Raw genomic sequence first — 56,921 nt, 5'->3', positions numbered from 1 at the left:
GGCGCAGCGCGTCGGCGGAGTCCTCGCCGATGACGGTACGCACGGAGAAGCCCGCGGCCCGCAACGCGGAAGCGGACGGCTGCGCCGCGTGGGCGCCCCGGCCGCGGCCCGCGGTGGGATTGACGAAGAGAGTGATCTCGCTGGTCACGGCCGGACCCTACAAGGTCAGGTCACGTCGTCGAAACCGTTTACCCGATCTCGGTTCGCGCCGTCGCCGCTCGCCTGCTCGGGCAGGGCGCGGGTCGCCGACACGGGCTCGATCTCGCCGACGGCCTCGGGCGTGAGGTCGAGGTCGGACGCCTCGTCGTCGTCGGGCCCGGCCGCGTCGATCCTGGACTTGCGCCGGTCGTTGAGGAGCGAGAAGGCGGTGGCCGCGAAGTACAGCACCCAGATCGGCCCGGCGAGCATGATCATGGTCAGCGGGTCCGTGCTGGGCGTCGCCACGGCCGCGAAGACCGTGATGCCCATGATCATGCCGCGCCACCAGCCGAGCATCCGCTTGCCGGTGAGCACCCCGGTGAGGTTCAGCATCACCAGCAGGAGCGGCATCTCGAAGGAGAGGCCGAAGACGATCACCATGCGGGTGACCAGGTCGATCAGCTCGTCCAGCGGCAGCTGGTTGTCCACGCCGCCCGGGGAGAACTCCAGCAGCACGCGCGCCATCGTCGGCAGCGTCTTGTACGCGAAGTAGCCGCCGCCCAAAAAGAGCGGGAAGCCCGCGGCCACGAAGCCGTAGGCGTACTTCTTCTCGCTCTTGTGCAGGCCGGGGGCGACGAAGGCCCACAACTGGTAGAGCCAGATCGGCGACGCGAGCACCACGCCGGCCATCAGGGAGATCTTCAGGGCGAGTGTGAACGGCGTGATCAGACCGTTCAGCACGATGCGCGCGCAGGTCTCCTCGCCGCCCTTGTCCGCCAGCTCGGCGAAGCTGGACTCGCACCCCACGGAACTCAGGATCGGGTTCGTGAAGAACTCGATGATGTCCTTGTAGAAGAAGGCGGCGACGATCGCGACGACGATGATGGCCAGCACGGCCTTCGCGAGCCGGTTGCGGAGCTCGCGCAGGTGCTCCGCAAGCGGCATCCGCCCCTCGGGATCCTGTTCCTTCTTGCGGGCAGACTTGAGCAACCCACGTCCTCATCTCGTGCGGCAGGCCGGCCGTCGCCGGCCTTGGATCAGCGCTTGGTGGTGCTGTCGGTGGGCTCGGTGACCGGGCGCGAGCTGGTGACGTCGCCGGGCGCGGCCTGGATGGTGCGCGGCTGGGCGGCGGAAGGGTCGCCGGGCGGGTCGGCCGGGGCGGCTTCGTCCTTCTTGCCGTCCGACTTCATCGCCTTGGCCTCGCTCTTGAGGATGCGCGCGGACTTGCCGAGCGACCGGGCCATGTCGGGAAGCTTCTTCGCGCCGAACAGCAGAACGATGACGACGAGAATGAGAATGATCTCGGGGGCGCCGATCTTTCCGAACATAGGTCTTTACCTTCTCACCGAGGCGGCAGGGGCGGGGCTGCCGGACAGGCCGGACTTGCTGTCCGGCCACCGTGCTGGCAGCGATCGTAACGCTCAGGGGTGAACGCAGGGCAATCCCTGTGCGTACTCCCAGTTGCGGCCCGCGCCTCGCAACTCCGGGCCACCTCAGCAGCGTACCTGCCGGACAAGGGAAGTTGACAGGCCGCGGTATCGATGCGCGTCCCGGGGGCACCGGCAACATTCACAGGACCTAAAGGACATCTCGCCCCGCACGGGCCACACCCGTCGCCGCCGCTTCGAGATCCTCCGCCGCGCGGTTGATCCGCTGTGTGGTCTCCGTCACCTGCGTGCCGAGGCGCTGCGCCTCGATGAAGACCCGGATCGCCAGCACGCCGAGCACGGCGAGGCCACAGAACCCCGCGGCAATCGCCACCATCGCCCAGAACATGCGCCGAGCCTAGACGGTCGAGTGCAGACGCAGCGTCCGCACCCCGCCGCCGGTGAGCAGTTCGACGATGCGCTCGCCCGCGGGCTTGCGCACCGCGGCGTCGCACTCGGGGCACGTGAACGAGTAGAAGGTGGTGCGGGGCGAGGCGCCGATGGCCAACCGCAAAGCACCCGCGGAGAGTTCGAAGCGGGCGCGGCAGTCGGGGCAGGCGGCCTTGAAGAGCACAGGGGCGATTCTCGACATTCCGGGAATCTCGGACATGAGGCTGGTGTTCAACGCCCTTGCTCCTGCCTGTCGTACGCCCCGTCGGGGTCTCGGTCGTAGGCCGCCAGCGCCTCGCGCGCCGCCTGCCGTGCGCTGTCCGCGAGGTCTACCGGGGAGACGATGTGGCCGTCCCCGCCGAGCCGCAGCGCGAGCCTGCGCAGCGAGGTGGGGTCCGGGGTGCGCAGCGTGATCCGCAGACCGCCGTCGGGGAGTTCCTCGGCGCTGTCGTGGGGGTAGTACTCGGCGACCCAGCGGCCGCCGGGCCCGACCTCGATGACCACCTCGGGGTCCTCGGCGGCGGGCTGCACGAGCCCCTCGGAGAGATCGCGCAGTTCGACCTCGGGCGGCGACGACGGCTCGTCCATGATCCTGATCTCGGCCACCCGGTCGAGGCGGAAGGTGCGGCGCGCCTCGGAGAGGTAGCACCACGCCTCCATGTAGGTGTGCCCGACGGCGAAGAGCCGGATCGGGTCCACCTCGCGCTCGGTGAGCTCGTCGCGCGCCGGTGAGTAGTAACGCAGCCAGAGCCTGCGCCGCTCGGAGATGGCACGGTCGACGTCGGCGAAGACGCCGCCCTCGGACTCGAAGGTCACCGAGAGCCGCGCGCTGGCGCCCGCGTTCTCACCGGCGGCCGTCTCCAGCTTGGCGGTGGCGCGCACCAGCGCCTGCCGGTCGCTCTCGCGCAGCCCCGGCAGGGTGGAGACCGCGCGGGCCGCCACCAGGAGCGCGGTGGCCTCGTCGGCGGCGAGCCGCAGGGGGGCCGCCACGTCGTCGGGGTTGTGCCACCAGATGCGGTCGCCGTCGGTGTCGATGTCCAGGAGGTCGCCGCCGCGGAAGCTGGTCCCGCACAGCGGCAGCACGTCCAGGTCCGAGATCAGCTCGTCCTCGGTGATCCCGAAGGCACGGGCCACGTCGCTGACGTGGGCGCCGGGGCGCTCGCGCAGATAGGTCACCAGGGAGAGCATCCGCCGGGTCTGGTCGATGGCGTTCGATGCCATGGTCGTCCCTCCCCTCAGCCCTTGGCCACGGCGCGCAGCCGGTCCACGACGTCGACCCGCAGCTCGGCCGGCTCCAGGACCACCACATCGGGCCCGAACTCCACCAGCCAGGCGTCGAGCCCGTGCCCGTACGGAATCTCCAACTCGTCCCACCCCTCGCCCACTTCACGTATGTGGGCGGCCTTGGCGCGCAGCGGATAGCCCGCGCCCGTTCGCAGTCTGATCAGAGCGGAGCGGTCGGCGCTCTCCCCCGCCCAGCTCGCCACGGTCTCGCGCACCGTGACCACGTCGGGGATGTCGGCGGTGAACTTGCCGGCCCGGGCGCGGACCTTCCCGGTGATGCGGGAGAGCCGGAAGACGCGCTCGGCGCCGCGGTCGCGGTCCCAGCCCGCGAGGTACCAGTGGCCGCGCCAGCACTCCAGGGCCCACGGCTCGACGTGGCGCTGCTCGGGGCGGGCGGCGGTGGCCTTGCGGTAGTCGAAGACGACCGGGCGGCGGTCGCGGCAGGCGAGCATCAGCGGCTCGAAGGAGGCCTCGTGCACGGGGATGCGCGGTTCGAGCGCGCTGTGCGCCCCGTACGGGTCGACGTCCTCGGGCAGGCCCGCGGCGCGCAGCTTCTGCAGGGCGCCGCTGGCGGCTCCGGCGAGGCGCGCCTGCTGCCAGACCTTGGCGGCCAGGCCGAGCGCGGCGGCTTCCTCGGCGTCGATGGTGATGGGCGGCAGGCGGTTGCTGTCGCGGCGCGCGAGGTAGCCCACCTCGCCGTCGAGGTTCTCCACCGTCTCGATGACCAGGCCGAGTTCGCGCAGATCGTCCTTGTCGCGCTCGAACATCCGGTTGAAGGAGTCGTCGGACCCCGCCTCCAGATAGGCCTCGATGGACTCGCGCAGCTCGCGCTTGCTCAGCGGCCGTCGCGTCCCGAGCAGACACAGCGCCAGGTTCATCAGCCGCTCGGCCTTGGCAATGGCCATCGACGCCCTTTCTCCACTTTGCTTCCGACCGCCGACCGTACCGCCCCGGGGTGTCGTGGCAAAAGCTAAGGGCAAGGGGGGCATCCCTGAGGGGATCCGTTGAGGGTGGTGGTGGGAGACGCGAGGGCCCATGCCGGAACAGGCATGGGCCCTCGGTGGACAGGTCTGGTCAGACCCTGTCCCCAGTCGTCGCTCAGACGCCTACGAGGTCGCAGACGAAGATCAGCGTCTCGCCGGGCGCGATGGCGCCGCCACCGGCGCCGCGGTCGCCGTACGCGAGGTGCGCGGGGATGGTCAGCCGGCGGCGTCCGCCGACCTTCATGCCCTGGACACCCTGGTCCCAGCCGGCGATGACCTGGCCGGCGCCCAGCTGGAACTGGAGCGGCGTGCCGCGGTTCCACGAGGCGTCGAACTCTTCACCGGTGGAGAAAGCCACGCCCACGTAGTGGACCTTGACGGTGGCGCCCGCCTTGGCCTCCGGGCCGTCGCCCTCCCAGATGTCCACGATCTCGAGGTCGGTGGGGACCGGACCGTCGGGGAAGTCGATCTCGGGCTTCTCGATGCTCACGTCACATGCTCCTGCTTGATACGAATGGCCAGCTGGGACAGTGTTACATCTTCGCGAGGATGTCCACGGAGAAGACCAGCGTGGAGTCCTTCTTGATGGTGCTGCCCTGCGGCGGCTGGTCGCCGTAACCAAGCTCCGGCGGGACGACGACCAGGACGCGGCTGCCGACCTTCTTGCCGGTCAGGCCCTGCGCCCAGCCCTTGACGACCTGCGCAAGCTGGAACGAGGCGAGCTGGCCGCTCTTGTACGAGGAGTCGAACTCCTTGCCGTCGGCCCACAGCACGCCCTTGTACTGGCACAGGAGGCTGTCGGTCTCCTTGATCTCGTCGCCGTCGCCCTCGAGGATGTAGTTCGCGACGAGCTTCTTCGGGGCGTCCTTCTTCGGGACGTCGATCTTGGGGGCCTTGCCGTCCGTGTTCGTGCCGACCTTGGGCAGGTCGATGTTGGACTGCGCGACCTCCTTGCCCTTGGCCGAGCTCTTGGCGCTGAAGGTGTCCACCAGGTCCACGACGAAGACCAGCGTGTCGCTGCCCTTGATGCCCGCCTGCTTGTTGCCCTCGGTGCCGTAACCCATCTTCGGGGGGATCGCGAGCTCCACGCGGCTGTCGAGCTTCTTGCCGACCAGGGCCTGGTCCCAGCCGGGGATGACCTGACCGGTGCCGATCGGGAAGACCGTGGGGTTGCCGCGGTCGTACGAGTTGTCGAAGACCTTGGCCGTGGCCCAGATCTGGCCGAGGTAGTTGGCCTGGAGGTAGTCGCCCTTCTTGACCTCGGCGCCCTTGCCCTCGATCAGCGTCTTGACCGCGAGGTCGGAGGACGGCTTCCCGGACCCCTTGGCGACGGTCGGCTTCTGGCCGAACTTCGTCCCCTTCGTGATCTCGGGCACGGGGCCGTCCACGATCTTCGCCGTCGGCGCGGCCGACGTCGAGTTGGAAGGGGAAGGGCTGTCGCTGGACTTGGCCTTGTCGGCCTTTTTGTCGTCACCACAGCCTGCCAGCGTGAGCAGGCCGGCCGGAACAGCGAGAAGAAGTGAGCGTCGGCGCACGGTGGGGGCCTCGTATCGGTCGATCTTGTCGGTTGGCGTGCGCGCAACTCTACGCATGGAGAAGGGCGCCGTACGAGGAACGTACGGCGCCCCGCGTTGCGTTCCCGCAACGCATCTCCTGTATCAGGGTTTACATACCGGCGATCAGTTTCTCCACCCGGTCGTCCACCGACCGGAAGGGGTCCTTGCACAACACGGTGCGCTGTGCCTGGTCGTTGAGCTTCAGGTGCACCCAGTCGACGGTGAAGTCGCGGCGCTGCTCCTGGGCCCGGCGGATGAAGTCGCCGCGCAGCCGCGCGCGGGTGGTCTGCGGCGGCACCGACTTGCCCTCGAAGATCTTCAAGTCGTTGCAGATGCGGGCGGCTTGGCCCTTCCTCTCCAGGAGGTAGTACAGCCCGCGACGGCGGTGGATGTCGTGATACGCGAGGTCTATCTGCGCGACCCGCGGATGCGACATGGTCATGTTGTTCTTCGCTCGGTACCGCTCGATGAGCTTGTACTTCATGACCCAGTCGATCTCGGTGCCGATGCGGTCGAGGTCCTCGGCCTCGATCGCGTCGAGCGTGCGGCCCCACAGCTCCAGGACCTGCTCGACCGTGCCCGTGCGGATGCCGCGGCGCTCCACGAAGTCCACGGCCTTCTCGTAGTACTCGCGCTGCACCTCGAGGGCCGAGGCCTCGCGGCCGCTGGCCAGCCGCACCTTGCGGCGGCCCGTGATGTCGTGGCTGACCTCGCGGATGGCCCGGATCGGGTTCTCCAGGGTCAGGTCACGCATCACCGTGCCCGCTTCGATCATGCGCAGGACGAGGTCGGTGGCGCCGACCTTCAGGAGCATGGTCGTCTCGGACATGTTCGAGTCGCCGACGATGACGTGCAGCCGGCGGTAGCGCTCGGCGTCCGCGTGTGGTTCGTCGCGGGTGTTGATGATCGGCCGGGAGCGGGTGGTCGCGGAGGAGACCCCTTCCCAGATGTGCTCGGCACGCTGGCTGACGCAGTACACGGCGCCGCGCGGAGTCTGCAGCACCTTGCCCGCGCCGCAGAGCAGCTGTCGCGTGACGAGGAAGGGAATGAGGATGTCCGCGAGCCGCGAGAACTCCCCGTGCCTGGCCACCAGATAGTTCTCGTGGCAGCCGTAGGAGTTTCCCGCCGAGTCGGTGTTGTTCTTGAAGAGATAGACGTCGCCCGCGATTCCCTCCTCGTGCAGGCGGCGTTCGGCGTCGACGAGCAGGCCTTCCAGAATGCGCTCGCCTGCTTTGTCGTGGGTGACCAGCTCGGTCACGTTGTCACATTCCGGTGTCGCGTATTCCGGATGTGACCCGACGTCAAGATAGAGGCGGGCGCCGTTCCGCAGAAAGACGTTGCTGCTGCGGCCCCATGAGACAACACGGCGGAAGAGGTAGCGCGCCACCTCGTCAGGCGACAGACGGCGCTGTCCCCTAAACGTGCACGTGACGCCGTACTCATTCTCCAGCCCGAAAATGCGGCGGTCCATGACTGAACATTACGCCTGATGCCCTGCCCTGAAACCGGGTTCGACGGCACCGTTTCGATCATTTTCCGATGAACCCGCAACGACCGCCGAATCTGCGGGGAGTACGAGCACCCGCGCCGTGGCCAGCAGAACAAGCAGCGCGGCCACACCCGCGAGCCCCGGAACGGCGAAGCCCCACCGCGTCCCGCCCCACTCCACGACCGGCCCCGCCGCGGCCGTGCCCAGCGACGCGCCGACCGTGAAGGTGGTCACGAGCCAGGAGAACGCCTCGGTGACGGTGCCCCGCGGGGCGTGCCGGTCGACGATGATGAACGCGCACGCGAGCGCCGGCGCGAGGAAGACTCCGGCGAGACCCGCGAGCGCCGTCATGGCGACCGCGCCCGGCGTCAGCGTCAACGGCCAGTAGCAGAGGGCCAGCAGGGCCACCAGGACGGTCAGCCGCTTCTCCGGCACCCCGGCCCACTGCCGCGCCCCGTACACCGACCCGCCGATCAGGGCGCCCAGCCCGAGCGCCGCCAGCATCCAGCCGTACACCGCGTCGCCGCCGTGCGCGTCGGCGTACGACACACCGGCGACGGTGATGGACCCGAGCGCCATGCCGATGAAGAGGAACGCGCCGAGCAGCGCGATGAGCCCCCGCGAGCGCAGCGCGCCCAGCCAGTGCGCCTCACGGGGCGCCGAGCGCCACGCGCGCGAGGGCTGCGACATCACCACGGAGAGGGCGCCGAGCACCCCGATGACGTTCACGACCAGCAGGGCCGCCTGCTCCGACCAGAGCGCGACGCAGCCGGTGATGAGCAACGGCCCGACGGTGAACATGACTTCCTGGGCGATGGCGTCCATGGCGTACGCCGTGTGCACCTGCTCCTCCTTGCCCAGGACGCTCGGCCACAGCGCGCGCAGGCCGCCCTCCAGGGGCGGCGTGAAGAGACCGGCCACGCCCACCGCGACGTAGGCGAGGGCGAGCGAATCGGGTCCGGTGAAGGCGAAGCCCGCCATGCCGAGGGCGGAGAGGACCGCCGAGGGGAGCTGGATCCGCGGCTGTCCGTAGAGGTCCACCAGGCGGCCGAGCAGCGGCTGCCCCACCGCGTTGGCCACGCCGTACACCGCGGCCAGAGCACCGGCCAGGGTGTACGTGCCGCCCTCGGCGCGGATGAACAGCACGATGGCGATCGCGGCGGTCGCGTTCGGCAGCCGGCCCACCAGGGTGCCCGCGAGCAGCCGCCCGGCGTATCTCGTCCGGAGGATCTCCACGTATCCGGCAGCCATGCTTCCCGCCCCTCCGCCGGTGCCGTCGCACCGAGGTTTTACGTATAACTTCGAGCGTCATACGTACCATGAGCGCTCACCGCGGGTCCACCTCGATCGCACCCCGCGGCACCGACCTGGGAGGTACCAGAAGTGGCCGGGCCACAGCAGGAGGCCACGGGGCCACGCCCCACGAGCCGCGACGTCGCACGCGCCGCCGGGGTGTCCCAGGCCACCGTCTCCCTCGTCCTCGGCGAGAAATGGCGCGGCCGCGTCGCCGAACGCACCGCGCAGCGCGTCCGGGACACCGCACGCGAGCTGGGCTACCGCCCCAACCTCGCGGCCCGCAACCTCCGCCTCGGCCGCACCAGGACCGCGCTGCTCGTCGTCCCCGCCCTGACGAACGAGTTCTTCGCCCGCGTCTACACCGGAGCCGCCCGCGTCGCCGCCGAGCACGGCTTCGGCGTCGTCCTCTACCCCTCCCCCGAGGGCGTCGGCCCCGCCCGCGACCCCTTCGGCTCCAGCCGCGCCGCCCTCGACGGCATCCTCGCGTCCTCCATGGCCTCCGACGCCCTGGCCACCATCCAGGGCGACGCGCTCCCCCTGGTCATGCTCGACAGCGACCCGGCGGGCAGCCTCGGCGCGGCCACCGTCAACCTCGACATCGGCGACGGCATGCGCCAGGTGACCGAGCACCTCCTCGCCCTGGGCCACCGCGACTTCCTGCACCTGGCCGCGGGCGTCGACTCCTGGACCTTCGACGTACGCTCCGACGCCCTCGCGGCGGCCCTGAGCGGCACCGACACGGCCGTACGCACCGCCCGGGCACTCCTGACCGTCGACGACGCCCGCACGGCCGCTGAGGCCGCTCTCTCCGCTCCCGGCCCCCGCCCCACCGCGCTCGTCTGCGACGACGACATCCTCGCCGCGGGCGCCTGCAAGGCCGCCCGCAGACTGGGCCTGCGGGTGCCCGAGGACCTCTCGGTGACCGGCTTCGACGACCTCACCCTGGCGACCGCCGTGGAACCCGAACTCACCACCGTGCGGCTGCCCGCCGAGCACTTCGGCGAGCGCGGCATGACGTCCCTGCTCGCCGTCCTGGACGGCCACGCGCCCCGGCCCGACCTCCTCCCCGTCGAGCTGGTGATCCGCGGCTCGACGGCCCCCGCCGCCCGCTAGCCCACACACGCCTACGCCCCGCGCACCGGCCGCGGGGCCGGGACACGGGGCGTACGACGAACCGAACTACTCCTCGGTGGACCCTGACTCGGAGGCGGAACCGGAGCCCGATTCGGCATCCGGCTCCTCGTTGTCGGAATCGGCGTCCGTGGGCGCCGACGCGTCCCCTTCGAGCAGCCGCGCGAGCTGACGCCCCACGATCCGCTTGAACTTGCGCTGCTGCGGCCGCGTACGGTCCAGCACCGCCACCTCGAGCCGCTCCGCGGGGATCTCCCGCTCGCTGCCGTTCGTGTCGCGGGACAGCGACTGCACGGCCAGCTTCAACGCCTCGGCGAGCGTCATCCCGTCACGATGACGCTGGTCGAGATACGTGCTGATCTGCTCGGCGTTGCCGCCGACCGCGACCGAGCCGTGCTCGTCCACGATCGAACCGTCGTGCGGCAGCCGGTAGATCTGATCGGCGTCGGCCGTGGCACCCACCTCGGCGACGACCAGCTCCACCTCGTAGGGCTTCTCCGCCTGGCTCGAGAAGATCGTGCCCAGCGTCTGGGCATAGACGTTCGCGAGACCACGGGCCGTCACGTCGTCACGGTCGTACGTGTACCCCCGCAGATCGGCGTACCGCACGCCGCCGATCCGCAGGTTCTCGTACTCGTTGTACTTGCCGGCGGCCGCGAAGCCGATCCGGTCATAGATCTCGCTGAACTTGTGCAGCGCACGGGACGGGTTCTCGCCGACGAACACGATGCCATCGGCGAACTGCAGCACAACAAGGCTGCGACCACGGGCGATGCCCTTGCGGGCGTATTCCGCCCGGTCGGCCATGGCCTGCTGGGGTGAGACATAGAACGGCGTCGACACCGGCTATCCGTCCCTTTCTGTCAGTGACTCAGTCAGTGGCGAATACGGATCGATCAGAGCAGCGAGGCCCGCGGACCGTCGGGCTGCTCCAGGCGCCGCTCGAGGATCGAGCGGGCGATCTCGGACGACTCCTCGTCCCCCAGTCGCCGGAACCCCTCGTCGGAGATCACGGTGACGATCGGATAGATCCGACGGGCGACGTCCGGACCACCCGTCGCCGAGTCGTCGTCCGCCGCGTCGTACAACGCCTGCACGACGAGCGTCGTCGCTTCCTGTTCCGAGAGGTCGTTGCGGTAGAGCTTCTTCATCGCACCACGCGCGAAGACCGAACCGGAGCCGGTGGCCGCGAAGCCGTGCTCCTCGGAACGGCCGCCCGTGACGTCGTAACTGAAGATGCGCCCCTTCTCGCGGTCCACGTCGTACCCCGCGAAGAGCGGGACGACGGCCAGGCCCTGCATGGCCATTCCCAGGTTCGACCGGATCATCGTGGAGAGACGATTGGCCTTGCCCTCCAGGGAGAGCGTGGCGCCCTCGACCTTCTCGAAGTGCTCGAGCTCCAGCTGGAAGAGCTTGACCATCTCCACGGCGAGACCGGCGGTGCCGGCGATGCCGACGGCCGAGTACTCGTCGGCCGGGAAGACCTTCTCGATGTCGCGCTGCGCGATGACGTTGCCCATGGTGGCCCGCCGGTCACCGGCGAGCACCACGCCGCCGGGGAACGTCGTCGCCACGATCGTCGTGCCGTGCGGCGCCTCGATCACGCCCTGCGTGGGCGGCAACTGCCGGTTGCCGGGCAGGATCGCGGGCTGATGCTCGGACAGAAAGTCCATGAAGGACGAAGAACCAGGCGTCAGGAAGGCAGCTGGTAGACGCCCGGTGCTACGAGTGTTGGCTTCCACGGGTTTCCTTCCAGGTAGGCAGCGGCTCGGTGCATTGCGTCTGTGTTTTCCCTCAACAGGCCAAGGCCAGCGTTGCAGTTGAAGCACAGTACGCCACGGACCTTACCCGTCTCGTGACAGTGATCCACATGTACCGCCGGAGCAGCCAAGCAGATGCAACAAACGCCCTTCTGAGCGGCGATCAACTCATCTCGCTCGGCCACGGAGATGCCGTACTCAGGCCGCAGGTGCCCCTCAGGACCCGCTGCCGCTTTGCAGGCCTTGCAGCGACTCGCCAAGCCGTCAGCCGCGCTGCTCTTCCCTTTGGCTTCCTGGCGCTGCCGGTAGTACTCAGCAGAGCACTCCCTGCAGTAAGCCCGGAGGCCATCCGGCATCGACTTGTCGCTGGCGAACGCCGCATGCTCCCGAGTCTGCCGACGTCGGGAGCACCGCTGGGAGCCATCCGACTTCATGTCCGGTCTGCCCTACTGTCCACCCTTTTGCACGAAGCTTCGAACGAAATCCTCGGCGTTCTCTTCGAGCACATCATCGATTTCGTCGAGGACGGAGTCCACGTCGTCGCTCAACTTCTCCTGGCGCTCCTTGAGGTCCTCGGAGCCCTGCGCTTCCTCTGTCTGCTCCTCGACCTCCTCGGTGGAACGCGTCGCCTTCTGCTGTCCGCCGCCGGTGTCCTTGGTCGCCATCTACCTCACCCCGCTCGTTAGGTGCGATGCACTTGATCAGACCCTATAAGCCAGGTCTGACATCGGCCCCGTAGTTACTGCAACGTCCGGGGACCACCTCGATGATTCCCACACGCCGGGCCTTTCAGCCTCCGGAGAGCACCCGAACCAGGTCCTCTGCCGTGCGGCAGCGGTCCAGGAGCTCCTTCACGTGGTTCCGCGTGCCGCGCAGCGGTTCCAGTGTGGGCACCCGCTGGAGCGAGTCGCGGCCCGGCAGGTCGAAGATGACCGAATCCCACGAGGCCGCGGCCACGTCGTCCGCGTACTGCTCCAGGCACCGGCCGCGGAAGTACGCGCGGGTGTCCTCCGGCGGCTTGGTCTGGGCGCGCTCGACCTGTGGCTCCTCCAGGAGCCGCTTCATCTTGCCGCGGGCCACCAGACGGTTGTAGAGGCCCTTGTCGGGCCGTACGTCCGCGTACTGGAGGTCGACCAGGTGCAGCCGCGCCGCGTCCCAGTCGAGGCTGTCACGGCGGCGGTAGCCCTCCATGAGCTCCCGCTTGGCGACCCAGTCGAGCTCCCCGGAGAGGCTCATCGGATCGCTCTCCAGGCGGCCCAGGACGTCTTCCCAGCGGGCGAGGACGTCCTTGGTCTGTTCGTCGGCCTCGGAGCCGTACCGCTCCTCCACGTACTTGCGGGCCAGCTCGAAGTACTCCATCTGGAGCTGGACAGCGGTGAGTGTGCGACCGCTGCGGAGCGTGATCAGGCGCTTGAGCGTCGGGTCGTGCGAGACCTGGTGCAGGGTGCGCACGGGCTGGTCGATGGCGAGATCCACCGCGATGAAGCCGTCCTCGATCATGGCGAGGACCAGGGACGTGGTGCCCAGCTTCAGATACGTCGAGATCTCGGAGAGGTTCGCGTCGCCGATGATCACGTGCAGGCGGCGGTACTTCTCGGCGTCCGAGTGCGGCTCGTCCCGGGTGTTGATGATGGGCCGCTTGAGGGTGGTCTCCAGGCCCACCTCGACCTCGAAGTAGTCGGCGCGCTGGCTGAGCTGGAAGCCGTGCTCGTGGCCGTCCTGGCCGATGCCGACGCGGCCGGCGCCGGTGATGACCTGGCGGGACACGAAGAACGGCGTCAGGTGGCGCACGATGTCCGAGAAGGGGGTCTCCCGCTTCATCAGGTAGTTCTCGTGCGTGCCGTACGAGGCGCCCTTGTTGTCGGTGTTGTTCTTGTAGAGGTGGATCGGCTGGGCGCCGGGCAGCTGCGCGGCGCGTTCGGCCGCCTCCGCCATGATGCGTTCGCCCGCCTTGTCCCACAGGACGGCGTCCCAGGGGTTGGTGACCTCGGGTGAGCTGTACTCGGGGTGTGCGTGGTCCACGTAGAGGCGCGCCCCATTGGTGAGGATCACGTTGGCGAGGCCGATGTCCTCGTCGGTGAGCTGACTGGCATCGGCTGTCTCACGGGCGAGGTCGAAGCCCCGTGCGTCCCGCAGGGGGTTCTCCTCCTCGAAGTCCCAGCGGGCGCGTCGCGCCCGGTGCATCGCCGCGGCGTAGGCGTTGACGATCTGGGACGAGGTGAGCATGGCATTGGCGTTCGGGTGGCCGGGGACGGAGATGCCGTACTCCGTCTCGATGCCCATTACTCGCCGTACGGTCATGCGGCCCTCCTTGCCCGGCGGCGCTCCCATTCGGGTGCGGCGCTCAAGTACCGCTGGTTCTCCGGTGCGTGTGCGGTGCCCGTCCCCGCACTGCGCGACTCGGCGGTACCGAAGAGCCTAGAGCGCCTTTGCGCTGGTGGGGAGATCATTGCCTTCATTGAAAAACAGACAGCTGCGGGTACCCACGAAGGACACCCGCAGCCGCCCTGTCTTCTACAGGTACTGACCGGTGTTCGCCACCGTGTCGATGGAGCGTCCGGTGTCCGCGCCCTGCTTTCCGGTGACGAGCGTACGGATGTAGACGATCCGTTCGCCCTTCTTGCCGGAGATGCGGGCCCAGTCGTCCGGGTTCGTGGTGTTGGGCAGGTCCTCGTTCTCCTTGAACTCGTCGATGCAAGCCTGGAGGAGGTGAGAGACCCTGATGCCCTTCTGGTTGGCGTCGAGGAAGGCCTTGATGGCCATCTTCTTGGCGCGTCCGACGATGTTCTCGATCATGGCGCCGGAGTTGAAGTCCTTGAAGTACAGGACTTCCTTGTCGCCGTTGGCGTACGTCACCTCGAGGAAGCGGTTCTCCTCGGACTCCGCGTACATCTGCTCCACGACCGACTGGATCATGCCGTCCACAGTGGTGCGCCGGTCGGCGCTGTGCTCGGCGAGGTCGTCCGCGTGCAGCGGGAGCCGCTCGGTGAGGTACTTGGCGAAGATGTCCTTCGCCGCCTGGGCGTCCGGGCGCTCGATCTTGATCTTTACGTCGAGTCGTCCTGGCCGCAGGATCGCCGGGTCGATCATGTCCTCACGGTTGGAGGCACCGATGACGATGACGTTCTCCAGGCCTTCCACGCCGTCGATCTCGGCGAGCAGCTGGGGGACGATGGTGTTCTCCACGTCCGAGCTGACTCCGGATCCGCGGGTGCGGAAGAGGGATTCCATCTCGTCGAAGAAGACGATGACGGGGGTGCCCTCGCTCGCCTTCTCCCTCGCACGCTGGAAGACCAGGCGGATGTGACGCTCGGTCTCGCCGACGTACTTGTTGAGGAGTTCGGGGCCCTTGATATTGAGGAAGAAGCTCTTCCCCTGGGCCGCCCCGGTCACCTCGGCGACCTTCTTGGCAAGCGAGTTGGCGACGGCCTTGGCGATCAGTGTCTTGCCGCAGCCGGGGGGCCCGTACAGCAGGACGCCCTTGGGCGGCCGCAGTTCGTGCTCCCTGAAGAGGTCCGGGTAGAGGTAGGGGAGCTCGACCGCGTCGCGGATCAGCTCGATCTGGTTGCCCAGACCGCCGATCTGCTCGTAGCCGATGTCCGGCACCTCTTCGAGGACGAGCTCTTCGACCTCGCTCTTGGGAACCACTTCGTACACGTAGCCGGAGCGGGGTTCGAGCAGGAGTGCGTCGCCGGGGCGGATGGTGACGTCGAGGAGTGGTTCGGCGAGCCGGACCACCCGCTCCTCGTCGGTGTGCCCGACCACCAGGGCCCTCTCGCCGTCCTCGAGGATCTCCTTGAGGGTGACGATGTCGCCGACGCTCTCGTACTCCATGGCCTCGACCACGTTGAGCGCTTCGTTGAGCATGACTTCCTGGCCGCGCCTGAGCTCTTCGAGCTCCACGCTGGGGCTGACGTTCACCCGGAGCTTGCGGCCCCCGGTGAAGATGTCCGCCGTGCCGTCCTCGTTCGCCACGAGGAAGACTCCGAAGCCGGCCGGCGGCTGCGCGAGCCGGTCGACTTCCTCCTTGAGGGCCACGATCTGGTCGCGGGCCTCACGGAGCGTGTTGGCGAGCCGCTCGTTCTGGGCGGACACGCCGGCCAGATTGGTCTGCAGCTCGACGATCCGCTCTTCGAGAATTCTCGTATGCCGCGGAGAGTCGGCGAGCTTGCGTCGCAGGACGGCGATTTCCTGCTCGAGATAGGCAACCTGACCGGCGGGGTCATCAGACCCTCGCCCCGGCCGGATGCCGCGGTTGATGTCGTCGTCGTGGGCTGCCACGGTCCTCACCTCCTCCAAGGGGAGCTGGACGCTTCCAGACCCTACCTGGGTGGGTGTCGATTGAAACCCCTAGATCACAAAGACGGTCGAGGTGTGTCCGATCTTCACCCTTGCGCTCTCCCTCACACCAGGTGAATACCCACCCAACAACATCGGAAAGCGGGCGGTTGTATCGTCGAAGTGTTCAACACCCGTCAGGGCTGGCCCGACTTGCGCTTGAGTCGGTTCGCTCGACGCAGCGATCGGCAGGAGAAATGACCGTGCAGAACGAGGCTGGGGCCGACCCCGAGGGCCGCGATCTCCTGGAGGTCTGGATCGACCAGGACCTCTGTACCGGAGACGGCATCTGCGCGCAGTACGCGCCCGAGGTCTTCGAGCTGGACATCGATGGTCTGGCCTATGTGAAGAGCGGGGACGACGAGCTCCTGCAGACGCCGGGCGCCACAACGCCCGTACCGTCGCAGCTTCTGCGCGACGTCGCGGACTCGGCCAAGGAGTGCCCCGGCGACTGCATCCACGTGCGTCGCGTTTCGGACAGCGTGGAGGTCTACGGCCCCGACGCGGCCTGAGAGCGCTAACTCGTCGACGAAGAAGGGCCTGTGCCCGCCGCTGGACGGCGCACACAGGCCCTTCTTCGTGTCGTGACGGTCACACGCTGTGCGCCCCGGCCGGGGTGGACCGTGCGAACGTGCCGTCCTTCCATTGCCACTTGGCCTCGTCCTCGATGTCCGGGCAGCAGCTGGGCACGTTCGGTGACGAGTAGCCGAGGAGCGTGGCCGTGATCACGCCGTCACGTACCGCGAAGTCGCTGACGTTCTGGCGGTCCTTCGGGTCGACGAGGGTGGCGACGACCCGGGGCTTGCCCTCCGTGGCGCGCGTGACCACGTACACGCCGTCGGGCGGTGTGCCCGATCCGGCGGCGCAGTGCACCACGGCGACGGTCTCGGGTCTGCCGTCCCCGTCGAGGTCCCCGGTGGCCTTCTTCTTGACGACGGGTTTCACGCTGCCGCAGGCGACGGGGTACGTGACGGTGGCCGGATCCGGGGCCTGTACGGGAGCGGGGGCCGCCGCCGTCTTGCTGGAGGGCTCGGAGCCCGGCTGGGCGGCGTTCGCGGGGTCGGGCTGGAGGAAGGCGGAGCCCGCGACGACGGCGGCGAGCGCGGCCGCGGTGGCCAGCCAGTGGATGGGGCGGGTGGTGGTGTGTGCCAGTTCCGGGACGGCGGGGTGCTGCACGAGGAGTGTCTCCTGTGAGGGCTGTGCCGGTGGGGGAGGTGGCCAGCATCGTGCCATACCTCACAGTGCGGCGGAACACCGGGGTCGACGCCGGGTCGCTCGGCTTTTGTGAACGGAAAGGCGCCGCCGCCGAGTTCCCCGGTCGAAGGGGGAACTCGGCGGCGGCGCCTGTGCGTTCAGCGGGTGGACGCGGATGCCTGCGCGGTCGGAGCCGTCAGTCCTCAGCGCGGGGCGTGCCGCCGCCGGCGTTCGGGCCGGTGTAGTCCTCGCCGTAGGCGCCCTTGGAGGGGCGGCGGCGGCGCATGGGCGGCTCGACGCCGTCCGCGAGGCGGCGGGCGGTGAGCAGGAAGCCGGTGTGGCCGATCATGCGGTGGTCGGGGCGGACGGCGAGGCCCTCGACGTGCCAGTTGCGGATCATCGATTCCCAGGCGGTCGGCTCGTTGAAGCCGCCGATCTCGCGGATGGACTCGACGGTCCTGGCGAGCTGGGTGGTGGTCGCGACGTAGCAGCAGAGGATGCCGCCGGGGACGAGCGCCTTGGAGACGACGTCCAGGCACTCCCAGGGAGCGAGCATGTCGAGGATGACGCGGTCGACCTCGGTGTCGCTCAGGTTGTCCTGGAGGTCGCCGACGGTGAGCTGCCAGGCGGGGTGCGGGGCGCCGAAGTAGCGCTCCACGTTCTGCTGGGCGATCTCGGCGAAGTCCTCGCGGCGCTCGTACGAGTGCAGCATCCCCTCGTCGCCGATGGCGCGCAGGAGGAAGCTGCTGAGCGAGCCGGAGCCCACACCCGCCTCGACGACGCGGGCGCCGGGGAAGATGTCCGCGAAGGCCAGGATCTGCCCCGCGTCCTTGGGGTAGACCACGGCGGCGCCGCGGGGCATGGACAGGACGTAGTCGGGGAGCAGGGGGCGCAGCGCGAGGTAGGCGACGTTTCCCGTGGTGCGGACAACGCTGCCCTCGGGAGCACCGATCAGCTCGTCGTGGGGGAAGGAACCCTTGTGGGTGTGGAAGTTCTTCCCGGCCTCGAGCGTGAACGTGTAGTGGCGGCCCTTGGGGTCGGTGAGCTGTACCTGGTCCCCGACCTTGAAGGGCCCGCGTCGGCGGGCGGCACCGGTCGGTTCGGACATGTGACCAGCCTACCGGCCCCCGCGCGGGCCGTGGACCAGGGTGGGCGTCAGCTGGGGCGGGCCATCGCCTTGACGAAGGCGCGCTCCACATCGGTGGCGGAGAGCACTCCGTAGATCTCGCCTGAGGCCTCGACCACGAGGTACTCCGTGGCGGGCGTCGCCCGCAGGGTGTCCAGGAGCTCCTCGCCGGCGAGCTCGGCGGAGATCCGCATGCCTTCGGTGATGTCCTGGGCCAGGCCGCTGACGGTGACCCAGGGGCGGCGGTGCTCGGGCACGCCGACGATGGCCGCCTCGCGGACCACCGACATCGGGTCGCCGTCGGCGTCGACCACGACGAGGGCGCGGGCTCCGGCGTCGTTGGCGCGGCGCAGCGCCTCGGAGAGCGGGGTGTGGCTCTCCACGGGGACGGCGCGGCGGGTCAGGGCGCGGGCGCGGAGTTCGGGCAGGTGCTCGCGGAGGCGGGCCATGCGCAGGCTGTTGCCCGCGCCGGTCCAGATGATCGCGGCGAGGATCGCGGCGAGCAGGGCGTCGGTGACGGTGTCCATGCCGCCGATGTCCTGGGTCTCGCCGCCCAGCGCGCCGGACTGGTTGAGGATCGGCAGGCCGATCAGGACGGAGATGGCGAGCGCGCGGCCGACCCAGGCGGCGGCGACCGTGCCGCTCATGGGCTTGCCGGTGATCTTCCAGACGACGGCGCGGAGCATGCGGCCGCCGTCCAGGGGCAGGCCCGGCAGGAGGTTGAAGGCGGCGACGATGAGGTTCGAGATCATCAGCCCGGCGAGCAGGACGCCGGGCACGGTGCCGGGCTCGACGGCCTTCATGCCCGCGTAGAAGACGCCCGCGAGGACGAGGGAGAGCAGCGGCCCGACGAAGGCGAGGATGAACTCGCGTCCCGGTGTCTCGGACTCCTTCTCGATCTCCGAGACCCCGCCGAAGAACTGCAGCTGGATGCGGCGCACCGGCAGCTTGAAGCGCAGGGCGGCGACCGTGTGGGCCAGCTCGTGGACGAGCACGGAGGCGTAGAAGGCGACGGCGAAGAAGAGGGAGACCAGGTAGCGGGCGTTGCCCAGTTCGGGCAGGACGCGGTCGAGCTGGCCGCCGAAGACCCAGGTGATGAGGGCGGCGACGAGGAACCAGCTGGGCGCCACGTACACCGGCACGCCGAACGGCCGCCCCATGAGCAGCCCTCCCCCGGGGCCCTTCTGGCCCTTGGGCGGGGTCGCCTTCGGGGCGGGGCCGTGGCTGGCGTGCGCGTACTCGGGGTGCGTGTCCTGCGGGGTCTTCTCGGGCGTGTCCCGCGGAGCCTTCGTGAGGCGGTCGCCGGGCCGCGGGGGTTCGCCCGCGGGCCGCGGGGCCTCCTCGGGGGCCTGGGGCCGGACGGTGTCGTCGGCGCTGTCCGCGCCGGAGGGGCCGGAAGTGCCGGACGTGCCGGACGTGCCAGAAGTGCCGGACGTGCCCTCGGCGCCCTTCGCGCCCTCGGAACCGCCCTGCGCGGGCCTCGCCGAGTCCGCCGTGTCCACCGGACGTGGCGACTCCGGGTGGCCGGTGTCTTCTGGGGCATTCGGCCGTCGGCCGTCCGTCCCGTCGGACCGCGGCCTGCCGCTCCCGCCGCTCTCGTCCACGATGTCCCCTCGTTCGAAGCGTCCCTCGCCCCTGTCCGGCGCGGTACACGCACGATCATGCAGGGCGAGAGGGTCTGTCGTCGATGGTATGCGGCCGTTGTCGGTGGCGGGTCGTAGGGTCTGTCCTCATGGAAACAAGCACCGACGGTGGCGTGACGGCCGTGCGTCCGGCGTCCCTGTCGCCGTCGCGCGCCAGCGACTTCATGCAGTGCCCGCTGCTCTACCGGTTCCGGGTGATCGACAAGCTGCCGGAGAAGCCGAGCGAGGCGGCGACCCGCGGCACGCTGGTGCACGCCGTCCTGGAGCGGCTCTTCGACGCGCCCGCGGGCGAGCGGACCGCGCCGCGTGCCAAGGCCCTGATCCCGGGCCAGTGGGACCGCCTGCGCGAGGCCAAGCCGGAGCTGACGGAGCTGTTCGCCGACGACGAGCACGGTGAGCGGCTCACGCGCTGGCTGGCGGACGCGGAGAAGCTGGTCGAGCGGTGGTTCACCCTGGAGGACCCCACACGCCTGGAGCCCGCCGAGCGGGAGCTGTTCGTGCAGGCGGAGCTGGAGTCGGGCCTGAAGCTGCGCGGCATCATCGACCGCGTGGACGTGGCGCCCACCGGCGAGGTGCGGATCGTCGACTACAAGACGGGCAAGGCCCCCCGCCCCGAGTACTCCGAGGGCGCGCTCTTCCAGATGAAGTTCTACGCCCTGGTGGTGTGGCGCCTGAAGGGCGTGGTCCCGCGCCGCCTCCAGCTCGTCTATCTGGGCAGCGGGGACGTCATCACGTACGACCCCAGGATCGAGGACCTCGAGCAGGTCGAGCGGAAGCTGCACGCGCTGTGGGAGGCGATCACGCTCGCCACCGAGACGGGTGAGTGGCGGCCGCGGCCGACGAAGCTCTGCGGCTGGTGCGACCACCAGGCCGTATGTCCGGAATTCGGCGGGACTCCCCCGCCGTACCCCCTTGCGGTGAGGGTGCCCGAGTCCGAAGAGGGCACGCAGGGCAGAATGGCCCCGGGCTAGCGAAGGAGAGTTACGTGGCGATCCGTGTCCTACTGGTCGACGACCAGCCACTGCTGCGCACGGGGTTCCGGATGATTCTGGAGGCCGAGCAGGACGTCGCGGTCGTCGGCGAGGCCGGAGACGGCCTGCAGGCTCTCGACCAGGTGCGGGCGCTGCAGCCGGATGTGGTCCTGATGGACATCCGCATGCCGCGGATGGACGGCGTCGAGGCGACCCGGCAGATCACCGGTCCTGGCCGGGACGGCCCTGCGAAGGTCCTGGTCCTGACCACCTTCGACCTCGACGAGTACGTGGTGGAGGCGCTGCGCGCCGGTGCCAGCGGCTTCCTGCTCAAGGACGCCCCGGCGAACGAACTGGTGCAGGCGATCCGCGTGGTCGCGTCGGGCGAGGCGATGCTCGCGCCGAGCATCACGCGCAGGCTCCTCGACAAGTACGCGGGGCATCTGCCCTCGGGCGACGAGCCGGTGCCGGACACCCTGCACACGCTCACCGAGCGGGAGGTCGAGGTGCTCAAGCTGGTGGCGCGCGGCCTGTCGAACGCGGAGATCGCGGCGGACCTGTTCGTGAGCGAGACGACGGTCAAGACGCACGTGGGCCATGTGCTCACGAAGCTGGGGCTGCGCGACCGGGTGCAGGCGGCCGTGTACGCGTACGAGAGCGGTCTGGTGCGGCCGGGCGCCCAGTAGGAGGCAGTGCCGGCGCAGCCGGAAGAACGACGAAGGTGGCCGTCCCTCAAGGGGGCGGCCACCTTCGGTTGTCCGTGGGATCAGGCCTTGCTGAGCTCCCAGAAGCGGAACACGGTCGACGCGTCGAGGCACGACTCCACGCCGTACACGTCGTCGGAGATGACGGCGTACTGCTTGGCCTGCCACACCGGCAGGATCGGCAGCTCGTCGGCGACGATGTCCTGGAGCTTCGCGTAGTCCTCGTCGGTCCTGGTGCGGTCGGTCTCGCCCGCGGTGCCGGGGATGATCTTCCCGGTGATCTCGCTGTTCCGGTAGCTGTTGTCGAGGACGTTGCCCTTGCCGAAGAACGGCTGCGTGAAGTTGTCGGGGTCCGGGTAGTCCGGCACCCAGCCCTTGACGTAGACGCCGTACTTGCCGGACTTGATGTCCCGCTCGTACTGGCCGAATTCGATCGACTTCACGTCGGCGTCGAAGAGGCCGCTCGCGTTGAGCTGCTTGGCGATCGCCCTCAGCTCCTGGTCGGTCGCGGGGCCGTAGCGCGAGGGCGTGGACCAGAGCGTGAGCTTGACCTTGCCGCTCAGGCCCTCCTCACGCAGGGCGGCGGCGGCCTTGGAGCGCTGCGGGCGGGCGCCGTAGGTGTCGAAGAAGGCGGTGTTGTGGCCGCCGATCCCGGCCGGGACGATCGAGTACAGCGGCGTGGCCGTGTCCCGGTAGACGTCCTTGACCAGGGCGTCCCGGTCGAGCAGGTACGCCATGGCCTTGCGGACGCCCAGCTTGCCGGCGACCGGGTCCTTCATGTTGAAGACCAGGTGCTGCACCTCGGCGCTCGTGCCCTCGACGACGTCGATGTTCTGGCTCTTGTCGGAGGTGTCCTGCTCGATGTCCGCGATGTCGTTGGCGGCGAGGCCTCGGTAGGCGATGTCGATCTGGTCGTCCAGGAGCGCCTTCTTCAGGCCCTTCTGGTCGTCGTGGAAGAACTTGAGGGTGACGCCCTTGTTCTTCACCTTGGCGGTGCCCTTGTAGTCGGGGTTGACCGAGAACACCGCCTGCTCCTTGCCGAAGGAGTCGAGCTTGTACGGTCCCGAACCCGTGGCCTCGCCGTCCCCGCGCAGGCCGTCCATGTCGTACGACGCGTGGTCGACGATGGAACCGGCGCCGGAGGCGATCTTGCTGGGGAAGGTCGCGTCGGCGTACTTGAGCTTGAAGACGACCTTCTTGGAGTTCGGCGTCTCGACGCTGTCGAGCATCGGGAACATGATCGCCGGGCCGGCCTCGTCGTTGATCTTCATCATGCGGTCGAAGGAGAACTTGACGTCCTTCGAGGTCAGCGCGTTGCCGTTGCTGAACTTCAGTCCGTCGCGCAGCGTGCACGAGAAGACCTTGGTCTCCGTGTCCGTGAAGCCGCACTCCTTGGCGGCCTCGGGCTCCGGCTCCGTGGCCCCGTTCGGGAAGCTCATCAGGGACTGGAAGACGTTGTTGAACAGGAGCCACGACCCGGGGTCGTAGCCGGACGCCGGGTCGGTGGCCAGGACGTCGTCCGACATCCCCATCACCACCGAGTCGCCGTCCTCCCCCGCTCCGCCCGTTTCCGTACCGCAGCCGGTCAGCAGGGCGGCGGCCAGCCCTCCCGTGAGGGGAAGGGCCAGCCACTGGTTACGCAATTTCACGAACGTGCCTTGTCGTTGTTGTCCATCGGTGGAGCGAAGCCCGGCGGTTCCGTGTGCCGGTGTGCGCGGAGGTCAGCCGCTCACACCGCGGCCGAGCTCCCACAGCTGCAGGTTCGAGGAGGAGTTGAGGGCCCACTCGACACCCGTGATGTCGTCGCGGGCGGCGATGTACTGCTTGCCCTGCCAGAGGGGAAGCACCGGCACGTCCTCGGCGACGATGTCCTGGATCTTCTTGATGCTCTTGGAGGCGGTGAGCCGGTCCGCCTCACGGCGCGAGTGCGGGAGCAGCTCGTCGTTGATGGTGCTGTTCACGTACGGCGAGCCGAGGATGTTGTCCTTGTCCAGGAACGGCGTGAGGAAGTTGTCGGCGTCGGGGAAGTCGGGGAACCAGCCCATCCCGTAGACGTCGTACGCGCCCTTCTGCTCGGCGGGGCGGAAGGTGTTCCAGTCGGTGCCCTTGATGGACACGTCGAACAGGCCGCTCGCGTTGAGCTGCTTCTGCAGGACCTGGAACTCCTTCTTGGTGCCCGGGCCGTAGTGGTCCGTCGTGTAGTGCAGGGTGAGCTTCACCGGGGTGCTGATGTCGGCCTTCTGGAGCACGGTTCGGGCCTTGGCCGTGCTCGGGTTGCCGTACTGGTTGAAGAACGAGTTGGTGTGGCCCGTGATCGTGGCCGGCACCAGGGAGTAGAGCGGCTCGGCCGCGTCGCCGTAGACGCCGGACGCGAGGGCGCCGCGGTCGATGAGCTGCGCCATCGCCTGGCGGACCGCCTTGGACTTGACGGTGGTGGCGTCCGTGTTGAAGCCGAGGTAGCGGATCTCCAGGCCGGGCGTCTCGACCAGCTCGATGTTGTTGCCCGGGTCCGCGTCGAGCTGCTTGATCTGCTCGGGCGACATGGTGCGCGTCATCATGTCGAGGTCGCCGCTCTTGAGGGCCTCGCCCATGGCGTCGGCGGACTCGTAGGTGCGCATCTCGATCTTGTCGCTCTTGGGCTTCAACACGCCCTTGTAGTTGGGGTTCTTGGAGAACACCGTCTTGACGAGGTCGTTGCCCTCGACCTCTTGCTTGGCCGTGTAGGGGCCCGAGCCGTCCAGGTCGAAGCCGTCGCGCAGCTTGTTCTTGGCGTAGTGGTCCGAGCTGATGATGCCCGCGATGGGCGTGGCCAGCTTGTACGGGAACGTCGCGTCGGGGCTCTTGAGGTGGAAGACGACACCCCGGTCCCCCTTGGTCTCGATCGCGTCGACGTTGGACACCATGCCGGCGGAGCCGCTGGGGTCCTTGATCTTGATGTCCCGCACCCGCTCGATGGAGAACTTCACATCGGTGGCGGTCAGCGGCTCGCCGTCGGCGAACGTCAGGCCCTTGCGCAGCGTGCACTCGTAGCGCTCGTTGCCGGTGTCGGTGAAGCCGCATCTCTCGGCGGCGTCGGGCTCCGGCTCGCCGCCGCCGCGCGGAGCGGCCATCAGCGTCTGGACCGTCTGGCGCACGACGTTCCAGGAACCCGCGTCATAGGCGTACGCCGGGTCGAAGGGGGCCGGGATCTCGGGTGAGGTGGAGAACCGGTCCGTGGTGCCGACGGTGATCGCGTCGCCTCCCCCGCCGTCGCCCGCCCCGCCGCACGCCGCGAGCGCGGGAGCGAGCAGACCTATGACGGCCGGCAGCACCAAAGTCTTACGGTTCATGCTCGTCGTTCTCCAGAGCTGTTGGTCCCGTCCGGACCGGCAACGAGGGGTGGGGGAAGTCGGTCCGTGGGGGCAGGGCGATGTTCTCGCGACGACATTAGTCCGCACCACCAGGAGGGCCGGAAGGTACCGGAGTTGACCCTCAATCACGCAGCGAAACCGGGCGCGGACGCACCGATAACCCGACACGGGAAGGTTTCGTCAGGTTCCCCTCAATCGGGACACAACGCCACTCCACAACTCACACAAATCGGAGGCCCGGCACAGCCGTGACCGACTGTCGACCCCCTATGAAGTGGGAAAGGTCACATCTTCAACTGTTCAGCGCTTTTCAGCCATCAGACCGTGCAGGAAGGGCAGGTTGACGTGTTCGAGGGACGGGACGACGGTCCTGCCGGACGCCGCGGCGATGGGCGCGACGGAGGGTACGGCCACGACCCGGCAGCCCGCGGCCTCGGCCGCCGCGACGCCGGTCGCGGTGTCCTCGATGACGGCACATCTGGCCGGTTCCGCGCCGACCCCGGCCGCCGCGAGGAGGTACGGGTCGGGGTGCGGCTTGGTCCGGGTCACCTCGTCGCCCGCGACCGTGAGCGCGAAGTGGTGGGCCCCGATCGACTCGAGCACCCGGTCGATGATGCGCCGGTGCGACGCGGAGACCAGTGCCATCGGCACCTCGTGCGCCGCGAGTTCGGCCAGCAGCCTGGCGGCGCCCGGCATCAGCGGCAGGGCGCGGCCGATGCGGTTCTCGAAGCCGTCGTTGAGCAGCACGGTCAGCTCGGGGACCGTGATGTCGGCGCCGGTGGACGCGATGAGGAAGCCGGCGCTGCGCGTCATGGGACCGCCGACGACGACGTCACGCCAGGCCTCGTCGAGCGTATGTCCGAGTGCGGCGAAGACCTCGACCTCCGCGTCCCACCAGAACCCCTCGGTGTCCACGAGTGTTCCGTCCATGTCGAGGAGCACCGCCTGCAGGGCGGAGCCTTCGGCCGTTCGGGTACCGAGCGCGGGAACCGTACTGGTCATCCGGGCACACCTCCATGAGGGACGAGAAGGCCGGCTGCTCCCTTTTGACGGGGGAACAACCGGCCTGCGCTGGACCGACAAGTGTACGACTTGACCGCTTAGCGCGCGTTGAAGTATTTCGCCTCGGGGTGGTGGATGACGATCGCGTCCGTGGACTGCTCCGGGTGGAGCTGGAACTCCTCGGAGAGCTGCACGCCGATCCGCTCCGGCTCCAGGAGCTCGGCGATCTTCGCGCGGTCCTCCAGGTCGGGGCAGGCGCCGTAGCCGAGCGAGAAGCGCGCACCGCGGTACTTCAGGTCGAACATGTCCTCGACGGCGTCGGGGTCCTCGCCCCCGAAGCCCAGCTCGGCGCGGACACGCGCGTGCCAGTACTCGGCGAGCGCCTCGGCCAACTGCACGGACAGGCCGTGCAGTTCGAGGTAGTCGCGGTAGGAGTCGGCGGCGAACAGCTCGGCCGTGGCCTCGCCGATCTTCGAGCCGACGGTGACGACCTGCAGGCCGACCACGTCGGTCTCCCCCGACTCCTCCGGGCGGAAGAAGTCCGCCAGGCACAGGCGCCGTCCACGGCGCTGGCGCGGGAAGGAGAAGCGGGTGCGCTCGTTGCCCTGGTCGTCCAGGATGATCAGGTCGTCGCCCTTGGAGACACAGGGGAAGTAGCCGTAGACGACGGCCGCCTCCAGCATGTTCTTGGTGTGCAGCTCGTCCAGCCAGCCGCGCAGGTGGGGGCGTCCCTCGGTCTCGACGAGCTCCTCGTAGGTGGGCCCGTCGCCCTTGCGGGCCTGCTTGAGGCCCCACTGGCCCTTGAACAGGGCGCCCTCGTCCAGCCAGGAGGCGTACTCCTTGAGCTGGATGCCCTTGACGACGCGGGTGCCCCAGAACGGCGGGGTGGGCACGGGGTTGTCGACGGAGGTGTCCGAACGGGCGGGGCCCTCGTCCTCGGTGACCTCCACGACGGGGGTGTCCCGCTTGGGCACGCGGCGCTGCTTCAGCTCGGGGAGGGTGGCGCCGGGGACTCCGCGCTTGACCGCGATGAGGGCGTCCATCAGGCGCAGGCCCTCGAACGCGTCGCGGGCGTAGCGGACCTCGCCCTCGTAGATCTCGTGCAGGTCCTGCTCGACGTAAGCCCGGGTGAGTGCCGCGCCGCCCAGGATCACCGGGAAGTCCGCGGCCATCTTGCGCTGGTTGAGCTCCTCCAGGTTCTCCTTCATGATCACGGTCGACTTGACCAGGAGGCCCGACATGCCGATCACGTCGGCGCTGTGCTCGGCCGCGGCGTCCAGGATGGCGGCGACCGGCTGCTTGATACCGAGGTTGACCACGTTGTAGCCGTTGTTGGACAGGATGATGTCGACGAGGTTCTTGCCGATGTCGTGGACGTCGCCGCGCACGGTGGCAAGGACGATGGTGCCCTTGCCCTCGGAGTCCGACTTCTCCATGTGCGGCTCCAGGTGGGCCACCGCGGTCTTCATCACCTCGGCGGACTGCAGCACGAACGGCAGCTGCATCTGGCCGGACCCGAAGAGCTCGCCGACGACCTTCATGCCCTCGAGCAGGGTGTCGTTGACGATGTCGAGCGCCGGGCGGGTCTGAAGGGCCTCGTCCAGGTCGGCCTCCAGCCCCTTCTTCTCGCCGTCGATGATGCGGCGCTGGAGACGCTCGTCCAGCGGGAGGGCCAGGAGTTCCTCGGCCTTGCCCTCCTTCATCGACTTCATGTTGACGCCCTCGAACAGCTCCATGAGCTTCTGGAGGGGGTCGTAGCCCTCGGCGCGGCGGTCGTAGATCAGGTCGTGGGCCGCCTTGACCTGCTCCTCGTCCAGGCGCGCGATCGGCAGGATCTTGGAGGCGTGCACGATCGCCGAGTCCAGGCCCGCCTTGACGCACTCGTCCAGGAAGACGGAGTTCAGCACGACGCGGGCGGCCGGGTTGAGGCCGAAGGAGATGTTCGACAGGCCCAGGGTGGTCTGCACGTCCGGGTGGCGGCGCTTGAGCTCGCGGATCGCCTCGATGGTGGCGATGCCGTCCTTGCGGGACTCCTCCTGGCCGGTGCAGATGGTGAAGGTCAGGGTGTCGATGAGGATGTCGGCCTCATGGATGCCCCAGTTGCCGGTCAGGTCGTCGATCAGGCGCTCGGCGATGGCCACCTTGTGCTCGACGGTGCGGGCCTGGCCCTCCTCGTCGATGGTCAGCGCGATCAGCGCGGCACCGTGCTCCTTGGCAAGGGCGGTGACCTTCGCGAACCGGGACTCGGGGCCGTCCCCGTCCTCGTAGTTGACCGAGTTGATGACCGCACGGCCGCCCAGCTTCTCCAACCCGGCCTGGATGACCGGCAGTTCGGTGGAGTCCAGGACGATCGGCAGGGTGGAGGCGGTGGCGAACCGGCCGGCCAGCTCGGCCATGTCCGCGACGCCGTCGCGGCCGACGTAGTCGACGCACAGGTCGAGCATGTGGGCGCCCTCGCGGATCTGGTCGCGGGCCATCTCCACACAGTCGTCCCAGCGGCCCTCCAGCATGGCCTCGCGGAACTTCTTCGAGCCGTTGGCGTTCGTCCGCTCGCCGATCGCCATGTAGGCGGTGTCCTGGCGGAACGGCACGGTCTGGTAGAGCGAGGCGGCGCCCGGCTCGGGGTGCGGCTCGCGGCGGGTGGTCTGCACGCCGCGCACCCGCTCCACCACCTGGCGCAGGTGCTCGGGCGTGGTGCCGCAGCAGCCGCCGACCAGGGACAGGCCGTACTCACGGACGAAGGTCTCCTGGGCGTCGGCCAGCTCCGCCTCGGTCAGCGGGTAGTGGGCGCCGTTCTTGCCGAGGACCGGCAGGCCCGCGTTGGGCATGCAGGAGATCGGCACGCGCGAGTGGCGGGCCAGGTAGCGCAGGTGCTCGCTCATCTCGGCCGGGCCCGTGGCGCAGTTCAGGCCGATCATGTCGATGCCCAGCGGCTCCAGCGCGGTGAGCGCCGCGCCGATCTCCGACCCGAGCAGCATCGTGCCGGTGGTCTCCACGGTCACCGAGCAGATCAGCGGCAGGTTGGTGCCGGTGGCCTCCAGGGCGCGGCGGGCGCCCAGGATCGCGGACTTGGTCTGCAGCAGGTCCTGGGTGGTCTCCACCAGGAGGGCGTCGGCGCCGCCGGCGATCATGCCTTCGGCGTTGATCTGGTAGGCGTCGCGCAGCGTCGTGTACGGGGCGTGGCCCAGGGTCGGCAGCTTGGTGCCCGGACCCATCGAGCCGAGCACCCAGCGCTGCTGGCCGGTCTTCTCGGTGAACTCGTCGGCCACCTCGCGGGCGATGCGGGCACCGGCCTCGGAGAGCTCGAAGTTCCGCTCCGGGATGTCGTACTCGCTCAGGGCCGCGAAGTTCGTGCCGAACGTGTTCGTCTCCACGCAGTCGACCCCGACCGCGAAGTACTCCTCGTGGACCGAGCGGACGATGTCCGGGCGGGTCACGTTAAGGATCTCGTTACAGCCCTCGAGGTTCTGGAAGTCCTCGAGCGTGGGGTCCTGTGCCTGGAGCATCGTGCCCATCGCACCGTCGGCCACCACCACCCGGGTGGCTAGGGCTTCACGGAGGGCATCGGCTCGGGTTCCCTGCGAGGAACCGGACGAGGGGTTAGGCAACGAGGCCATGAAAGAGCTCCCTGAGGTGCGACGGCTGTCGGCTTTGCGCTTCGGTGGAAGGCGCACTCGGTCAGGGTAGCGGGACGAAGGTCCACAGCGTGCGAGTGTTCACGAGCCGGACGCCCGGCCCTGTCGGCGGTTCCTGTGAGGGCGTGTGGTGCGGGGCGCGATGGAGAGACGGCGAGAAACGGCGGGAAGCGGCGAGCAACGACGAGAAACGGCGAGAAACACCGCCTGCCGCTCTGTCGCGGGAGGTCGACAACGACCGATAGTGTTCAGCATTGTCGAACGTTGGAGTCAGAGGGGACGGAGGAAGGGGCTGCGATGGCACGGAACATCCAGTCGCTCGAGCGGGCGGCCGCGATGCTGCGGCTGCTCGCGGGCGGAGAGCGACGGCTGGGCCTCTCGGAGATCGCGTCCGCCCTTGGCCTCGCCAAGGGCACGGCCCACGGCATTCTGCGCACCCTGCAGGCGGAGGGATTCGTCGAGCAGGACTCCGCGTCGGGCCGCTATCAGCTGGGCGCCGAACTGCTGCGCCTGGGCAACAGCTACCTGGACGTGCACGAGCTGCGGGCCCGCGCCCTGGTGTGGACCGACGACCTGGCCCGCTCCAGCGGCGAGAGCGTCTACCTCGGCGTGCTGCACCAGCAGGGCGTCCTGATCGTGCACCACGTCTTCCGGCCCGACGACAGCCGCCAGGTCCTGGAGGTCGGGGCGATGCAGCCGCTGCACTCCACGGCCCTGGGCAAGGTGCTCGCCGCCTACGACCCCGTGGCGCACAGCGAGGCCGCCGAGGCCGACTGGCAGACCTTCACCACGCGCACCGTCGTGGACCCCGAAGCCTTCGAGGACATCCTCGGCGTGACCCGCGCCCGCGGGTACGCCGCCGACGTCGAGGAGACCTGGGAGGGCATCGCCTCCGTGGCCGCCCCCATCCACGACCGGCGCCGCATGCCGGTCGGTGCGGTCGGCATCACCGGCGCGGTGGAACGGGTGCAGAAGGACGGGGAGCTGCGGCCCGATCTGATCGCGGCCGTACGGGACTGCGCCCGCGCCGTGTCGCGGGACCTGGGCGCCGGGCGCTTCTAGCCCTGCGCCGCCCCTCTCCTGCCCGCCCCTCCTGCCCTCCGCCGCACCTCCGCCGCCCTCCACCGTCTACGCCACATGCCCCCTGCTCAACATGCAGGGGGCACTCTTCTGCGCGACCATCGATGCACGTGTTTCACCCCGTGGCGACTCCTGCCGCTATCGATAACCCGGAACGATCAATAACGATCGTGTTTTCAATAACAGAGCTCTTGACGGGCAAGTAACCCCGGGGTGAGACTCGCGTCCATCGGTCGGCATTGTCGAACACCTACCGGCATTACGCGCTAGAGTGTGACAAGGCCAAGGGCCGGCAACGACCTCACCTGAGGTCGCGAACCACCGGTGGGACCCGGGGTTCGCCTTCCCCTGGACGAAGGACAAAGGAGTCGCGGGTGTCCAGCTCCGACATCTTCATCGGCGAGACCATCGGTACCGCCATACTCATCCTGCTCGGCGGCGGCGTGTGCGCCGCCGTCACGCTCAAGGCCTCGAAGGCCAAGGACGCAGGCTGGCTCGCGATCACCTTCGGGTGGGGCTTCGCGGTGCTGACCGGCGCCTACCTGGCGGGTGGCGTGTCAGGCGCCCACCTCAACCCGGCGGTCACCGTCGGGCTCGCCATCGAGGGCGGCACCAAGTGGAGCGACGTTCCGCTCTACCTCGGTTCGCAGCTGCTCGGCGCGATCATCGGCGCGATCCTGGTCTGGCTCACGTACATGGGCCAGTTCAAGGCGCACCTCACCGACCCGTCGATCCTCGCGGCGCAGCCGGCCGACGAGGGCCTCGTCGACCAGAAGGCCGCGCCCAAGGCCGGTCCGGTGCTCGGCATCTTCTCGACCGGTCCCGAGATCCGGAACTACGCGCAGAACGTGCTGACCGAGGTCATCGCGACCGTCGTGCTGGTTCTCGCCATCCTCACCCAGGGCCTGAACGACAACGGCAACGGCATCGGCGTCCTCGGTGCGCTGATCACCGCGCTCGTCGTCGTCGGCATCGGTCTCTCGCTCGGTGGCCCCACGGGCTACGCGATCAACCCGGTCCGTGACCTGGGTCCGCGCATCGTGCACTCCCTGCTCCCGCTGCCCAACAAGGGCGGCTCGGACTGGACCTACGCATGGGTGCCGATCGTCGGCCCGCTGATCGGCGGCGCCATCGCGGGCGGTATCTACAACATCGCGTTCAAGTAGGACCGCGACAGATACCGACGACCGCCCGAGACAGACCGCCGAGCAAGAAATCAGGAGCACACCGTGACCACGGACGCACACACCGCCGGCCCCTTCATCGCGGCCATCGACCAGGGCACCACCTCGAGCCGCTGCATCGTCTTCGACAAGGACGGCCGGATCGTCTCGGTCGACCAGAAGGAGCACGAGCAGATCTTCCCGAAGCCGGGCTGGGTCGAGCACGACGCGAGCGAGATCTGGACGAACGTCCAGGAGGTCGTCGCCAGCGCCATCTCCAAGGCCGGCATCACCCACGAGGACATCAAGGCGATCGGCATCACCAACCAGCGTGAGACCACGCTGCTCTGGGACAAGAACACCGGCGAGCCGGTGCACAACGCCATCGTCTGGCAGGACACCCGCACCGACGCCCTGTGCAAGGAGCTCGGCCGCAACGTCGGCCAGGACCGCTTCCGCCGTGAGACGGGCCTGCCGCTCGCCAGCTACTTCGCCGGTCCCAAGGCCCGCTGGCTGCTCGACAACGTCGAGGGCCTGCGCGAGCGCGCCGAGGCGGGCGACATCCTCTTCGGCACCATGGACTCCTGGGTCATCTGGAACCTGACGGGCGGTGTGAACGGCGGCCGGCACGTCACCGACGTCACCAACGCCTCCCGCACCATGCTGATGAACCTGCACACCATGAAGTGGGACGAGAAGATCGCCGAGTCCATCGGCGTCCCGATGTCGATGCTCCCCGAGATCCGCTCCTCCGCCGAGGTCTACGGCGAGGTCACCGGCGGCAAGCTCGGCGACATCCTGGGCGGCATCCCCGTCGCCTCCGCGCTCGGCGACCAGCAGGCCGCCCTCTTCGGGCAGACCTGTTTCGCCAAGGGCGAGGCCAAGTCGACGTACGGCACCGGCACCTTCATGCTGATGAACACCGGTGAGTCGGCCATCAACTCCTACTCGGGCCTGCTGACCACCGTCGGCTACCAGATCGGCGACCAGAAGCCGGTCTACGCCCTCGAGGGCTCCATCGCCGTCACCGGTTCGCTGGTGCAGTGGATGCGCGACCAGATGGGCCTGATCAACTCCGCCGCCGAGATCGAGACGCTCGCGTCGTCGGTCGAGGACAACGGCGGTGCCTACTTCGTACCGGCCTTCTCCGGCCTCTTCGCCCCGTACTGGCGTTCCGACGCCCGCGGTGTGATCGCCGGTCTCACCCGGTACGTCACCAAGGCGCACATCGCGCGCGCCGTCCTGGAGGCCACGGCCTGGCAGACCCGTGAGATCACCGACGCCATGACGAAGGACTCCGGCGTCGAGCTCACGGCCCTCAAGGTCGACGGCGGCATGACCTCCAACAACCTGCTGATGCAGACGCTCTCGAACTTCCTCGACGCGCCGGTGGTGCGCCCGATGGTGGCCGAGACGACCTGCCTCGGCGCCGCCTACGCCGCCGGCCTCGCCGTCGGCTTCTGGTCCGGCACCGACGAACTGCGCGCCAACTGGCGCCGGGCGGCGGAGTGGACCCCCCGCATGGACGCGGACACCCGCGCCCGTGAGTACAAGAGCTGGCTCAAGGCCGTCGAGCGGACCATGGGCTGGATCGAGGACGAGGAGTAAAGACATGACCACCCTGCAGAGCGTCCCTGCCCTCGGGACGCATCCGGCTGCCGGTTCCAACCCGAGCCGCGCCGAGACCCGGGAGCAGCTTTCCAAGGCGACGTACGACCTCCTGGTGATCGGCGGCGGAATCCTGGGCATCTCCACCGCCTGGCATGCCGCGCAGTCGGGACTGCGGGTGGCTCTGGTGGACGCCGGTGACTTCGCCGGCGCCACCTCCTCCGCCTCCTCCAAGCTTCTCCACGGCGGTCTGCGCTACCTGCAGACCGGCGCGGTGAAGCTGGTCGCGGAGAACCACTTCGAGCGTCGCGCGGTGTCGCGCCAGGTGGCCCCCCACCTGGCGAACCCGCTCACCTTCTACCTGCCCGTCTACAAGGGCGGCCCGCACGGCGCCGCCAAGCTGGGCGCGGGCGTCTTCGCCTACTCGGCGCTCTCCGCCTTCGGCGACGGCGTCGGCCACCTGCTCAGCCCCTCGAAGGCCGCGCAGGACGTGCCGGAGCTGCGCACGGACAACCTCAAGGCCGTCGCCGTGTACGGCGACGACCAGATGAACGACTCGCGCATGGCCCTGATGACGGTCCGCGCGGCGGTCGAGGCCGGCGCCGCCGTCCTCAACCACGCCGAGGTCACGGGCCTGCGCTTCACCAAGGGCCGGGTCACGGGCGCGGAGCTCAAGGACCGCATGGACGGCACCGAGTTCGGCGTCGACGCCCGCCTGGTGCTGAACGCGACCGGACCGTGGGTCGACCACCTGCGCAAGATGGAGAACCCCGACGCGGCCCCCTCCATCCGCCTCTCCAAGGGCGCGCACCTGGTCCTCAAGCGCACCGCCCCCTGGAAGGCCGCGCTGGCCACGCCGATCGACAAGTACCGCATCACGTTCGCCCTGCCCTGGGAGGACATGCTCCTGCTCGGCACGACCGACGAGGAGTTCGAGGGCGACCCGGCGGACGTCAAGGTCACCGAGGCCGACACCGCGCAGATCCTGGACGAGGCCGCGTTCTCCATCCGCGACCAGCAGCTGTCCCGCGATCTGATCACGTACTCCTTCGCGGGCCTGCGCGTGCTGCCCGGCGGCCCCGGCGACACCTCCAAGGCCAAGCGCGAGACGGTCGTCACCGAGGGCGCGCGCGGCATGCTCTCCGTCGCGGGCGGCAAGTGGACGACCTTCCGCCACATCGGCCGTACGGTGATGAAGAAGCTGGAGTCGCTGCCGGGCCACCCGCTGGGCGACGACTACGAGCCGATCTCGCAGCTCCAGAAGCGGCTGCCGCTGCCCGGCATCGCCAACCCGCGCGCGGTCGCCCACCGGCTGCTCGTCGACGGTCCGGCGCCCGGCCCGCGCATGGCCGCCGACACCGCCAAGCACCTGGCGACGCACTACGGCTCGCTCTCCTTCGACATCGCCCGCCTTGCGAACGAGAACCCGGCGCTGGCCGAGCGCGTCTCGCCGGACGCCCCGGAGATCTGGGCGCAGGTCGTCTACGCCCGCGACCACGAGTGGGCCGAGACGGCGGACGACGTCCTTCGCCGCCGTACGACGCTGACGATCCGCGGCCTGGCCACGGACGACGTCCGCGCCAAGGTCCAGGACGTGCTCGACGGCAAGTAGTCGCACCTGGTCACGTGCTGAAGGGCGGCTCCCCGCGGGGAGCCGCCCTTCGGCGTTCGCGGGGCGGCGCGTCCCGGTGCGCCGCCATGCCGCGTACATACGCGTGCAATACGGCACCGGGAGAGTGGGACCATGAAGTTCCAGGTCCTGTCGATCATCGGCCATGCGCCGCACCCCCTGACCGGCCAACTCGCCACGTCCGCCGACCGGTTGGCCGACGTCATCGAGGTCGGCGTGGCCGCCGAGCGGCTCGGCTACGACGCGTACGCCGTGGGCGAGCGGCACGCGGGCGCCTTCCTGTCGTCCAGCCCGACGGTCGTGCTCGGCGCGCTCGCCGCACGCACCACGCGCATCAAACTGCTCACCGGCGTCACCGTCGTGGCGATCCTCGACCCGGTTCGGGTCGCCGAGGACTACGCGACGCTCGATCAGATCTCGCGCGGCCGGATCGAGTTGGTGATCGGCAAGGGTGCGGAGGCCGGGCACTTCGACCTCTTCGGGCTCGACGAGGAGCGGCAGTGGGATCTGCAGAAGGAGAAGTACGAGCTGCTCCGCCGTCTGTGGAGCGAGGAGAACGTCGACTGGGAGGGCGAGTTCAGGCCCGCCCTGAAGGACGTGACGACGGTGCCGCGCCCGTACGCGGGCCCGCCGCGCATCTGGCACGGCTCGGCGACCTCCCTCAACTCCCCCGATCTGGCGGCCAAGCACGGTGACCCGCTCTTCACCGCCAACGCCATCCAGCCGCGTGCCGCGTACGCCAGGCTGATCGCGCACTACCGCGAGCGGTTCGAGGAGTACGGGCACGATCCGGCGGACGCCCGGGTGGCGGCCGGCTCGGGCGGCCTCCTCATCGCGGACTCCGCGGAGCAGGCGGTCTCGCGCTACCGCGAGCTGTACGAGGCGAAGGTGCGCCAGACCTTCAGGCCACATCTGGAGGGGAAGGCGGGCTACAACACCCCCTTCCGCACCATCGAGGACGCGATCGCCGACGGGCCGCAGCTCATCGGCTCCCCGCAGCAGATCATCGACAAGATCCTGGGCTACCACGAGGTGTACGGGCACGACCTGCAGTCCATCACCGTGGACGGCTTCGGCCTGGAGCGGGGCGAACAGATCGAGACGCTCCAGCGGTTCGCCGAGGAGGTCGCGCCGGTGGTGCGCGAGGCGGCGCCGTCCACGCTGTGGGACACCGTGTGACGGGTCCGGGCCGCGGGCTACGATCCGAAGACATCCCTGACCTGCCCTGGAGTGATCGATGACCCTCCTGACGACCTGGCCGGAGTCCGGCCCCGAGACCGTCGTACGCCGCACCACGGACCCCGCGGAGATCGCCGCCGCGCTCGCGCCCGTCGGCGTGCGCTACGAGCAGTGGCCGGTGCGCGAGGACGTGCCCGCCGACGCCGACAGCGACACCGTCTTCGCCGCGTACCGCACGGAGATCGCCCAGCTCAACGCCGAAGAGGGCTTCCAGACGGTCGACGTGGTCGCGCTGCACCCCAGCGACGACCCCGAGTGGCCCGAGAAGGCCAAGGCGGCCCGGCAGAAGTTCCTCGCCGAGCACACGCACGACGACGATGACGAGGTGCGGTTCTTCGTCGCCGGCTCGGGGATCTTCTATCTGCACGTGGCCGGCGAAGTGCACGCGGTCTACTGCGAGAAGGGCGACCTGCTCGGGGTGCCGCGCGGCACGACGCACTGGTTCGACATGGGCACCTCCCCCGCGTTCACGGCGATCCGCTTCTTCCACGAGGAGGACGGCTGGATCGGCACGTTCACGGGCAGCCCGATCGCCGACCGCTTCCCGGACTTCGACGCGATCCACGCGGGATACACGGAGAACGTGGCGTGAGCGTCGGGTTCGACGCGAACTCCGTGGACGCGGTGGTGCTCGACATCGAGGGCACCACGAGCGCCACGGGGTTCGTGGTGGATGTGCTGTACCCCTACGCACGCGAGCGCTTCGGTGCGCTGCTCGCCTCGCGGGGCGATGAGCCGGAGGTGGCGCGGGCGGTCGCACAGGTGCGGGAGCTCGCGGGCGAGCCGGACGCGGACGCCGTTCAGGTCGAGAAGATCCTGGGCGCATGGGTCGACGCCGATCGCAAGGCGACGCCTCTGAAGACGCTCCAGGGGATTCTCTGGGCGGAGGGCTTCGCGCGGGGCGAGCTGGTCTCGCACTTCTACCCCGAGGTGATCGACGTGCTGCGGAGCTGGGCGGCGGACGGGACACGGTTGTACGTGTACTCGTCCGGGTCCGTCGCGGCGCAGCGGGCCTGGTTCACGTACTCGCCCGAGGGTTCCCTGCTGGAGCTCGTGCGTGGCTTCTACGACACCGAGAACGCGGGCCCCAAGCAGGAGCCGGACTCCTACCGGAGCATTTCGGCCGCGATCGGCGTCCCCGCCGGGCGCACGCTCTTCCTCTCCGACCGGCTCGGGGAGCTGGACGCGGCGCGGGACGCCGGGTGGCTGACCGTGGGGGTACGGCGGGCCGGGGAGCCCTACTTCGCCGCCGGGGTCGGCGGGCATCCGGAGGCTGCGGCCTTCGACGAGATCAGCCTTGTCAGGAACTAGGAGCATGCGATGAGTGAGACCACTGCCGCCCTCGACCTGGAGGAGGCGGGCGCCGTCCTCGCGGCCGAGGCCGCGCGCTTCGCCTCGTTCGGATGGATGCGGGGTACGTCCGGGAACCTGTCCGTGGTCCTCTCGCGTACGCCGCTTCAGCTGGCGGTGACGGCGAGCGGGCGCGACAAGGGTGAACTCACGTCCTCGGACGTGGTGTTGACGGACGCGTCCGGCGCCGCGCTGGGCGCGGGGCGCCCCTCCGCGGAGGCGGCGCTGCACGCGCGGGTGGCCGCGCTGACCGGGGCCGGGGCCGTGGTGCATGTGCACACCGTCGCTTCGGTGGCCATGGGGCATCGGAAGCCGGGGGGTGTGGCGTTCTCGGACCTGGAGATGCTGAAGGGGCTCGGGCACGGGACGCACGAGGTCGCCGTGACGCTGCCGGTGATCGAGAACAGCCAGGACATGGCGGTGCTGGGGGATCGGCTGGAGGCTGCGCTCTCGCCGGGGATGCCGGCGGTGGTCGTCGCCGGGCACGGGCTCTATGTCTGGGGGGCGAACCCTCGGGAGGCGCGGCATCGCACGGAGGTCGTGGAGTGGCTGCTGGAGTTGGAGCTGACGCGGGGCTAGTTTTTCCCCAACCCCGCCCCTTCCCACAAACCCGCTCGGCGCGGGGGCCTTGGTTGCCGTCATCACCGGCTTCGCCGAGTTCGTCCTCAAACGCCGGACGGGCTGGAGGTCCAGCCCTCCGGCAACTCCCCCGCAGCGACCTCCAGCACGCCCCGCTCCGTCACCAACCCCGTCACCAGCGAACCCGGCGTCACGTCGAAGGCCGGGTTGTGGCCGCGCGAGTTCGCCGGAGCGGTGCGGACTCCCGCCCACTCCAACACCTCGTCCTCACCCCGCAGTTCGATGTGGATCTCAGCACCCGTCGCCGTCGCGAGATCCACCGTCGTCGTGGGCGCGGCCACCACGAACGGGATTCCCGCGTACGCGCACGCCAGCGCGATCCCCACCGTGCCGACCTTGTTGGCCGTGTCGCCGTTCGCCGCGATCCGGTCCGCGCCGACGATCGCCGCGTCCACCTCGCCCCGCAGGATCGTGCCCGCCGCCGCGCCGTCCGCCTGGACGAAGTGCGGGATTCCCTCCTGGGCCAGCTCCCACGCGGTGAGCCGCGCGCCCTGGAGCAGGGGGCGGGTCTCGTCGGCGTACACCGTCTCCAGGCGTCCGCGGCCGTGCAGTTCGCGGATGACGCCCAGCGCCGTGCCCCAGCCCGCCGTGGCGAGCGCACCCGTGTTGCAGTGGGTGAGAATCCGCAGCGGGCGGTCCGCGGCCACGCGCTTCAGGAGCCAGTCGGCCCCGAACGCGCCCATCGCGTGGTTCGCCTCCAGGTCCTCCCGCACGATCGCGTCCGCCTCGGCGAGGACCGCGGGCAGACCCGCGTCGATGAGCGGCGCGACCCGGTCCACGCACACCATCAGGTTCACGGCGGTGGGCCGCGCCGCCCGCACCCGCGCGACCTCCGCGTCCAGGCGTGCCCGGTCCCAGCCCTCGCGCTCGCCCTGCGCCATGGCGAGCGCGACGCCGTAGCCGCCGGCCGCGCCGATCGCGGGAGCGCCGCGGACCACGAGCCGCACGATCGCGTCGATCAGCTGGTCGACGGTGGTGACGTCGAGGCGCTCCAGCGCGTGCGGGAGCGCGGTCTGGTCGATGAGGGAGAGGGAGGGCGCGGCGCCCTCCGCGGCCGCCGTCCACGTGACAGCGCGCAGGTCTTGGCTGCTCATGTGCTCAACTCCGGGAAAATAGGGGCGTTTCAGGCCATGCGGGGAGGGGTGCCGTCACCGTACCTGACGTGCTCGAACCATATTTCGAGACGTGCGGGCGGCTGTCCGAAATCCGGTGTTACTCTCACCGCCACCCAGGACGGATCGACCCACGGTGCGAGGAGGACGGCCATGAAGACCCAGCGGATCGCTGGCTCCGTGCGCCGCCCCGCCGTGACCGACGACAGGCGAATGTGCCGCTGCCGTCGCTGTTGTCGCTGTCGCTGTTGTCGCTGAGCGACACCGCTTCGCACGTCCGACCCTCCCCGCCACCGCCTGGGCTCCCAGGCTCCTTCGAGAAGGCGCTCCCGTATGTCCCTGCGCATGCCGCTTCGCATATCCCGTCGTACGTCCCTTCGGCTGTCCTCGCTCGCGGTCGGCGCCGCCCTGCTCGCCACCGGCTGCAACGCGGCGGCGAAGAAGGGCGGTTCGGACGGTGCCGAGGGAGCCAAGGCGTTCACGCTCGTCACGCCCGACCCGGTGGCCCAGAACGAGTTCCTCAAGCTGGCCGTCAGCGGGGTGAAGTCGGCGGCGAAGGCGCAGGGCGCCGGGGAGCCGAAGGTCTTCCAGAGCAGCGACACCTCCTCGCAGCAGCAGAACGTGCAGTCGGCCGTGGACTCCGCGCCCGACGTCATCGCACTCGTCGGCTTCGAGTTCGCCGACATCGCCGCCCAGCAGGCCGAGGCGCACCCGAAGCAGCAGTTCCTGCTGGTCGACGCGTGCACGAAGAAAGCGTTCAAGAACGTCACGTGCGCGGTCTTCCGCGAGCACGAGGCGGTGTACCTCGCGGGCGCCGAGGCCGGGCTGCTCACCAAGAGCAAGAAGGTCGGCGCCGTCGACGTCCTCGACAACGCGCAGTTCCGCCGCTACAGCGAGCCGTTCGCGGCCGGTGCGAAGAAGGTGCGGTCGGGGGTCAAGGCCCGCACGCTCTTCGTCGGCGGGCAGTCCCCGTTCAATGACGCGGCGCGCGCCAAGGACCAGGCGGCGACGCTCGGCTCGGGCGGGGTCGACCAGGTGATGGCGGCCGCGGCGGGCGGCAACACCGGTGTCTTCCAGGCGGCGAAGGACAAGGGCTTCGAGGCGTACGGCGTCGACGCGAACCAGTGCCTGGGCAGCCCGGGGGTCGTCGTCGACAACGTACTGAAGAAGACCGATGTGGCCGTCGAGGAGGGCATCGCGCAGATCCTGAAGGGCAAGGGCGGCACCACGGTGTCGTACGGCCTCAAGGAGGGCGGCATGTCGCTGACCGGCCTCGAGCCGGGCGTCGCGGACTCCAAGTGCCTGATCGCCGACCACAAGGACGTACTGAAGCGCGTCGAGTCGCTGCGGGACGAGATCGTCGCCGGGAAGCTGAAGGTCAATGACCCGGCGGCCTGAGCCCTCCACCGCCGCCCCCGCCGTCGAACTCCGCGGCATCACCAAGGAGTTCCCCGGCACCCTCGCCAACGACCGGGTGGACCTGACCGTCGCGCGCGGTGAGATCCATGCGCTGATGGGCGAGAACGGCGCGGGCAAGTCGACGCTGATGTCCGTCCTCTACGGGCTGCAACGGCCGGACGCCGGGCAGATCCTGCTCGACGGTCGCGAGGTTGCGTTCGCGAGCCCCAGCGAGGCGATCGCGGCGGGCCTTGGCATGGTGCACCAGAGCTTCAAGCTCTTCCCGTCCTTCACGGTCGCCGAGAACGTCGTGTACGCCGCCGAGCCGCGCCGTTTCGGCTTGGTGGACCGGGCTCAGGCGCTGCGGCGGGTGGGTGCGCTCGCCGAGGAGCACGGCCTCGCGGTGGACCCGGCGGCGAAGGTCGGGGACCTGCCGGTGGGGGTGCGCCAGCGCGTGGAGATCCTCAAGCTCCTCCACCGCGGCGCTCGTACGCTGATCCTCGACGAGCCGACGGCGGTCCTGACCCCGTCGGAGGCCGATGCCCTGTTCGGTGTGCTGCGCTCCCTCGCGGACGACGGGTGCACGGTCCTCCTCGTCACGCACAAGCTGCGCGAGGTGATGGAGGGCAGCGACGCGGTGACGGTCCTGCGGGACGGCCGGGTCGCGGCGCGCATGCGGACCGCCGACACCAGCGCGGACGGGATCGCCGCGGCGATGACGGGGCGTGCGGTGGAGCTGGACCGCGTGCATCCGGCGGGCGTGCCGGGCGGCGAGGTCCTTTCGGTCGATTCCCTGTCGACGGACGCGGTGCGCGGGGTCACGCTCTCGGTCCGCGCGGGCGAGATCGTGGGCGTCGCGGGAGTCGCGGGCAACGGTCAGAGTGAACTGGTCGAGGCGATCGCGGGGTTGCGTCCGCTCTCCTGGGGGCGGGTCACGCTCGCCGGGCAGGACATCACGGACGCGTCGGCCGCGGATCGCCGCGCGGCGGGGCTCGCCTACGTCCCCGAGGACCGCGTGGCGGTCGGCACGGCGCCGGCCGCGACGGTCGCGGAGAACCTGGCGATGGGCCACCACCGGGGCCACGGCCTGCTGCGTCCGTCCTGGCTGCGCGAGCACGCACGTGTCCTGATCGAGCGCTTCGGCATCAAGGCGGCCTCGACCCGTCACACGGCGGGCTCGCTGTCGGGCGGCAATCTCCAGAAACTGGTGATCGGCCGCGAACTCGCCCACGACTCCCCCCTGTTGATCGTCGAGCAGCCCACCCGGGGTGTCGACATCGGCGCCATCCAGACCATCCACGACCAGCTGATCGCCCACCGGGACGCGGGCCACGCGGTCCTCCTGGTCTCCGCCGAACTGAGCGAGATCCGCGGCCTGTCGGACCGTGTCCTGGTGATGTACGAGGGCCGGGTGGCCGCGGAGTTCGCCCGCGAGGACGCGGACGAGCGAGCACTCGGCCTCGCCATGGCGGGCGGCGCGGCCACCGCGGCCAAGGACGCCATGGCTGCCGGAACCGGCACAGCGGGCGCCACGAACGGGCCCGACGCCGGACCGCCGGCCGCCGCCCCGACCCCCGCCGCGACTTCGGCGGCTCCGGGAGCGGCTCCGGCAGCCCCGGCCGATTCCGGCGACACCGTCCCGCCTCCCCGCGAGAGCGACGATCCCGCCCCCGTGAAGGAGGCACCCTGATGGCCGCCGACACCCCCGGCACCGCCGGGGCCGTCGCCGCGCGCGTGCTGCGCGCGCCCGCCCTGCACTCCGTCGTCGCCGCCGTTCTCGTCGGGGCGCTCTTCCTCCTCGGCACCGGGGCCGATCCCCTCGGGGCGTACGGCTCCGTGGTGACCGGTGCGCTCGGGCCCGACGGCATCGGGTCCACGCTCACCACCGGGACCGGCATCATCGGGCTCGCCCTGGCGCTCGCGATCCCCATGCGGGCGGGGCTGCTCAACCTCGGCGGGGACGGGCAGCTGGTGCTCGGCGGGATCGCCGCGGCGGTGACCGGGCTCTACTCGCCGCTGCCCGCGCCGCTGACCGTCGTCGCCGCGCTGCTCGCGGGGATGGCGGCCGGTGCCGCCTACGCCGCGCTCGCCGCGGTGTGCCAGAACCGGTTCGGGGTGCCGCTGCTCGTCAGCAGTCTGCTGCTCGGGTATCCGGCGATGTCCTTCGCCTCCTACCTCGCGCGCTTCCCGCTCAAGGAGGACGGGTCGAGCCTTCCGCAGACCCGGCGGATGCCCGAGGGGGTCGAGCTGCCCGCCTTCGGGTCGTCGACCGTCACCGTCGGGCTGCTCCTCGTGGCCGTAGCGGTCGCCGTCTTCGTGTTCGCCGACGCCCGGACCGCCACCGGCTACGAGATCCGCATGACGGGGCTCAATCCGCGCTTCGCCGCGTACGCGGGGGTCGACAGGCCCCGGCTCACGCTGCGGCTCATGGCGCTCTCCGGCGCGGTGGCGGGTCTCGTCGGCGCCATCGGGGTGCTGAGTTTCCCCTATCGCTTCATCGACGGGTCGCTCACCGCGGCCGGGCACACCTGGACCGGCCTGACGGCCGCGCTCCTCGCCGCCGCGGCACCCCTCGGGACCGCCCTCGCGGCACTGTTCTTCGCGGCGCTCGAAGTGGGCGGGCTGGCGATGGAGCGGACCACCGAGGTGCCGCGCGAGCTGACGCAGGTCCTCCAGGCCGTCGTCATCGTCTTCCTGGCGGCCCGGCTCAACCTGACGTGGCGACGGGCCGGGAAGAAGCCCACCGCCGAGATCGAAGTGAAGGAAGTGAGCGTGCGATGAGCATCGACTCCGCGCTGTTCCACTCGGCGCTCCTCGCCCTCACCCCGATCCTCCTCGCCGCACTCGGCGGCGCGATCTGCGAGCGCGCGGGCGTCTTCAACATCGGCCTCGAAGGCATGATGCTGATCGGCTGCTTCAGCGGCGTGGCGGGCAGCTGGTTCACCGGGAGCGCCTGGCTCGGCGTCCTGTTCGCCGCCCTCGCCTCTGCGGCGTACTCGATGATCCTGGCCGTCGGGACGATCTCGCTGCGCGGGGACGCCGTGGTGCTCGGCGTCGCGCTCAACCTCCTGGCGGTCGGCCTGACCGGGTTCCTGCTGCGTACGGTCTTCGGCGTGCAGGGCACCTTCTCCGACCCGGAGCTGGCCGGACTCGGCGGCATCGACATCCCCTTCGTCGGGGCGGTGTTCTCCGGGCACTCCGCGCTCGTGTACCTCTCGTGGGCCGCCGTCGCCGTGGCCGCGGTGTTCCTGGCCCGCCACCCGTGGGGCCTTCGGCTGCGCGGCGTGGGCGAGGCTCCCGACGCGGCGGCGACGCTGGGGGTCAGCCCCGCCAAGTATCAGTACGCGGCCGTCCTGACGTCAGGCGTCCTGTGCGGCCTCGCGGGAGCCCAACTCGCCCTGGGCAACGTCACGTTGTTCTCCGAGAACATGACCGCAGGGCGTGGCTGGATCGCCGTGGTGGCCGTGATGCTGGGCCGCGCCCTGCCGCTCGGCGTCCTGCTCGCCGGACTGCTCTTCGGCATCGCGGAGGCCGTCGGTTTCCGCCTCCAGGGGCTCGGCATGCCGCAGCAGGCGACCGACGCCGCGCCGTATGTGGTGACATTGGCCGCCCTCTTCCTTTCCACGGCGCGCAGGCGCCGCCGCAAGTCGACGCCCCTGGCAGGAGCATCCTCATGACGACCGACGCCCGTACGCCCACCGACGCGCTGCCCATCACCCGCGTCCCCCGCACCGGCCTGCCCACCCGCGCGGTCGTCGTCGGCGACCCGGCGCGCGCCACCGCCGTCGCCGATCTCCTGGACGACGCGAAGGAGGTGTCGTACCACCGCGAGTACCGCACCTTCACCGGCAGTTGGCAGGGCACCGAGGTCGTCGTCGCCTCGCACGGCGTCGGCGCCCCCGGCGCGATCCTGCTCTTCCAGGAGCTGGCGGAGGCGGGCGTCACCACCATCCTGCGGCTCGGCACGGCGGGCGCGATCCGCCCCGGCATCCACGACGGCGACCTGGTCATCGCGGACGCGGCGGTGCGCGACGACGGCGTGACCCAGCAGCTGATCCCCGCCGAGTACCCGGCGTTCGCCACTCCGGAGGCGGTCATCGCGCTCCAGCGCGCGGCCCGCGCGGCCGAAGCGCCGTACCACCGGGGTGTGGTGTGGACGCGGGCCGCGTTCCAGCCGGGCTTCCTGCCGCTGCCCGGCGAGGCGTACGCGGCCGCCGGGATCGCGGCCATCGAGATGGAGCTCTCGGCGCTGTACGTCTTCGCGTCCACGCACGGCCTCGTCGCGGGCGGCGCGCTCGTCGTGGACGGCGCCAACGCCGATGAACTCGTCGACGAAGCAGCCCCTTTTTCGACAGGCGGCTACAACCCGCACCGGAACGTGGTGGCCGAAGGAGTCGACCGGGGCGCCCGGATAGCCTTGGACGCTCTGCGGCTCCTGGCCGCCACGGAGCACTGAGCAGCCACCCGAACGACCTTGTGGAGAACGGAACCGATGCACCCCACTGACCTGCCGGCCCAGGACCGGGGCGGCTCCATAGATCTCCTGGTCCACGGCGGCGACGTCCTCACCGTCGACGCGTCCGGCACGATCGTGAAGGACGGCGCCGTCGCCGTGCGCGACGGCCGGATCGTCGACGTCGGCCCGGCCGAGCGGCTGCGCGCCGCCCACGAAGCCGCCGACGAGCTCGACGCCCGCGGCTGTCTCGTCCTGCCGGGCCTCATCAACACGCACACGCACCTGGCGATGACCCTGTTCCGCGGCATCGCCGACGACGTGACGCTCCAGGGCTTCCTGGCCCGCGTGATCCCGGCCGAGGCGGAGCTGCTCTCGCCGGAGACGGTGACGGCCGGCATCAAGGGCGCGATCGCCGAGTCCGTGCGCGGCGGGGTCACCGCCGCGCTCGACATGTACTGGTTCCACGAGGCGGCCGAGGCCGTGGCCCGCGACGCCGGGTGGCGCCTCCTGACGGGCCCCACGTTCATGGACGTGCCGGGCCCGCCGGACGGCCGCCCCTACGCGGAGCGGCTCGGCTGGGCGGCGGCGGACCTGGCCGCCCGCACCCCGGCGCCGGGCACCCGCCCGGTGGTCTTCGCGCACTCCGCGTACACCCTCGGCCCCGAGCAGCTGACGGCGATCAGCGCGCTGGCCCGCGAGCACGGCGCGCTGCTGCACATCCACGCGGCCGAGAACGCGGGCGAGGTGGCGATGGTCACCGAGCAGCACGGCATGCGCCCCGTGGAGCTGCTCGACTCGCTCGGCGTGCTCGGCCCGGACACGCTGCTGGCGCACGCCGTGGACCTCACGGACGCGGAGATCGAGACCATCGCGCGCACCGGCACGGCCGTCGCGCACTGCCCGGTGTCGAACCTGAAGCTGGGCTGCGGCATAGCGCGCGTCCCCGACCTGCTCGACGCGGGGGTCACGGTGGGCCTCGGCACGGACGGCGCGGTGAGTTCCAACACGCTCGACCTGCTCGGCGCGGTGAAGCTGGCGGCGCTCGTGCACAAGGCGGGCGGCGACCCGACGGCGGTCGGCGCGGAGCAGGCCGTCCGGATGGCGACCATCGAGTCCGCGCGGGCCCTGGGCCTCGGCGACCAGCTGGGCTCCCTCGAACCGGGCAAGCGCGCGGACCTGATCGTCCTCGACCTCGCACGGCCGCACCTCACGCCGCGGCACGACCCGTGGTCGATGCTGGCGTACGCGGCAGCCTCCGGTGACGTACGGGACACGGTCGTCGACGGCCGGGTCCTGATGCGGGACCGTACGCTGGTGACCATGGACGAGCGGGGCGCGCTGCGCGCCCTCCAGGACGCGGCCGACTCCGCGGCGCTTGTCCCGACGAGCACGACCAGCACCTCCGAAGTGGCAAACACCGTATGACCATCGAACCCACCCGCGGCTTCACCGGCCGCGCCCGCGCCGCCGACCGCGACCCGCGACTGCCTCCCGGGCAGTACGACGCGGCCGACGGCTGGCCCGTCCTGTCCGCCGAGGTGACGCCGACGCTCACGGCCGCGGACTGGACGTTCCGCGTGGACGGGCTCGTCGCGTCGCCGCGCACCTGGACCTGGGACGAGGCGCGGGCGCTGCCCGCGTCCGAGTACCGCGGGGACATCCACTGCGTGACCAGCTGGTCCAAGTTCGGGGTGCGCTTCGGCGGGGCGAGCCTGGACGCGTTCCTGGCCGCCGCGGGGCCGCGCACGGAGGCCACGCACGTCGTCGCGTACTCCCACACCGGCTACACCACGAACCTGCCCCTCGCCGATGTGACGGGCGGCAAGGCGTGGATCGTCTGGGAGTACGAGGACGGGGAGCTGCCTCCCGAGCACGGCGGCCCGGCGCGCCTGATCGTCCCCCATCTCTACTTCTGGAAGAGCGTGAAGTGGGTCGCGGGGCTGCGGCTCCTGGACCACGACGAGCCGGGCTTCTGGGAGCAGAACGGCTACCACCACCGGGGAAATCCCTGGCGTGAGGAGCGTTACTCCGGTGACTGAGACGGTGCACGGGACTTTCGTGCCGCCGACGCGGTTCGCCGTGCCCGGGCGGATCGCGGTGAGCAATCGCGCGGCGGCCCTCTGGCAGCGGGCCGAGGTGGTGGCCGTCCGGCGCGAGAACGCGGCCGGGACGGTGTCGAGCTTTCGTTTGAGGGTGCCCGACTGGCAGGGACATCTGCCGGGCCAGCATCTGATGCTGCGGCTCACGGCCCCGGACGGGTACGTCGCCCAGCGCCACTACTCGATCGCGTCGGCCCCGGACGAGGGCGGCGAGATCGAGCTGACCCTGGACCACGTGCCGGGCGGCGAGGTGTCCGGTCATCTGCACACGGTCGCCCGCGTGGGCGACGTGGTGGAGGTGCGGGGGCCGCTCTCCGGGTTCTTCGCGTGGCCCGGGGACCGTCCCGCGCTGCTGCTCGGGGCGGGCTCCGGCGTGGTCCCGCTGATGTCGATGCTGCGGCACTGGCGGGGGGCCGGGCGTCCGGTGCCGCTGCGGCTTCTCGTCTCGGCGCGTACGCGCGAGGATCTGATCTACGCGGAGGAGTACGGCGACGAGACCACGGTCGTCCTCACGCGGACGGAGGGCCGGCTGAGCGCCGAGCACGTGGCCCCGCTCCTTGGCCCCGCGCAGCCCGACGGGGGCTGGGAGGCGTACATCTGCGGCTCGAACGGCTTCGCGGAGCATGCGTCGCGCCTGCTGGTGGCCGGGGGCCAGCCGGTCGACCGGATCCGGATCGAGCGGTTCGGGTAGGGCGGGTCCCTGTATGTCGCCAACGCCGGACGGGCTGGAGATCCAGCCCGTCCGGCGTTTTTGGACGAACTCGGCGGAGCCGGTGATGAGGGCGGCCAATGACCCCGCGGGGCCGTTAGAGCTCCCCCGGGCTACGGCGAAACCTCCTCCAGCCGCCGCCCCGCGGTCTCCTCCGCCCCCACGGCCGCCACCACGGCCCCCACCAGCGCAACCGCCCCCAGCATCACGAACACCGTCGACACGTTCCCACCCGCGTACACGACCCCCACCACGATCGGCCCGAGAATGACCCCGAGCCGGTTCATCGCCCCGCCCACACTGCTCCCGAGCGCCCGCATCCGCGTAGGAAAGAGCTCCGGCGTGTACAGATACAGGCAGATGTTGGAGCCGAAGAAGAAGACGGCCGCGAGCGAGGTCCACACCAGGACCTGCACCGGGGTACCCGCGCCGGCCGCCGCGAGCGCCACCAGCATCACCGCCGCCCCGCCCAGACACCCGGTGATGACCTTCCGCCGTCCCAGCCGGTCCACCGTCAGCGCGGCGACCAGGCAGCCGAGCAGACCCGCACAGGACGTGACCGTCGAGTAGAGGAGCGCGTCCGAGAGGGACAGGTCGTAGCGGTTCTGGTAGATCGTCGGGAGCCAGGACGTGATCCCGTAGTTGACGAAGTAGCCGGTGAACCAGAGCACACCGATGATCAGCGTCCGGCGCCGATAACGGCCGCTGAACAAGCCGCGCAGCCCCGAAGCGCCCTCTCCGGGAGCCGGCGCCTCCACGGGAAGCGCCTCGGCGACGGGCGGCAGCGGTTTGCCCGTGATCCGTTCGACCTCCGTCTCGATGCCGGTCATCACGGCGGCCGCCTCATCGGCCCTGCCGTGGTCCGCGAGCCACCGCGGCGACTCGGGCACCTTGCGCTGTACGAGGATGCAGAGCAGGCCCGGCAGCGCCGCGATCGCGTACATCCAGCGCCAGCCCAGGATCGGCACCACCCAGGCGGCGACCAGCGCGCCCACGGTCAGCCCGGCCGGGAACACCAGCTCGTAGAGGAGGACGAAGCGGCCCCGCTGGTGGCTGCGGGTGATCTCGGCGATGAAGGTCGCGGCCACCGGCACCTCGCCCCCGATCGCGAGCCCCTGGACGAACCGCAGGGCCATGAACGCGTCGGGCGACGTGGAAACGGACAGGGCCAGGTTGGCGACGCTGGACAGCGCGATGCACAGCGCGATGACCTTCACGCGGCCGATCCGGTCCGCGAGCCGCCCGGAGAGCAGCGCCCCGATCAGCATGCCGATCGAGCCGACGGTGAGCAGCAGCGTGGCGGCGGACGTGCTGAGGTCCCATTCCTGGCGCAGTCCGGGCAGGGCGTAGGCGATCAGGAGCTGGTCGAAGGCCTCGAAGAAGGTGACCGCGCCCACGATGAGCCGGACGGTGACGTGCCAGCGGCACAGGGGTAGCCGTTCGAAGCGGGCGGCTATGGCGGCCCGGACCGCTCGGTCCGGGGAAGCGTCGATCGTCATGCGGGAACTCCGCTGCTGAGGGGGCGGGGATGAGCGGGGGAACGCGACGGCCACGGAGTCTGGGGAAACTCAGGCCAAGAAGCGGGTAAGCGCAAAGTTTCTAAGCGCTTAAGTTGTACCGTCCCGGCACCGGAGCGCGTCAAGAGTCTCCGCAGGGGAAATCCATGAAGACTGCCGACGGACAGCTCTTGCGCTCCAGATATTTAAGCCCTTAGATTTCTAGCGCTTACCGAAGAGCGTCTGAAGTTCGCCCGGGACCCGTCCCTCAAGTCCCGCTCGGCAGCGCTCCGTTCGACCACGTCCCGTCCCGCCAGGAGGCCCCCATGCCCCGCATCCCAGCCGACGAAGCACTCATCGCGGGCGAGTGGCGACGCGGCGCGGGCGCCCCGGCCGACACCGTCGACCCGGCGACGGGCCGCGTCATCGCCACCGTCCACGCGGTCTCCCCCGACGAGGTCGCCGAAGCGGCCCGGGGGGCGGCCGACGCCGCCGCCGACCCGCGCTGGCGCGACCTGCTGCCCCACCGGCGCGCCCTGCTCCTGCACCGCATCGCCGAGCTGATCGCGGAGTCCACGGACGACCTCGCGGCCCTGCAGACCACCGACACCGGCAAGGCGCTCGCCGAGACCCGCGCCCTGGTCTCCAGCGCGGCGGCCACCTTCCGCTACACGGCCGCCGCCCTGGAGACCGCCGAGGAGGCGATCACGCCGTCGCGCGGCGACTACGTGACGCTGAGCGTGTACGAGCCGATCGGCGTCGTCGGCGCGATCAACCCCTGGAACTCCCCCGTCGCCAGCGACGCGCAGAAGCTCGCCCCGGCGCTCGCGGGCGGCAACGCGGTGCTGCTCAAGCCCGCCGAGTGGACCCCGCTGGTCTCCCTCGCGCTCGGCCGCCTCATCACCCGGGCCCTGGCCGAACACGGCCTGCCCGCCGGGCTGTTGTCCGTCCTCACCGGGCGCGGCAGCCTCGTGGGCGACGCGATCGTCCGCGATCCGCGCGTCGGCAAGGTCACCTTCACCGGCGGCACGAGCACGGGCCGTACGCTCGCGCACGCCGCCGCCGAGAAGCTGATGCCGGTCTCGCTCGAACTGGGCGGCAAGTCGCCGACGGTCGTGCTCGCCGACGCCGACGTCGAGCAGGCCCTGGCCGGCGTGATGTTCGGCGTCTTCTCCTCCAGCGGCCAGTCCTGCATCGCGGGGTCACGGCTCTTCGTCGCCCGCGAGCTGTACGAGGAATTCGTCGGCGAACTGGTCGCACGGGTGCGGACGTTGCGTGTCGGGCCCGGCACCGCCCCCGACACCCAGGTCGCGCCGCTCGTCCACCACAAGCACCGGGACTCCGTCGCCGCGTACGTCGATCTCGCCCGCGAGGAAGGCGCGCGAGTGCTGTGCGGCGGGGGCGTACCGCAGGGCGCGGAGTACCGGGACGGGGCGTACTACCTGCCCACCGTCCTGGACGGGCTGCCCAACTCCTCGCGCACCTGCCAGGAGGAGATCTTCGGGCCCGTCCTGGTCGCGCTGCCCTTCGACGACGAGGACGACCTGGTGCGGCAGGCCAACTCCAGCGTCTACGGCCTGGCCTGCGGCATCTGGACCCGCGACCACCGGGCCGCCTGGCGGATCGCGCGGCGCGTCGACGCGGGCACGGTCTGGATCAACACCTACAAGCAGTTCAGCATCGCCACGCCCTTCGGCGGCATGAAGGAAAGCGGCCTCGGCCGCGAGAAGGGCCGCGACGGCATCCGCGCCTATCAGCGCCAGAAGTCCCTGTACTGGGGCGTCGCCGACGCGCCTCTCCCCTGGGCCAACTGAACCCCGTACCTCTGGAGCAGGTCATGTCCCGACCCACCGTCGACCCACCCACCATCACCCCGCCCGCCGTCGCCCGTCCCCCGATCGCCCGGCTGCGCGCCCTGCGCTCCGTCGAACTGCGCACGCCCTCCTTCACCGAGGCCGCCGACTTCTACCAGGAGGTCTGGGGCCTGGAGACCGTCGAGCTGGAGCGGGGCGCGGCGGCCTGGCTGCGCGGCACCGGCGCCGAGCACCACGCACTCCAGCTCACCCGCGCCGACCGCATCGGTCTCGGCAGGATCTCGTTCGCGGTGGGCACGCCCGCCGAGGTCGACGAGGCCGCCCGCAGGCTCCTGGCGCGCGGCATCACGCCGGTCGCCGGGCCCGGCCCCCTCGACCAGGTGGGCGGCGGCTACGGGCTGCGCTTCACCGACCCCGAGCACCGCCTGATCGAGATCAGCGCGGAGGTCCACGCGGTCGCGCCGCGCGGCCAGGACGGAGCCGTGCCGGTCGGCGTCACGCACGCGGTGCTCAACACGGCGGACATCGACGCCTCCGTCGCCTTCTACCGCGACGTCCTCGGCCTGCGCGTCTCCGACTGGTCCGAGCACCAGATGGCGTTCCTGCGCTGCAACGCCGACCACCACTGCATCGCGTTCAATCAGGCCCGGTGGGCCTCGCTCAACCACGTGGCGTACGAGATGACCTCGGTCGACCACTTCATGCGGGGCCTGGGCCGGCTCAGGCACCACGGCATCGACCCGCAGTGGGGTCCCGGACGGCACGGCCCCGGGAACAACACCTTCTCCTACTTCACCGACCCTTCCGGACTCGTCTGCGAGTACACCTCCGAGGTCGCGCAGATCGTCGAGGACGCGTGGATCGCCCGGGTCTGGCGGCGGGTGCCCGAGCTGTCCGACCTGTGGGGAACGGCCGGTCCGCCGTCGAAGGAGATCCGCTGCCACATGGCGGGGGCGCCCGACCCCGGCCCGCTGTCCGCCCAAGACACCCCGGAGGTTCAGGCATGACGCGCGTACGCAAGGTCGGCATCGTCGGCTGGGGTGCGATCGGCCGGGTCGTCGGCACCGCACTCGCCGAACAGCGCGTCACCGGCGCCGAGTTGACGTGCCTGGTCGACAACCGTCCGCTCGGCGAGAGCGCACCCGCCCCGCAGGTCTCCTTCGACGAGGCCGTGGAGCGCTGCGACCTCATCGTGGAGGCGGCGGGCCAAGGGGTCGTACGGGAATGGGGCGAGCGCGTCCTGGCCTCCGGGACCGACCTGCTGATCGCCTCGACCGGCGCCCTCACCGACGAGGAGCTCTCCAAACGGCTCCTGTCCGCCGGCCCCGGCCGGGTCTACTTCACCGGGGGCGCGGTCGGCGGGCTCGACCTGCTCCAGGCGGTGCGGTCGCTCGGCCCGCTCGACGCGGTGCGGCTCACCACCACGAAGCTGCCGTCCACACTCGAACAGCCCTGGATGGACGCGGAGTTGCTGACCCGGATGCGGACGGCCACCGGGCCGGTCGTGGTGATGTCCGGGACCGCGCGCGACGTCCCCGTGAAGTTTCCCAAGTCGACGAACGTCGCGGCCTCGGTCGCCCTCGCCGTCGGCGACCTGGACGCCGTGCGGGTCCAGGTCGTCGCCGACCCCGGCGCCCACCACACGCGGCACGTCGTCGAGGCGTCCGGCGCGCACGGCTCGTACCGCTTCGAGGTCGCGCACCTGCCGGACCCGGGCAACCCGGCGACCAGCCAGGTCGTGCCGTACGCAGTCCTGCGCAGCCTCGCGGCGCTCGCCGGGCGGACGGGGCAGATCCTGTGACGGCCGTCCGCGTCGGGGCCGGCCATGTCGAGGCCGTCCACGTCGAGGAGGCGGGCGCCGCCGGGCCGCTGTTGCTCTGCCTGCACGGCATCGGCTCCTCGTCCGCCGCCTTCGCCCCGCAGCTCGCCGAGCTGTCCGCGTACGTGCGGGTGGTGGCCTGGGACGCTCCCGGGTACGCCAAGTCCGCCGATCCGGAAGGACCGTTGGACCTGGACGGCTTCGCGGACGCGGCGGCCGGCCTCATCCGGGAGCGCGGCGCGAGCGCCCACGTCCTCGGCGTGTCGTGGGGCGGGGTGATCGCGCTGCGGCTCGCGGCCCGCCACCCCGGCCTGGTCGACTCGCTGATCGTCGCGGACTCCAGTCCGGGTTCGGGCACCGATCCCGCCAAGGCCGAGGCCATGCGGCAGCGGGCCGCCGAGCTCGCGGAGCTCGGGCCGCGGGCGTTCGCCGAGCGGCGCGGGCCCCGGCTCGTCTCGCCGGACGCGCCCCCGCGGCTCGTCCGGCGGGTCGTCGACACCATGGCCGCGTCCGTGCGCCTGCCCGGATACGCCTACGCCGCCGAGTCCATGGCGAGCGCCGATCTGCGCCCCGAGATCCCCTCGATCGCCGCGCCCGCCCTCGTCCTCTGCGGCGACCAGGACCGGGTCACCGGCGTCGAGGCCTCGCAGGCCGTCGCCGGGGCCCTGCACAAGACCGCCTACGTGATCGTCAAGGACGCCGGTCACCTGGCCAACCAGGAGCGGCCCGAGGCGTTCAACGCCTGGGTCCTCTCCCACCTCCGCATCACCGCCCGCATCCCTGAGTAGGAGCCTTCCTCATGCCCCTGACCACCACCGAGTACGACAACGGCGGCGACCTCGGCACGTACACCGACTCGCTGATCGCCACCAAGGAGTCCCGTGTCGCGGACTTCAGCACGCTGTCCTTCCAGGAGAAGGCGGGCCCGCAGTACCGCCGCGGACAGATCCGCTACGTCGGCTCCGGCGCGACCGGCAACCACGAGAACGACAGCCGCATCCTGCCCTCCGGCGGCTTCACCTTCTCCAACATGCTGCTTCCGCCCGGCGCCGAGGGCCCCGAGCACACCCACCACGACGTCGAGGAGGCCTTCTTCGTCCTGGAGGGACAGGTCAAGGTGGGTATCCACCGGGGCGCCGACGAGGTCGAGTACCGCACGCTCGGCTACCGCGACATGATCGTCGTCCCGGCGGGCGTGGCGCGCTCGCTGAAGAACGAGGGCGACACCGACGCGCTGTTCTGCGTCGTCATCGGCACGCAGAAGCCGCAGGTGCCGACGTACCCGGAGCACTCGCCGATGCACGGCGTCACCCGTGACTGAGGCGTCACCCGTGACCGACGGCCGCACCGTCGTCATCACCGGCGCGGGCCGTGGCCTGGGACTGGCCATGGCCCGCCGGGTGGGCGATGACGGCTTCCGGGTCGTCGTCGCGGAGGTGGACGCCGCGCGGGGCCGGGAGGCCGTCGCGGAACTGCGCGCGGAGGGCCTCGATGCCCACTTCGTACGGTGCGATGTGGCGGACCCGGCGTCGGTCGATGAACTGGCGGCTTCCGTAAGTGACTTGGGGCCGCTGTACGGCCTGGTCAACAACGCCGCGCTGGCCAACGGCGTCGGCGGCAAGGAGTTCCAGGACATCGACGTCGAGGTGTGGGACCGCCTGATGGCGGTCAACGCCCGCAGCCCGTGGCTGGTCGCCAAGGCCCTGCACCCGCTCTTCCGCTCCCCCGGGCGGATCGTCAACATCGCTTCGGACGCGGCGCTCTACGGATCACCGCGCCTGGCCCACTACATCGCCTCCAAGGGCGCGGTGATCGCGCTGACCCGGGCGATGGCGCGGGAGCTCGGCGACAAGGGGATCACCGTGAACGCGGTGGCGCCCGGCCTCACCGAGGTCGAGGCCACCGCGACGGTGCCGGCCGAGCGGCACGCGCTCTACCGGGGCAACCGGGCGATCTCACGCCCGCAGCAGCCGGACGACCTCGTCGGGCTCGTCTCCTTCCTCCTCTCCGAGGAGTCCCGCTACCTGACCGGACAGGTGATCGCCGTCAACGGCGGATTCACCATGAACTGACGTACTGGAGCACTGAGTTATGGATCTGGGCCTCTCCGACCGGACCGTCCTGGTCACCGGCGGCAGCTCGGGCGTCGGCCTGGCCACGGTCCGCGCCCTGCTCGACGAGGGCGCGCGCGTCGCGACCTGCGGGCGTGACGCCGACCGCCTGGCGAAGGCGGCGGCAGGACTCGGCGGCGGCGACCGCCTCCTGACGGGCGTGTGCGACGTGCGCGACGCGGACGCCGTACGGGAGTTCACCGAGCGCGCCGCCGACACCTTCGGCTCGGTCGACGGGCTCGTCAACAACGCGGGGCAGTCCCGCATGAAGGGCCTGGACGACTCGACCGCCGAGGACTGGCGCGACGAGCTGGAGCTGAAGTTCGCCGGCGTCCTCAACCCCCTGCACGCGGCCCGGCCGCACCTGGCGGCGTCGGACGCGGCGAGCGTCGTCAACGTCAACGCGGTGCTCGCCAAGCAGCCCGAACCCCGGCTCATCACCACGAGCGCGGCCCGCGCGGGCATCCTCAACCTCTCCAAGTCCCTGGCCACCGAGCTCGCCCCGGAGGGCATCCGCGTCAACTCGGTCTGCCTGGGCCTGATCGACACCGGCCAGTGGACCCGCCGTCATGCGGCCGCCGACTCCGGTCTCAGCTACGAGGACTGGCAGGCGGAGCTCGCGGCGGACCGCGGCATCGCGCTCGGGCGCCTGGGCCGGGCGGAGGAGGTCGCGTACGCGATCGTCGCGCTGCTCTCGCCCCGCGCCTCGTACACCACCGGCACCAGCATCGACGTCTGCGGCGGCGTCGGCCGCGGCATCCTCTGAGGAGCTCACCCATGCCACCCCTGCATTACGCCACCGGCGGCGACCTCCTCGTCGCCGTCCTGCGCGAACTCGGCGTCGACACGGTCTTCGGGATCGTCAGCGTGCACAATCTGCCGCTGGTCGAGGCCGTCGACCGGGAGCTGCGCTTCGTCCCCGTCCGCCACGAGGCGACCGCCGTGAACGCCGCCGACGCCTACGGCCGGGCACGCGGCTCGCTGGGCTGTGCGCTGACCTCGACGGGCACGGGCGCGGGCAACGCGGCCGGTTCCCTGGTCGAGGCGCTCAGCGCGGGCACGTCCGTCCTGCACGTCACGGGCCAGGTGGAGGCCGAGTTCCTCGGCAGCGGCCGGGGCTTCATCCACGAGACCAAGGACCAGCTGGGCATGCTCGGCGCGGTGTCCAAGTACGCGGCGACGATCCCGTCCGCCGACACGGCGGGCCGCATCCTCCGCGAGGCGGCCCGAGCGGCTCTGACGGACCCGGGCGGCCCGGCGAGCGTGGAGTGGCCGGTGGATCTGCAGTACGCGGCACAAACGGACCCGGAAAGCTCGGGCCCGACCCCCTCAACCGCCTCGACGAGCGCGGGTCCGGCGGGTTCAACCGACTCGACGAGCGCGGGTCCGGCAGGCTCAACCGACTCGACGGACGCGGGTCCGGCAGGCTCAACCGACCCGGCGAGCGCGGGTCCGGCAGGCTCAACCGACCCGGCGAGCGCGGGTCCGGCAGGCTCAACCGACCCGACGGACGCGGGTCCGGCAGGCTCAACCGACCCGACGGACGCGGGTCCGGCAGGCTCAACCGACCCGACGAGCGCGGGCCCGGCAGGCTCAACCGACCCGACGGACGCGGGTCCGGCAAGCTCAACCCACCTGACGGCCACCGACCCGACCGCCTCAACCAACTCGACGGACGCAGACCCGGCAAGCTCAACCCACCTGACGGCCACCGACCCGACCGCCTCAACCAACTCGACGGACGCAGACCCGGCAAGCTCAACCCACCTGACGGCCACCGT

Annotated in this window: 54 protein-coding genes (1 of these 54 running past the window's edge); 28 read left to right on the top strand and 26 right to left on the bottom strand. The window is 70.5% G+C overall.

Annotated elements, in window-relative coordinates:
- From ACZ6ZP_RS29990 to ACZ6ZP_RS29940, 11 genes are all read right to left on the bottom strand, one after another.
- Positions 1-148 carry the 5' end (the start) of a diacylglycerol kinase gene (locus tag ACZ6ZP_RS29990; RefSeq protein WP_469409034.1) on the bottom strand. The gene continues 761 nt to the left of window position 1, outside the view, so 148 of the gene's 909 nt are visible here — the first part of the coding sequence; it begins with the start codon at positions 146-148; its stop codon lies beyond the left edge, outside the window.
- 17 nt (positions 149-165) lie between these two features.
- Complete coding sequence (gene tatC / locus ACZ6ZP_RS29985) at positions 166-1,128, bottom strand: twin-arginine translocase subunit TatC (RefSeq protein WP_361463165.1); 963 nt, start codon at positions 1,126-1,128, stop codon at positions 166-168.
- Between the two features lie 47 nt (positions 1,129-1,175).
- Complete coding sequence (tatA, locus tag ACZ6ZP_RS29980) at positions 1,176-1,466, bottom strand: Sec-independent protein translocase subunit TatA (RefSeq protein WP_351164975.1); 291 nt, start codon at positions 1,464-1,466, stop codon at positions 1,176-1,178.
- 250 nt (positions 1,467-1,716) lie between these two features.
- On the bottom strand, positions 1,717-1,914 hold the full coding sequence (locus ACZ6ZP_RS29975; RefSeq protein WP_351164976.1) for a hypothetical protein: 198 nt from the start codon (positions 1,912-1,914) through the stop codon (positions 1,717-1,719).
- 9 nt (positions 1,915-1,923) lie between these two features.
- A complete protein-coding gene (locus ACZ6ZP_RS29970; protein ID WP_351165152.1) occupies positions 1,924-2,175 on the bottom strand; it encodes a hypothetical protein in 252 nt (83 codons plus the stop codon).
- Positions 2,176-2,186: 11 nt separating this feature from the next.
- A complete protein-coding gene (locus ACZ6ZP_RS29965; protein ID WP_351164977.1) occupies positions 2,187-3,176 on the bottom strand; it encodes a helix-turn-helix transcriptional regulator in 990 nt (329 codons plus the stop codon).
- Positions 3,177-3,190: 14 nt separating this feature from the next.
- The gene (locus ACZ6ZP_RS29960) at positions 3,191-4,144 is read right to left on the bottom strand and encodes a helix-turn-helix transcriptional regulator (protein ID WP_469409033.1); all 954 of its coding nucleotides are present in this window, start codon (positions 4,142-4,144) and stop codon (positions 3,191-3,193) included.
- Between the two features lie 193 nt (positions 4,145-4,337).
- Complete coding sequence (locus tag ACZ6ZP_RS29955; RefSeq protein WP_351164979.1) at positions 4,338-4,712, bottom strand: FKBP-type peptidyl-prolyl cis-trans isomerase; 375 nt, start codon at positions 4,710-4,712, stop codon at positions 4,338-4,340.
- Positions 4,713-4,755: 43 nt separating this feature from the next.
- Positions 4,756-5,757, bottom strand: a complete 1,002-nt coding sequence (locus ACZ6ZP_RS29950; RefSeq protein ID WP_351165153.1) for an FKBP-type peptidyl-prolyl cis-trans isomerase — start codon at positions 5,755-5,757, stop codon at positions 4,756-4,758.
- 130 nt (positions 5,758-5,887) lie between these two features.
- Positions 5,888-7,249, bottom strand: a complete 1,362-nt coding sequence (pafA, locus tag ACZ6ZP_RS29945; protein WP_135334215.1) for a Pup--protein ligase — start codon at positions 7,247-7,249, stop codon at positions 5,888-5,890.
- 9 nt (positions 7,250-7,258) lie between these two features.
- Positions 7,259-8,518 carry an MFS transporter gene (locus tag ACZ6ZP_RS29940; protein WP_351164981.1) on the bottom strand — a complete coding sequence of 420 codons (1,260 nt, stop codon included), beginning with the start codon at positions 8,516-8,518 and terminating at the stop codon, positions 7,259-7,261.
- Positions 8,519-8,650: 132 nt separating this feature from the next.
- Here ACZ6ZP_RS29940 and ACZ6ZP_RS29935 point away from each other — a divergent pair, with 132 nt between their 5' ends.
- Positions 8,651-9,676, top strand: a complete 1,026-nt coding sequence (locus tag ACZ6ZP_RS29935) for a LacI family DNA-binding transcriptional regulator (RefSeq protein ID WP_366463436.1) — start codon at positions 8,651-8,653, stop codon at positions 9,674-9,676.
- Between the two features lie 66 nt (positions 9,677-9,742).
- Here the strand turns inward: ACZ6ZP_RS29935 and prcA are convergent, their stop codons facing one another.
- From prcA to arc, 6 genes are all read right to left on the bottom strand, one after another.
- Positions 9,743-10,537 carry a proteasome subunit alpha gene (gene prcA / locus ACZ6ZP_RS29930; RefSeq protein ID WP_366463435.1) on the bottom strand — a complete coding sequence of 265 codons (795 nt, stop codon included), beginning with the start codon at positions 10,535-10,537 and terminating at the stop codon, positions 9,743-9,745.
- A 53-nt stretch (positions 10,538-10,590) separates the two neighbouring features.
- Complete coding sequence (gene prcB, locus ACZ6ZP_RS29925; protein ID WP_351164984.1) at positions 10,591-11,436, bottom strand: proteasome subunit beta; 846 nt, start codon at positions 11,434-11,436, stop codon at positions 10,591-10,593.
- Complete coding sequence (locus ACZ6ZP_RS29920) at positions 11,388-11,810, bottom strand: endonuclease VII domain-containing protein (RefSeq protein WP_469409030.1); 423 nt, start codon at positions 11,808-11,810, stop codon at positions 11,388-11,390. Before ACZ6ZP_RS29920 ends, prcB begins: the two co-directional genes overlap by 49 nt.
- 90 nt (positions 11,811-11,900) lie before the next feature.
- A complete protein-coding gene (locus tag ACZ6ZP_RS29915; RefSeq protein WP_249590985.1) occupies positions 11,901-12,119 on the bottom strand; it encodes a ubiquitin-like protein Pup in 219 nt (72 codons plus the stop codon).
- Between the two features lie 124 nt (positions 12,120-12,243).
- Positions 12,244-13,755 carry a depupylase/deamidase Dop gene (gene dop / locus ACZ6ZP_RS29910; RefSeq protein WP_351164988.1) on the bottom strand — a complete coding sequence of 504 codons (1,512 nt, stop codon included), beginning with the start codon at positions 13,753-13,755 and terminating at the stop codon, positions 12,244-12,246.
- Positions 13,756-13,968: 213 nt separating this feature from the next.
- Positions 13,969-15,735 carry a proteasome ATPase gene (arc, locus tag ACZ6ZP_RS29905; RefSeq protein ID WP_351164990.1) on the bottom strand — a complete coding sequence of 589 codons (1,767 nt, stop codon included), beginning with the start codon at positions 15,733-15,735 and terminating at the stop codon, positions 13,969-13,971.
- 254 nt (positions 15,736-15,989) lie between these two features.
- Here arc and ACZ6ZP_RS29900 point away from each other — a divergent pair, with 254 nt between their 5' ends.
- Positions 15,990-16,304 (top strand): ferredoxin, encoded by a 315-nt coding sequence (locus tag ACZ6ZP_RS29900; RefSeq protein ID WP_351164991.1) that lies wholly within the window; start codon positions 15,990-15,992, stop codon positions 16,302-16,304.
- A 79-nt stretch (positions 16,305-16,383) separates the two neighbouring features.
- Here ACZ6ZP_RS29900 and ACZ6ZP_RS29895 read toward each other — a convergent pair whose 3' ends face one another.
- The 3 genes from ACZ6ZP_RS29895 to ACZ6ZP_RS29885 form a co-directional block, all read right to left on the bottom strand.
- Positions 16,384-16,968, bottom strand: coding sequence for a hypothetical protein (locus tag ACZ6ZP_RS29895; RefSeq protein WP_361463148.1), 585 nt, complete (start codon positions 16,966-16,968; stop codon positions 16,384-16,386).
- 214 nt (positions 16,969-17,182) lie between these two features.
- Positions 17,183-18,094 (bottom strand): tRNA (adenine-N1)-methyltransferase, encoded by a 912-nt coding sequence (locus ACZ6ZP_RS29890; RefSeq protein ID WP_351164993.1) that lies wholly within the window; start codon positions 18,092-18,094, stop codon positions 17,183-17,185.
- 47 nt (positions 18,095-18,141) lie between these two features.
- Positions 18,142-19,716: a site-2 protease family protein gene (locus tag ACZ6ZP_RS29885; RefSeq protein WP_361463145.1), complete on the bottom strand. Its 1,575-nt coding sequence runs from the start codon at positions 19,714-19,716 to the stop codon at positions 18,142-18,144.
- A gap of 128 nt (positions 19,717-19,844) precedes the next feature.
- Between ACZ6ZP_RS29885 and ACZ6ZP_RS29880 the strand changes: the two genes are divergently transcribed.
- Entirely contained in the window at positions 19,845-20,726 is an 882-nt protein-coding gene (locus ACZ6ZP_RS29880; protein ID WP_383818123.1) for a RecB family exonuclease, read from the top strand.
- Between the two features lie 14 nt (positions 20,727-20,740).
- Positions 20,741-21,412 (top strand): response regulator, encoded by a 672-nt coding sequence (locus ACZ6ZP_RS29875; protein ID WP_135332738.1) that lies wholly within the window; start codon positions 20,741-20,743, stop codon positions 21,410-21,412.
- A gap of 80 nt (positions 21,413-21,492) precedes the next feature.
- Here ACZ6ZP_RS29875 and ACZ6ZP_RS29870 read toward each other — a convergent pair whose 3' ends face one another.
- The 4 genes from ACZ6ZP_RS29870 to metH all read right to left on the bottom strand — a co-directional run bounded on the left by ACZ6ZP_RS29870 (position 21,493) and on the right by metH (position 29,399).
- Positions 21,493-23,079 carry an ABC transporter substrate-binding protein gene (locus ACZ6ZP_RS29870; RefSeq protein ID WP_351164997.1) on the bottom strand — a complete coding sequence of 529 codons (1,587 nt, stop codon included), beginning with the start codon at positions 23,077-23,079 and terminating at the stop codon, positions 21,493-21,495.
- Positions 23,080-23,151: 72 nt separating this feature from the next.
- Positions 23,152-24,759: an ABC transporter substrate-binding protein gene (locus ACZ6ZP_RS29865; RefSeq protein ID WP_361463139.1), complete on the bottom strand. Its 1,608-nt coding sequence runs from the start codon at positions 24,757-24,759 to the stop codon at positions 23,152-23,154.
- Between the two features lie 321 nt (positions 24,760-25,080).
- Positions 25,081-25,782: an HAD family phosphatase gene (locus ACZ6ZP_RS29860; RefSeq protein WP_351165000.1), complete on the bottom strand. Its 702-nt coding sequence runs from the start codon at positions 25,780-25,782 to the stop codon at positions 25,081-25,083.
- Positions 25,783-25,880: 98 nt separating this feature from the next.
- Positions 25,881-29,399, bottom strand: coding sequence for a methionine synthase (metH, locus tag ACZ6ZP_RS29855; protein ID WP_361463135.1), 3,519 nt, complete (start codon positions 29,397-29,399; stop codon positions 25,881-25,883).
- Between the two features lie 315 nt (positions 29,400-29,714).
- Here metH and ACZ6ZP_RS29850 point away from each other — a divergent pair, with 315 nt between their 5' ends.
- From ACZ6ZP_RS29850 to mtnB, 8 genes are all read left to right on the top strand, one after another.
- The gene (locus tag ACZ6ZP_RS29850; RefSeq protein ID WP_351165002.1) at positions 29,715-30,479 is read left to right on the top strand and encodes an IclR family transcriptional regulator; all 765 of its coding nucleotides are present in this window, start codon (positions 29,715-29,717) and stop codon (positions 30,477-30,479) included.
- Positions 30,480-30,871: 392 nt separating this feature from the next.
- On the top strand, positions 30,872-31,663 hold the full coding sequence (locus ACZ6ZP_RS29845) for an MIP/aquaporin family protein (protein WP_351165003.1): 792 nt from the start codon (positions 30,872-30,874) through the stop codon (positions 31,661-31,663).
- 63 nt (positions 31,664-31,726) lie between these two features.
- Positions 31,727-33,268: a glycerol kinase GlpK gene (gene glpK / locus ACZ6ZP_RS29840; RefSeq protein WP_351165004.1), complete on the top strand. Its 1,542-nt coding sequence runs from the start codon at positions 31,727-31,729 to the stop codon at positions 33,266-33,268.
- A gap of 4 nt (positions 33,269-33,272) precedes the next feature.
- A complete protein-coding gene (locus tag ACZ6ZP_RS29835; RefSeq protein ID WP_351165005.1) occupies positions 33,273-34,880 on the top strand; it encodes a glycerol-3-phosphate dehydrogenase/oxidase in 1,608 nt (535 codons plus the stop codon).
- 132 nt (positions 34,881-35,012) lie between these two features.
- Positions 35,013-36,077: an LLM class flavin-dependent oxidoreductase gene (locus ACZ6ZP_RS29830; RefSeq protein WP_351165006.1), complete on the top strand. Its 1,065-nt coding sequence runs from the start codon at positions 35,013-35,015 to the stop codon at positions 36,075-36,077.
- A gap of 58 nt (positions 36,078-36,135) precedes the next feature.
- Positions 36,136-36,729: a 1,2-dihydroxy-3-keto-5-methylthiopentene dioxygenase gene (locus tag ACZ6ZP_RS29825; RefSeq protein WP_361463124.1), complete on the top strand. Its 594-nt coding sequence runs from the start codon at positions 36,136-36,138 to the stop codon at positions 36,727-36,729.
- Positions 36,726-37,448 (top strand): acireductone synthase, encoded by a 723-nt coding sequence (mtnC, locus tag ACZ6ZP_RS29820; protein WP_469409026.1) that lies wholly within the window; start codon positions 36,726-36,728, stop codon positions 37,446-37,448. The genes ACZ6ZP_RS29825 and mtnC overlap by 4 nt, the downstream gene beginning before the upstream one ends.
- 9 nt (positions 37,449-37,457) lie before the next feature.
- On the top strand, positions 37,458-38,066 hold the full coding sequence (gene mtnB / locus ACZ6ZP_RS29815; RefSeq protein WP_351165009.1) for a methylthioribulose 1-phosphate dehydratase: 609 nt from the start codon (positions 37,458-37,460) through the stop codon (positions 38,064-38,066).
- An 86-nt stretch (positions 38,067-38,152) separates the two neighbouring features.
- Here the strand turns inward: mtnB and mtnA are convergent, their stop codons facing one another.
- Positions 38,153-39,220 carry an S-methyl-5-thioribose-1-phosphate isomerase gene (mtnA, locus tag ACZ6ZP_RS29810; RefSeq protein WP_469409025.1) on the bottom strand — a complete coding sequence of 356 codons (1,068 nt, stop codon included), beginning with the start codon at positions 39,218-39,220 and terminating at the stop codon, positions 38,153-38,155.
- 363 nt (positions 39,221-39,583) lie between these two features.
- On the opposite strand from mtnA, the gene ACZ6ZP_RS29805 reads away from it, so the two are divergent.
- From ACZ6ZP_RS29805 to ACZ6ZP_RS29770, 8 genes are read left to right on the top strand one after another with little or no spacing between them, the layout of a single operon-like run.
- Positions 39,584-40,636, top strand: coding sequence for a BMP family ABC transporter substrate-binding protein (locus tag ACZ6ZP_RS29805; RefSeq protein WP_361463117.1), 1,053 nt, complete (start codon positions 39,584-39,586; stop codon positions 40,634-40,636).
- Positions 40,620-42,326, top strand: a complete 1,707-nt coding sequence (locus ACZ6ZP_RS29800) for an ABC transporter ATP-binding protein (RefSeq protein WP_469409024.1) — start codon at positions 40,620-40,622, stop codon at positions 42,324-42,326. Before ACZ6ZP_RS29805 ends, ACZ6ZP_RS29800 begins: the two co-directional genes overlap by 17 nt.
- Positions 42,326-43,417 (top strand): ABC transporter permease, encoded by a 1,092-nt coding sequence (locus ACZ6ZP_RS29795; RefSeq protein ID WP_366464615.1) that lies wholly within the window; start codon positions 42,326-42,328, stop codon positions 43,415-43,417. The genes ACZ6ZP_RS29800 and ACZ6ZP_RS29795 overlap by 1 nt, the downstream gene beginning before the upstream one ends.
- Positions 43,414-44,313 carry an ABC transporter permease gene (locus ACZ6ZP_RS29790; RefSeq protein WP_351165015.1) on the top strand — a complete coding sequence of 300 codons (900 nt, stop codon included), beginning with the start codon at positions 43,414-43,416 and terminating at the stop codon, positions 44,311-44,313. The genes ACZ6ZP_RS29795 and ACZ6ZP_RS29790 overlap by 4 nt, the downstream gene beginning before the upstream one ends.
- Positions 44,310-45,092: a phosphorylase family protein gene (locus ACZ6ZP_RS29785; RefSeq protein WP_361463108.1), complete on the top strand. Its 783-nt coding sequence runs from the start codon at positions 44,310-44,312 to the stop codon at positions 45,090-45,092. Before ACZ6ZP_RS29790 ends, ACZ6ZP_RS29785 begins: the two co-directional genes overlap by 4 nt.
- 36 nt (positions 45,093-45,128) lie before the next feature.
- The gene (locus tag ACZ6ZP_RS29780) at positions 45,129-46,517 is read left to right on the top strand and encodes an amidohydrolase (protein ID WP_383818107.1); all 1,389 of its coding nucleotides are present in this window, start codon (positions 45,129-45,131) and stop codon (positions 46,515-46,517) included.
- 2 nt (positions 46,518-46,519) lie between these two features.
- On the top strand, positions 46,520-47,131 hold the full coding sequence (locus tag ACZ6ZP_RS29775; protein ID WP_351165155.1) for a sulfite oxidase-like oxidoreductase: 612 nt from the start codon (positions 46,520-46,522) through the stop codon (positions 47,129-47,131).
- A 4-nt stretch (positions 47,132-47,135) separates the two neighbouring features.
- On the top strand, positions 47,136-47,882 hold the full coding sequence (locus ACZ6ZP_RS29770; protein WP_361463409.1) for a ferredoxin reductase: 747 nt from the start codon (positions 47,136-47,138) through the stop codon (positions 47,880-47,882).
- 131 nt (positions 47,883-48,013) lie between these two features.
- Here ACZ6ZP_RS29770 and ACZ6ZP_RS29765 read toward each other — a convergent pair whose 3' ends face one another.
- The gene (locus tag ACZ6ZP_RS29765) at positions 48,014-49,399 is read right to left on the bottom strand and encodes an MFS transporter (RefSeq protein WP_361463102.1); all 1,386 of its coding nucleotides are present in this window, start codon (positions 49,397-49,399) and stop codon (positions 48,014-48,016) included.
- Positions 49,400-49,722: 323 nt separating this feature from the next.
- On the opposite strand from ACZ6ZP_RS29765, the gene ACZ6ZP_RS29760 reads away from it, so the two are divergent.
- From ACZ6ZP_RS29760 to ACZ6ZP_RS29725, 8 genes are all read left to right on the top strand, one after another.
- On the top strand, positions 49,723-51,210 hold the full coding sequence (locus ACZ6ZP_RS29760) for an aldehyde dehydrogenase (protein WP_469409022.1): 1,488 nt from the start codon (positions 49,723-49,725) through the stop codon (positions 51,208-51,210).
- Positions 51,211-51,233: 23 nt separating this feature from the next.
- On the top strand, positions 51,234-52,217 hold the full coding sequence (locus ACZ6ZP_RS29755; RefSeq protein WP_366464964.1) for a VOC family protein: 984 nt from the start codon (positions 51,234-51,236) through the stop codon (positions 52,215-52,217).
- Positions 52,214-53,011, top strand: coding sequence for an aspartate dehydrogenase domain-containing protein (locus ACZ6ZP_RS29750; RefSeq protein ID WP_469409021.1), 798 nt, complete (start codon positions 52,214-52,216; stop codon positions 53,009-53,011). The genes ACZ6ZP_RS29755 and ACZ6ZP_RS29750 overlap by 4 nt, the downstream gene beginning before the upstream one ends.
- Positions 53,008-53,817 (top strand): alpha/beta fold hydrolase, encoded by an 810-nt coding sequence (locus ACZ6ZP_RS29745; protein WP_383818102.1) that lies wholly within the window; start codon positions 53,008-53,010, stop codon positions 53,815-53,817. Before ACZ6ZP_RS29750 ends, ACZ6ZP_RS29745 begins: the two co-directional genes overlap by 4 nt.
- A gap of 11 nt (positions 53,818-53,828) precedes the next feature.
- On the top strand, positions 53,829-54,350 hold the full coding sequence (locus ACZ6ZP_RS29740; protein ID WP_351165026.1) for a cupin domain-containing protein: 522 nt from the start codon (positions 53,829-53,831) through the stop codon (positions 54,348-54,350).
- 10 nt (positions 54,351-54,360) lie between these two features.
- Positions 54,361-55,101, top strand: coding sequence for an SDR family oxidoreductase (locus tag ACZ6ZP_RS29735; RefSeq protein WP_469409019.1), 741 nt, complete (start codon positions 54,361-54,363; stop codon positions 55,099-55,101).
- A gap of 19 nt (positions 55,102-55,120) precedes the next feature.
- Positions 55,121-55,906 (top strand): SDR family oxidoreductase, encoded by a 786-nt coding sequence (locus ACZ6ZP_RS29730; protein WP_351165029.1) that lies wholly within the window; start codon positions 55,121-55,123, stop codon positions 55,904-55,906.
- Positions 55,907-55,917: 11 nt separating this feature from the next.
- Positions 55,918-56,921 (top strand): thiamine pyrophosphate-binding protein (locus ACZ6ZP_RS29725; protein ID WP_469409018.1); only part of this gene is annotated, 1,004 nt, incomplete at its 3' end.

The organism is Streptomyces sp. NPDC054047, assembly GCF_055585065.1.
Note: the sequence above shows the minus strand (reverse complement) of the source record. Positions and strands in the feature narration are given on the sequence as shown.

Bases quoted from the DNA above. Each gene is read 5' to 3' on its own strand.
- pafA (WP_135334215.1), bottom strand. From the start codon at position 7,249: ATGGACCGCCGCATTTTCGGGCTGGAGAATGAGTACGGCGTCACGTGC.
- ACZ6ZP_RS29795 (WP_366464615.1), top strand. From the start codon at position 42,326: ATGGCCGCCGACACCCCCGGCACCGCCGGGGCCGTCGCCGCGCGCGTG.
- ACZ6ZP_RS29915 (WP_249590985.1), bottom strand. From the start codon at position 12,119: ATGGCGACCAAGGACACCGGCGGCGGACAGCAGAAGGCGACGCGTTCC.
- dop (WP_351164988.1), bottom strand. From the start codon at position 13,755: ATGACCGTACGGCGAGTAATGGGCATCGAGACGGAGTACGGCATCTCC.
- mtnA (WP_469409025.1), bottom strand. From the start codon at position 39,220: ATGAGCAGCCAAGACCTGCGCGCTGTCACGTGGACGGCGGCCGCGGAG.
- tatA (WP_351164975.1), bottom strand. From the start codon at position 1,466: ATGTTCGGAAAGATCGGCGCCCCCGAGATCATTCTCATTCTCGTCGTC.
- ACZ6ZP_RS29865 (WP_361463139.1), bottom strand. From the start codon at position 24,759: ATGAACCGTAAGACTTTGGTGCTGCCGGCCGTCATAGGTCTGCTCGCT.
- ACZ6ZP_RS29890 (WP_351164993.1), bottom strand. From the start codon at position 18,094: ATGTCCGAACCGACCGGTGCCGCCCGCCGACGCGGGCCCTTCAAGGTC.
- ACZ6ZP_RS29785 (WP_361463108.1), top strand. From the start codon at position 44,310: ATGACGACCGACGCCCGTACGCCCACCGACGCGCTGCCCATCACCCGC.
- ACZ6ZP_RS29750 (WP_469409021.1), top strand. From the start codon at position 52,214: ATGACGCGCGTACGCAAGGTCGGCATCGTCGGCTGGGGTGCGATCGGC.
- ACZ6ZP_RS29940 (WP_351164981.1), bottom strand. From the start codon at position 8,518: ATGGCTGCCGGATACGTGGAGATCCTCCGGACGAGATACGCCGGGCGG.
- ACZ6ZP_RS29850 (WP_351165002.1), top strand. From the start codon at position 29,715: ATGGCACGGAACATCCAGTCGCTCGAGCGGGCGGCCGCGATGCTGCGG.
- ACZ6ZP_RS29965 (WP_351164977.1), bottom strand. From the start codon at position 3,176: ATGGCATCGAACGCCATCGACCAGACCCGGCGGATGCTCTCCCTGGTG.
- ACZ6ZP_RS29825 (WP_361463124.1), top strand. From the start codon at position 36,136: ATGACCCTCCTGACGACCTGGCCGGAGTCCGGCCCCGAGACCGTCGTA.
- ACZ6ZP_RS29780 (WP_383818107.1), top strand. From the start codon at position 45,129: ATGCACCCCACTGACCTGCCGGCCCAGGACCGGGGCGGCTCCATAGAT.
- ACZ6ZP_RS29790 (WP_351165015.1), top strand. From the start codon at position 43,414: ATGAGCATCGACTCCGCGCTGTTCCACTCGGCGCTCCTCGCCCTCACC.
- ACZ6ZP_RS29755 (WP_366464964.1), top strand. From the start codon at position 51,234: ATGTCCCGACCCACCGTCGACCCACCCACCATCACCCCGCCCGCCGTC.
- ACZ6ZP_RS29860 (WP_351165000.1), bottom strand. From the start codon at position 25,782: ATGACCAGTACGGTTCCCGCGCTCGGTACCCGAACGGCCGAAGGCTCC.
- ACZ6ZP_RS29740 (WP_351165026.1), top strand. From the start codon at position 53,829: ATGCCCCTGACCACCACCGAGTACGACAACGGCGGCGACCTCGGCACG.
- ACZ6ZP_RS29920 (WP_469409030.1), bottom strand. From the start codon at position 11,810: ATGCCGGATGGCCTCCGGGCTTACTGCAGGGAGTGCTCTGCTGAGTAC.
- ACZ6ZP_RS29900 (WP_351164991.1), top strand. From the start codon at position 15,990: ATGACCGTGCAGAACGAGGCTGGGGCCGACCCCGAGGGCCGCGATCTC.
- ACZ6ZP_RS29730 (WP_351165029.1), top strand. From the start codon at position 55,121: ATGGATCTGGGCCTCTCCGACCGGACCGTCCTGGTCACCGGCGGCAGC.
- ACZ6ZP_RS29830 (WP_351165006.1), top strand. From the start codon at position 35,013: ATGAAGTTCCAGGTCCTGTCGATCATCGGCCATGCGCCGCACCCCCTG.
- mtnB (WP_351165009.1), top strand. From the start codon at position 37,458: ATGAGTGAGACCACTGCCGCCCTCGACCTGGAGGAGGCGGGCGCCGTC.
- ACZ6ZP_RS29765 (WP_361463102.1), bottom strand. From the start codon at position 49,399: ATGACGATCGACGCTTCCCCGGACCGAGCGGTCCGGGCCGCCATAGCC.
- ACZ6ZP_RS29760 (WP_469409022.1), top strand. From the start codon at position 49,723: ATGCCCCGCATCCCAGCCGACGAAGCACTCATCGCGGGCGAGTGGCGA.
- ACZ6ZP_RS29880 (WP_383818123.1), top strand. From the start codon at position 19,845: ATGGAAACAAGCACCGACGGTGGCGTGACGGCCGTGCGTCCGGCGTCC.
- metH (WP_361463135.1), bottom strand. From the start codon at position 29,399: ATGGCCTCGTTGCCTAACCCCTCGTCCGGTTCCTCGCAGGGAACCCGA.
- ACZ6ZP_RS29835 (WP_351165005.1), top strand. From the start codon at position 33,273: ATGACCACCCTGCAGAGCGTCCCTGCCCTCGGGACGCATCCGGCTGCC.
- ACZ6ZP_RS29960 (WP_469409033.1), bottom strand. From the start codon at position 4,144: ATGGCCATTGCCAAGGCCGAGCGGCTGATGAACCTGGCGCTGTGTCTG.
- ACZ6ZP_RS29975 (WP_351164976.1), bottom strand. From the start codon at position 1,914: ATGTTCTGGGCGATGGTGGCGATTGCCGCGGGGTTCTGTGGCCTCGCC.
- ACZ6ZP_RS29970 (WP_351165152.1), bottom strand. From the start codon at position 2,175: ATGTCCGAGATTCCCGGAATGTCGAGAATCGCCCCTGTGCTCTTCAAG.
- ACZ6ZP_RS29805 (WP_361463117.1), top strand. From the start codon at position 39,584: ATGCCGCTTCGCATATCCCGTCGTACGTCCCTTCGGCTGTCCTCGCTC.
- ACZ6ZP_RS29800 (WP_469409024.1), top strand. From the start codon at position 40,620: ATGACCCGGCGGCCTGAGCCCTCCACCGCCGCCCCCGCCGTCGAACTC.